Source organism: Psychrobacter nivimaris, assembly GCF_043419765.1.
Lineage (GTDB): Bacteria > Pseudomonadota > Gammaproteobacteria > Pseudomonadales > Moraxellaceae > Psychrobacter.
This window is the reverse complement of sequence record NZ_JBHOFX010000006.1, coordinates 1-57,671: the sequence shown is the minus strand read 5'-3', so window position 1 is coordinate 57,671 and position 57,671 is coordinate 1. Positions and strand designations below refer to the sequence as shown.

Annotated in this window: 42 protein-coding genes (1 of these 42 running past the window's edge); 20 read left to right on the top strand and 22 right to left on the bottom strand. The window is 43.0% G+C overall.

The window, feature by feature from the left end:
* Positions 1 to 687 carry the start of a type I restriction-modification system subunit M gene (locus ACHEVO_RS12385; protein WP_394125133.1) on the bottom strand. 1,680 nt of this gene lie to the left of the window's left edge, so 687 of the gene's 2,367 nt are visible here — the first part of the coding sequence; the start codon lies at positions 685 to 687; its stop codon lies beyond the left edge, outside the window.
* Between the two features lie 386 nt (positions 688 to 1,073).
* Between ACHEVO_RS12385 and ACHEVO_RS12380 the strand changes: the two genes are divergently transcribed.
* Complete coding sequence (locus ACHEVO_RS12380; protein WP_394125132.1) at positions 1,074 to 1,367, top strand: contact-dependent growth inhibition system immunity protein; 294 nt, start codon at positions 1,074 to 1,076, stop codon at positions 1,365 to 1,367.
* Between the two features lie 314 nt (positions 1,368 to 1,681).
* Here the strand turns inward: ACHEVO_RS12380 and ACHEVO_RS12375 are convergent, their stop codons facing one another.
* Positions 1,682 to 2,044, bottom strand: a complete 363-nt coding sequence (locus ACHEVO_RS12375) for a hypothetical protein (RefSeq protein WP_394125131.1) — start codon at positions 2,042 to 2,044, stop codon at positions 1,682 to 1,684.
* A 35-nt stretch (positions 2,045 to 2,079) separates the two neighbouring features.
* Between ACHEVO_RS12375 and ACHEVO_RS12370 the strand changes: the two genes are divergently transcribed.
* The gene (locus ACHEVO_RS12370; RefSeq protein ID WP_394125130.1) at positions 2,080 to 2,880 is read left to right on the top strand and encodes an SIR2 family NAD-dependent protein deacylase; all 801 of its coding nucleotides are present in this window, start codon (positions 2,080 to 2,082) and stop codon (positions 2,878 to 2,880) included.
* A gap of 103 nt (positions 2,881 to 2,983) precedes the next feature.
* Here ACHEVO_RS12370 and ACHEVO_RS12365 read toward each other — a convergent pair whose 3' ends face one another.
* From ACHEVO_RS12365 to ACHEVO_RS12350, 4 genes are all read right to left on the bottom strand, one after another.
* Positions 2,984 to 3,982, bottom strand: a complete 999-nt coding sequence (locus ACHEVO_RS12365; RefSeq protein ID WP_394125129.1) for an adenosine deaminase — start codon at positions 3,980 to 3,982, stop codon at positions 2,984 to 2,986.
* Positions 3,983 to 4,186: 204 nt separating this feature from the next.
* Positions 4,187 to 4,711, bottom strand: a complete 525-nt coding sequence (locus ACHEVO_RS12360; protein WP_101204947.1) for a TPM domain-containing protein — start codon at positions 4,709 to 4,711, stop codon at positions 4,187 to 4,189.
* A 71-nt stretch (positions 4,712 to 4,782) separates the two neighbouring features.
* The gene (locus ACHEVO_RS12355) at positions 4,783 to 5,955 is read right to left on the bottom strand and encodes a TPM domain-containing protein (protein ID WP_394125128.1); all 1,173 of its coding nucleotides are present in this window, start codon (positions 5,953 to 5,955) and stop codon (positions 4,783 to 4,785) included.
* Positions 5,956 to 6,078: 123 nt separating this feature from the next.
* On the bottom strand, positions 6,079 to 6,711 hold the full coding sequence (locus tag ACHEVO_RS12350; protein WP_394125127.1) for a LemA family protein: 633 nt from the start codon (positions 6,709 to 6,711) through the stop codon (positions 6,079 to 6,081).
* A 957-nt stretch (positions 6,712 to 7,668) separates the two neighbouring features.
* On the opposite strand from ACHEVO_RS12350, the gene ACHEVO_RS12345 reads away from it, so the two are divergent.
* Entirely contained in the window at positions 7,669 to 9,216 is a 1,548-nt protein-coding gene (locus ACHEVO_RS12345; RefSeq protein ID WP_201569401.1) for an alanine/glycine:cation symporter family protein, read from the top strand.
* A 406-nt stretch (positions 9,217 to 9,622) separates the two neighbouring features.
* Here ACHEVO_RS12345 and ACHEVO_RS12340 read toward each other — a convergent pair whose 3' ends face one another.
* A complete protein-coding gene (locus tag ACHEVO_RS12340) occupies positions 9,623 to 10,228 on the bottom strand; it encodes a fasciclin domain-containing protein (protein WP_057758535.1) in 606 nt (201 codons plus the stop codon).
* A 423-nt stretch (positions 10,229 to 10,651) separates the two neighbouring features.
* On the bottom strand, positions 10,652 to 11,206 hold the full coding sequence (locus ACHEVO_RS12335; protein WP_394125126.1) for a fasciclin domain-containing protein: 555 nt from the start codon (positions 11,204 to 11,206) through the stop codon (positions 10,652 to 10,654).
* Between the two features lie 572 nt (positions 11,207 to 11,778).
* On the opposite strand from ACHEVO_RS12335, the gene metH reads away from it, so the two are divergent.
* The 4 genes from metH to ACHEVO_RS12315 all read left to right on the top strand — a co-directional run bounded on the left by metH (position 11,779) and on the right by ACHEVO_RS12315 (position 19,683).
* Positions 11,779 to 15,582 carry a methionine synthase gene (gene metH / locus ACHEVO_RS12330; RefSeq protein WP_394125125.1) on the top strand — a complete coding sequence of 1,268 codons (3,804 nt, stop codon included), beginning with the start codon at positions 11,779 to 11,781 and terminating at the stop codon, positions 15,580 to 15,582.
* Between the two features lie 199 nt (positions 15,583 to 15,781).
* Positions 15,782 to 16,711: a bile acid:sodium symporter family protein gene (locus ACHEVO_RS12325; RefSeq protein WP_394125124.1), complete on the top strand. Its 930-nt coding sequence runs from the start codon at positions 15,782 to 15,784 to the stop codon at positions 16,709 to 16,711.
* A gap of 268 nt (positions 16,712 to 16,979) precedes the next feature.
* Positions 16,980 to 19,016, top strand: coding sequence for a DEAD/DEAH box helicase (locus tag ACHEVO_RS12320; protein WP_394125123.1), 2,037 nt, complete (start codon positions 16,980 to 16,982; stop codon positions 19,014 to 19,016).
* Positions 19,017 to 19,323: 307 nt separating this feature from the next.
* Positions 19,324 to 19,683, top strand: a complete 360-nt coding sequence (locus ACHEVO_RS12315) for a hypothetical protein (RefSeq protein ID WP_394125122.1) — start codon at positions 19,324 to 19,326, stop codon at positions 19,681 to 19,683.
* A 57-nt stretch (positions 19,684 to 19,740) separates the two neighbouring features.
* Here the strand turns inward: ACHEVO_RS12315 and ACHEVO_RS12310 are convergent, their stop codons facing one another.
* The 9 genes from ACHEVO_RS12310 to ACHEVO_RS12270 all read right to left on the bottom strand — a co-directional run bounded on the left by ACHEVO_RS12310 (position 19,741) and on the right by ACHEVO_RS12270 (position 34,527).
* Positions 19,741 to 19,893 carry a DUF2256 domain-containing protein gene (locus ACHEVO_RS12310; protein WP_394125121.1) on the bottom strand — a complete coding sequence of 51 codons (153 nt, stop codon included), beginning with the start codon at positions 19,891 to 19,893 and terminating at the stop codon, positions 19,741 to 19,743.
* A gap of 45 nt (positions 19,894 to 19,938) precedes the next feature.
* Positions 19,939 to 20,109, bottom strand: a complete 171-nt coding sequence (locus ACHEVO_RS12305) for a DUF2256 domain-containing protein (RefSeq protein ID WP_010196547.1) — start codon at positions 20,107 to 20,109, stop codon at positions 19,939 to 19,941.
* A gap of 266 nt (positions 20,110 to 20,375) precedes the next feature.
* Positions 20,376 to 26,570, bottom strand: a complete 6,195-nt coding sequence (locus ACHEVO_RS12300; protein ID WP_394125120.1) for a DNA repair ATPase — start codon at positions 26,568 to 26,570, stop codon at positions 20,376 to 20,378.
* Positions 26,571 to 26,962: 392 nt separating this feature from the next.
* On the bottom strand, positions 26,963 to 29,041 hold the full coding sequence (locus ACHEVO_RS12295; protein WP_394125119.1) for a flotillin family protein: 2,079 nt from the start codon (positions 29,039 to 29,041) through the stop codon (positions 26,963 to 26,965).
* Positions 29,042 to 29,320: 279 nt separating this feature from the next.
* Positions 29,321 to 29,977 (bottom strand): hypothetical protein, encoded by a 657-nt coding sequence (locus ACHEVO_RS12290; RefSeq protein ID WP_394125118.1) that lies wholly within the window; start codon positions 29,975 to 29,977, stop codon positions 29,321 to 29,323.
* A 142-nt stretch (positions 29,978 to 30,119) separates the two neighbouring features.
* Positions 30,120 to 31,082 carry a Xaa-Pro aminopeptidase gene (locus tag ACHEVO_RS12285; RefSeq protein ID WP_394125117.1) on the bottom strand — a complete coding sequence of 321 codons (963 nt, stop codon included), beginning with the start codon at positions 31,080 to 31,082 and terminating at the stop codon, positions 30,120 to 30,122.
* 377 nt (positions 31,083 to 31,459) lie between these two features.
* On the bottom strand, positions 31,460 to 31,945 hold the full coding sequence (locus ACHEVO_RS12280) for an META domain-containing protein (RefSeq protein WP_394125116.1): 486 nt from the start codon (positions 31,943 to 31,945) through the stop codon (positions 31,460 to 31,462).
* Positions 31,946 to 32,291: 346 nt separating this feature from the next.
* The gene (locus tag ACHEVO_RS12275; RefSeq protein ID WP_394125115.1) at positions 32,292 to 33,404 is read right to left on the bottom strand and encodes a lipase secretion chaperone; all 1,113 of its coding nucleotides are present in this window, start codon (positions 33,402 to 33,404) and stop codon (positions 32,292 to 32,294) included.
* Between the two features lie 46 nt (positions 33,405 to 33,450).
* Positions 33,451 to 34,527 (bottom strand): esterase/lipase family protein, encoded by a 1,077-nt coding sequence (locus tag ACHEVO_RS12270; RefSeq protein ID WP_394125114.1) that lies wholly within the window; start codon positions 34,525 to 34,527, stop codon positions 33,451 to 33,453.
* Positions 34,528 to 34,825: 298 nt separating this feature from the next.
* Here ACHEVO_RS12270 and map point away from each other — a divergent pair, with 298 nt between their 5' ends.
* Together map and glnD are read left to right on the top strand one after the other, a co-directional pair.
* Positions 34,826 to 35,617: a type I methionyl aminopeptidase gene (map, locus tag ACHEVO_RS12265; protein WP_371548431.1), complete on the top strand. Its 792-nt coding sequence runs from the start codon at positions 34,826 to 34,828 to the stop codon at positions 35,615 to 35,617.
* Between the two features lie 239 nt (positions 35,618 to 35,856).
* Positions 35,857 to 38,613 (top strand): [protein-PII] uridylyltransferase, encoded by a 2,757-nt coding sequence (gene glnD / locus ACHEVO_RS12260; RefSeq protein WP_394125113.1) that lies wholly within the window; start codon positions 35,857 to 35,859, stop codon positions 38,611 to 38,613.
* 81 nt (positions 38,614 to 38,694) lie between these two features.
* Here the strand turns inward: glnD and ACHEVO_RS12255 are convergent, their stop codons facing one another.
* Entirely contained in the window at positions 38,695 to 39,366 is a 672-nt protein-coding gene (locus ACHEVO_RS12255) for a hypothetical protein (protein WP_394125112.1), read from the bottom strand.
* Between the two features lie 261 nt (positions 39,367 to 39,627).
* Between ACHEVO_RS12255 and dapC the strand changes: the two genes are divergently transcribed.
* The 8 genes from dapC (at position 39,628) to ACHEVO_RS12215 (ending at position 48,857) form a co-directional block, all read left to right on the top strand.
* On the top strand, positions 39,628 to 40,857 hold the full coding sequence (gene dapC, locus ACHEVO_RS12250; protein WP_394125111.1) for a succinyldiaminopimelate transaminase: 1,230 nt from the start codon (positions 39,628 to 39,630) through the stop codon (positions 40,855 to 40,857).
* A gap of 153 nt (positions 40,858 to 41,010) precedes the next feature.
* Positions 41,011 to 42,960: a DUF294 nucleotidyltransferase-like domain-containing protein gene (locus ACHEVO_RS12245; RefSeq protein WP_394125110.1), complete on the top strand. Its 1,950-nt coding sequence runs from the start codon at positions 41,011 to 41,013 to the stop codon at positions 42,958 to 42,960.
* 82 nt (positions 42,961 to 43,042) lie between these two features.
* Positions 43,043 to 43,648, top strand: a complete 606-nt coding sequence (locus ACHEVO_RS12240) for a 3'-5' exonuclease (protein ID WP_394125109.1) — start codon at positions 43,043 to 43,045, stop codon at positions 43,646 to 43,648.
* Positions 43,649 to 43,960: 312 nt separating this feature from the next.
* A complete protein-coding gene (locus ACHEVO_RS12235) occupies positions 43,961 to 45,994 on the top strand; it encodes a D-alanyl-D-alanine carboxypeptidase/D-alanyl-D-alanine-endopeptidase (RefSeq protein ID WP_394125108.1) in 2,034 nt (677 codons plus the stop codon).
* Positions 45,995 to 46,063: 69 nt separating this feature from the next.
* Positions 46,064 to 46,549, top strand: a complete 486-nt coding sequence (locus ACHEVO_RS12230) for an ABZJ_00895 family protein (RefSeq protein ID WP_394125107.1) — start codon at positions 46,064 to 46,066, stop codon at positions 46,547 to 46,549.
* Positions 46,550 to 46,734: 185 nt separating this feature from the next.
* Entirely contained in the window at positions 46,735 to 47,271 is a 537-nt protein-coding gene (locus tag ACHEVO_RS12225; RefSeq protein WP_394125106.1) for a DUF421 domain-containing protein, read from the top strand.
* Between the two features lie 85 nt (positions 47,272 to 47,356).
* On the top strand, positions 47,357 to 47,845 hold the full coding sequence (gene rlmH, locus ACHEVO_RS12220; protein WP_394125105.1) for a 23S rRNA (pseudouridine(1915)-N(3))-methyltransferase RlmH: 489 nt from the start codon (positions 47,357 to 47,359) through the stop codon (positions 47,843 to 47,845).
* A 121-nt stretch (positions 47,846 to 47,966) separates the two neighbouring features.
* On the top strand, positions 47,967 to 48,857 hold the full coding sequence (locus ACHEVO_RS12215) for a DODA-type extradiol aromatic ring-opening family dioxygenase (protein ID WP_394125104.1): 891 nt from the start codon (positions 47,967 to 47,969) through the stop codon (positions 48,855 to 48,857).
* A gap of 29 nt (positions 48,858 to 48,886) precedes the next feature.
* Here the strand turns inward: ACHEVO_RS12215 and ACHEVO_RS12210 are convergent, their stop codons facing one another.
* Together ACHEVO_RS12210 and ACHEVO_RS12205 are read right to left on the bottom strand one after the other, a co-directional pair.
* The gene (locus ACHEVO_RS12210) at positions 48,887 to 50,380 is read right to left on the bottom strand and encodes an amidase (RefSeq protein WP_394125103.1); all 1,494 of its coding nucleotides are present in this window, start codon (positions 50,378 to 50,380) and stop codon (positions 48,887 to 48,889) included.
* A gap of 324 nt (positions 50,381 to 50,704) precedes the next feature.
* Positions 50,705 to 54,028, bottom strand: coding sequence for a DNA translocase FtsK (locus ACHEVO_RS12205; protein WP_394125102.1), 3,324 nt, complete (start codon positions 54,026 to 54,028; stop codon positions 50,705 to 50,707).
* A gap of 547 nt (positions 54,029 to 54,575) precedes the next feature.
* Between ACHEVO_RS12205 and trxB the strand changes: the two genes are divergently transcribed.
* From trxB to ACHEVO_RS12190, 3 genes are read left to right on the top strand one after another with little or no spacing between them, the layout of a single operon-like run.
* Complete coding sequence (gene trxB, locus ACHEVO_RS12200; RefSeq protein WP_394125101.1) at positions 54,576 to 55,598, top strand: thioredoxin-disulfide reductase; 1,023 nt, start codon at positions 54,576 to 54,578, stop codon at positions 55,596 to 55,598.
* Positions 55,599 to 56,405, top strand: a complete 807-nt coding sequence (gene aat / locus ACHEVO_RS12195) for a leucyl/phenylalanyl-tRNA--protein transferase (RefSeq protein WP_394125100.1) — start codon at positions 55,599 to 55,601, stop codon at positions 56,403 to 56,405.
* A 30-nt stretch (positions 56,406 to 56,435) separates the two neighbouring features.
* On the top strand, positions 56,436 to 56,870 hold the full coding sequence (locus tag ACHEVO_RS12190; protein WP_057758493.1) for a MerR family transcriptional regulator: 435 nt from the start codon (positions 56,436 to 56,438) through the stop codon (positions 56,868 to 56,870).
* Between the two features lie 72 nt (positions 56,871 to 56,942).
* Here ACHEVO_RS12190 and rimI read toward each other — a convergent pair whose 3' ends face one another.
* Together rimI and ACHEVO_RS12180 are read right to left on the bottom strand one after the other, a co-directional pair.
* A complete protein-coding gene (gene rimI / locus ACHEVO_RS12185) occupies positions 56,943 to 57,437 on the bottom strand; it encodes a ribosomal protein S18-alanine N-acetyltransferase (RefSeq protein ID WP_394125099.1) in 495 nt (164 codons plus the stop codon).
* 157 nt (positions 57,438 to 57,594) lie between these two features.
* Positions 57,595 to 57,671: EF-Tu C-terminal domain-related protein (locus ACHEVO_RS12180; RefSeq protein WP_449301519.1), on the bottom strand; the 77-nt coding region annotated here is incomplete at its 5' end.

Below are 57,671 nucleotides of genomic sequence, written 5' to 3'. Positions count from 1 at the left end.
CTCTAGCACGTATTCCATACCAGATGATAGGAAGCCGCCTGTACCCGCTGTAGGGTCATAAATGGTGCGAATGATACCGTCTTTGGTTAGCGCGTCATCATCTTCCATAAATACCAATGAGGTAGTTAGGCGCACGATATCGCGAGGGGTAAAATGCTCCCCTGCGGTTTCGTTAGAACTTTCAGCAAAGCGGCGGATCAGTTCTTCAAACACAAAGCCCATTTCGTGGTTAGATATCGCTTCAGGGCTAAGATCGGTATTGGCGAACTTCTGCACCACTTTATACAGTAAGTTGGCATCAGCCAGTTGCCCGATAAACTCTTCAAACTTGAAGTGTTCAAATATCTCACGCGCGTCCTTAGAGAAAGATTGCACGTAAGTGTTGAGGTTATCTTTGATATCGCTTTGACCCATCTTGCTTAAGTCCATCGGCGAGATATTGTAGAACGGTCGCTTGCTGGCACGAATGATGAACTTCTCTTGCGCTTCTTCAGGCAATCCCATCTCAGCAATGCGTTGACTCTCCGCAACCACAGCGGCTTTGGTCTCTGATAATACGCACTCTAGGCGGCGCAGTAGTGTGAATGGCAAGATGATGCGGCCGTATTGAGATTGCTTAAAGTCACCGCGCAATAGGTCAGCGACAGACCAGATGAAAGCCGCTGTTTGAGAAAAGTTTTTGGTCATGGGAGTATCTTTTGGTTGTTGAGCAAGGTTGAATGCTACTATAAAGAGCTAGAATAAATAAATGTTCAGTATGATACTGAGAACTATATCAGATTTAAAGGTGAGTTACAGACATGGCAGGTGTTGTTGATAAAAATCAAATCAATATAAAGATAGCATAGATACTATTCATAGTACCCTATCCTTATATAACGGTGTTTTCGTCATTTTTCGTCACCCCCAGAGGCCTGTTTTACGCATATAAAAAAGCTATTTATTTAAAATTTAATCATACAATACAAACACTTATGCATATACTACTGATTAGGTAAAATCATAAATTGACGATATAAACATGGAAGCGTGACGAAAGTGACGATTACAAAGATAATGGGCTATGGGAAGTTATGATTAATACATTTATATATCTAATGAATGCCTACTTCTATCAAGAGTGGTGGGCAGAGTACTCCGACCCTAGCGCTGATGATAAAGACGTACTATTACGTTTCGCGAGTCATGAGAATATGGAAGTATTAAACAGCTTAGTTCAAGACCTTGAATACATACTAGAGAATAACCTTGCAAAGACCACTTTTGAAACTAATAGATTTGATTTTGATCCTTTACTACGTGGTTACTCTAGTGAGCAAGCATGGATCGAGTCAGCTTATAAGACGCTAATTGCTGAAATCAGATAATTTACTTTCATTAGCACAATTATTTTGTAAACAGCTATGCATAAGTTGCCACGTCACAATCCGAGAGTAACAACTATAAAATGTTGTTAAATCCGTTGTTAAAATAATTATCATTAATCATAAAACCCTTATTTACAAAGGCTTAATACATTATGATTGACTCCCGCCGAGCGCACCAATCATATTGTTTATAGCCTCGCTCTACCCTTCCCTTAGTACTATCTTAAACTACCTATACTAATCAAACCTACACTTCAAAATGTTTGCGGTTTTTCTGTGCTTATATATTTCTAGTGCTCTCATCTATATATAACTTACTCTGCATCTTGTAAGTTAGCTGTTAGCTGAGCACGGCTAGGTATACGGTGATAATTAATCACTGGCACATCACCCAAACGGCGCTGACCCTCAGCAATCTTTTTATCAATCGTAATCATCGCAATTTTTTTGTCTTGTTTGCTAACGAGCAAATGATTTGCCTTACGTGTGACTCGATAATCAGAAAAATGCTGTTTTAATATCGCTGATGTTTTTTGCAGCGCATCATTCGGTGTTGCATTTTTTGATTTTGCGCCGCTATGCTTTTCGCCTACTTTTGCACCGCGCGATTTTGCCACGAACCATAAAACTGCGATGACAGCGAACAATATGACAAGCCACCAAATTCCGTCTATCATAAGTAAAAACATCCATTATTAGCAAGGGTTGGCTCATGTTAGCAGAATTATCACCAGCGTTAATAGCAGAAGTAAAACTTGCAGCACAACTACTGGCATCCAAACAGCGTATCTGCATTTTGACTGGGGCTGGCATTTCAGCAGAAAGCGGCATCCCAACGTTTAGGGATAAGCAAACAGGGCTGTGGGAGAACTACGGTGTCGAAGACTTGGCAACCCCTGAGGCGTTTACTCGTGATCCAAAGTTGGTGTGGTCATGGTATCAATGGCGTCGGCAAATGGTCGCAGACAAAGCGCCAAATCCAGCCCATCATGCGTTGGCTCAATGGCAGTATCATGTGCAAACCTTCGATCAGCAAGTGACACTCATTACCCAAAATGTCGATGATTTGCACGAGCAAGCTGGTAGCGCAGTGACTCACCTGCATGGTCATCTGTGGCGCAACCGCTGTGGTCAGTGTGAGATACCTTATCAAGTTCAATCGAGAGCATCGTACGATAATCAAGGCACCATGAGTTTTGATGAATCACTGCTTAGCTGTCCGCATTGCGACGGTTATATTAGACCAGATATTGTTTGGTTTGGCGAAGCTCTACCTGTACAGGCATGGCAGACTGCCGAAGATGCTGCGGCTAATTGCGAAGTATTTATCAGTATCGGTACATCAAGCTTGGTTTACCCTGCTGCTGGATTGGCACAGTTAGCAAAACAAAATGGCGCGCAAATTATTGAGATAAACCCTGACCCAACGCCAAATACCATCGTCGATATCACATTAGCAGAAAAGGCTGGAATCGTTTTGCCGCTGCTTGTAGGAGAGATTACTACTTTATAAACACTACTATTTATAGGTGTTACTGAATAATAGATGATAAAAAAGGCTTAACGATTTATATAAAACGTTAAGCCTTTACTACTAAAAACAAACTCGTTGTAGCTTATTTTAATGCAAGATCAACTCTCGCCAAGTAAGCTTCTTTTAACTCATCACTGATAAATGCCGATTTAAACGAGTTTTTTACTAATGTAATAACATCGTCTTCCGTAATTGGTAAATTTTCATAGAGGTTGATAAAGTTTTGATTCACATAGCCTTTGAAGTACGCAGGATCATCTGAGTTGACGCTGATATTTAGACCATAGTCTAAAAGCTCTTTGATATTGTGCTCTTTATAAGTCTCAAAGACTTTTAGCTCAATATTCGAGTTCGGGCAAACAGTCAGTGGCATCTGCTCATCTTTAAGTCTTTGCATCAATTCTGGGCTTTTTATAGATTGCACACCATGATCGATTCTATTGATATTCAGTAAGTCTAGCGCTTCGTAGATGTACGAGAAGTCTGCTTCTTCGCCTGCATGAGCGACCAACTTAAAGCCTTCTTCTTTGGCTTTTTGGAAGACTTCTTTGAATTTCGATGGTGGGTTACCCAACTCTGATGAATCAAGACCAACACCGATGATGTCGTCTTTATACTTTAGTGCTTGCTCTAATGTCTCAAACGCTTCTTCTTGCGATAAATGACGCAAGAAACACATGATGATGCATGATGTAATACCATATTTTGCTTTAGCATCTGCAAGTGCTTCTTTGATACCTGTGATGACTGCTTCAAAAGGTACGCCGCGTTCAGTATGCGTCTGCGGATCAAAGAATATCTCTGTGTGAATGACATTATCTTCAACACATTTAAGAATATATTCCCATGTCAAATCATAGAAATCATCTTTGGTCAGTAAAACATTTGCGCCGGCATAGTAAATATCTAAAAAACTTTGAAGATTGTTAAAGTTATAGGCGGCGCGCACGTCTTCTACGCTGTCATAAGGTATCTCTACATTGTTCTTTTTGGCCAATCTAAACATCAGCTCAGGCTCTAGCGAACCTTCAATATGTAGATGAAGTTCAGCTTTCGGCAGTTTCTTTATTAATTCAATCATAGTATTCCAATAATGGTGTTATCGAGACGAGCTATAGTAAATGTTGCACAGTAGGATAATCAAACCATGCATATATGAGGCGTTATCTGTCTCAGAAAAATCATTTTAACACTAAAAGCATATCGCCTAAAACAAAACCCTTTGACCGTATAGATAAGCTACTGATAAAAGCAACCTTCTTAATAAAACCGTATAAGGCGCGAACTACTTTAAAAATACCACTGTATCAGACAGCTCATTGCCTTCTGGATCGTGCTCTAAATGATAATATTGACGTAGCACCTGCCCCACTTCATCCAGCAGTTCAGCCAAACTCTCTTCTGTCTTTTGGGTAGCGATACCAGATACTGCCTTTTCACACATTGCATTCCATACCGTTGGACTAACGTGAGCGCTGATACCTCGGTCTGCGACAATCTCTAGTTTACGCTCGCATACATTGACATAGATCAAGACGCCCGTATTTTCTTCGGTATCCCAGACGCGATATTCGCTAAACAAATCAATCGCACGCTCACGGCAGTTCATGCGATAGGCTTCTTGGATAGGCAAATGGTTTTCTACAATTAAGAACACCTCACCACGATGCCCACGCTCAGCTCGTGTCACAGCATCTGTTAGGCGTGCTTTGGATTCTGTTGTTAGCCACTTACTATGTAATAAAGGGACGAACAAAACTTGACGCCACCAGCGGGCAAAACTGGGGTTTGAAGCGTTGTCTTCTACCATTATATTATTTCCTCAAGTACGTCGTTTTCGATGGTTATGTAGAGTTTATTTTGTTTGAGTGTGTGGAATAATTACCACGAGCCACCTGCACCGCCGCCGCCGAAACCACCGCCGCCGCCGCCAAAACCGCCTCCTCCGAAACCACCACCGCCAAAGCCGCCTCCACTACCACCGCCCATACCGGGTAAGAAAATCATGCCGCCTCTGCGCCCACCTTTACCGCCGCCGCCTTTTCCACCACCACCGCCGCGTGAGATCAAAAACATCCAGATAAAGATTGCCATAATCAGCGTCATGAAGAAACCGCCGCCTAAGGCTATCGAACCTGCAAAAAACCCGCCAGCGGTAATAATAGAACCAAATACTCGGCCCAATATATTAGTAATAAAGCTACCAAAAATCATCGCCATGATAAATAAGAAAATAGGTGATGGCAGCTCGTCTGAGCTTTGCTGGGCAGTACGTTCTGCGGCTTGTGCATCAGCACGGGCTAAGACTTCAGGATCAGCAGTTAAGCGCGTTTTGAGCGCTTCAACGCCAGCGATTATCCCTGCGCCATAGTTATTTTGCTTAAATAACGGTGTGATATCTTCGCGAATGACACGATTGACTGCCGCATCAGGTAAGACGCCTTCTAATCCGTAACCAGTTAAGATATACATATCACGATCATTGACAGCGACGACCATCAGCAGACCATCATCGATAGCTTCATCACCCAATTCCCACTTCTCAGCAACTTGCAAGGCATAATCAAATATTGGTACGCCATTGGTAGTCGGGACGATAACCACTGCTGCTTGTGCTAATCCCTGCTGATAAATACTTCTAAGCTGCGCTTCTAGACGTAGCTTCTCTTGAGGATTTAGGATATTGGCCTGATCAACGACTGGTTCATTGAGTATCAACTTATCAGCGTCAACACCCTCGGCACTGGAGCGTACAGGTGGCTGAGCGGTTGTTTGAACATTGGCGGTGCTTTGGTTATCTGCGTTTTGATTGATAGCGTCGTTGCCGAGCACTGCCCCATTAATAGCATCGTTGTTTAATACAGCATCATTGATTGCTTCGTTAGACTCGCCTGCTTTAGCGACAGCCACCAACTCTTCGACACTACGATTTTGCAGATCCGAGGTGCTATCTGTCGCCACCGCTGTATCATTGGGTGCAGCGTGCAATGCAGGCACGCTGACGACACCTAACGTAAACAGTAATGCTGATAAGATTGCTTTTGAATTATTCATCTAATCTATACCACCTCAGATAACATCTTTACCAATTGATAGACTCTAACTAATCATTGACAAACCATTAGCTAAATGAACAGAGCTGCCTATGCTGCTCTGTCGTCACGTTCATTTTAAATTTTATTCAGCAGACTTTTCTGCAGAATCGCCAAAATCAACACTTGGTGCGGTTGAAATCGCCTCTTCGTTTGCCACACTAAAGTTGGGCTTAGTGTCCATCCCAAATACTTTTGCGGTGATGTTGGTTGGGAACTGACGTACCGTTGTATTGTATCCCTGCACTTCTTGGATATAGCGGTTACGAGCCACAGCAATACGGTTCTCAGTACCTTCTAACTGCGCTTGCAGGTCCTGAAACAATGCATCTGACTTTAGATCTGGATAACGCTCAGATACTGCCATCAAACGTGACAATGCACCTGTCATCTGCTCTTGCGCTGCTGCATAACGCTCCATCGCTTCTGGATCATTAAGCACTTCTGGCGTCACCGTGATACCGCCCGCACGTGAGCGAGCTTCTGCCACTTGGGTGAAGACTTCTTGCTCTTGCTCGGCATACTGCTGTACGACTTTGACTAAGTTTGGCACCAAATCAGAACGGCGCTGATACTGGTTAACCACTTCTGACCATGAAGCAGTGACCTGCTCATCTTGTGCTTGCAGGTTGTTGTAGCCACAGCCGCTGAGACCAACCGTAGAAGTTGTCAATAAAGCGGCTAGCAACAGCGGCTTCATAATAGATTTACGCGTCATTGTTGATTCTCCTAATAATGATAAATAACAAATATCCAGTACCACGTTTTTAATATTTTTAAGTTTTCTTGGTATTCATACGGCAGTCATACGCTCTATATATTGTATATCTGCGCATCACTCTATCAGCATGATATCAAAAGAAGTTGTCCTAATGATGGCGTTATATACGGCTTTTTACAATTGACCGTTACCAAAACACAACCGCATAGTGCCAACGATAACGTGTTTTTACCATGATAGATATAGAGCAAAAATCTAGCAGTCTGGCGCAATCAGACTAAATGTTATGGAAGTACAAACAATTATTTATACATAAACCAAATCTTACTAATGTATCTGCTAAATAAAATATGGAATATATCTACCGTCTATAAAGAAATTTCTAGTAATTAGTACAAAAATATGGCAAATTGCAGTTACGTAGCCGTACGGTTTGAATACATTTGGTAGTGGACTTATAGTTTGATTAGTATTAGCGAGTTGTTAATTTCTTAATAAAAACATCAATTAACTGTCAAATTATCGCTAAATACTGTCAATTCGCCATACCAGTCATGTATTTATTCAAGACAGCTCATAGTAAGTTGAATGCCATCATGGTGATGGATATTTAATTATATAACCGCCTGTTTTATCCGCCGGTTAACTTATGACTCATCTGATGTATAACATGATGATAGAAGACCGCAGTAGTTGAGGTTGTAGAATAATAGTAAACGCAGCTGATATTTATATTGTCAGTGATAAGCGCTATGCAAATAGTCCGTATTACTGACGAGATACGCGGGTAAATACAGACAACTACAGTCCATTCTTGGTGGCCAAGCACATGAGACTTAGACAATAAATAAGTCGATGCAGAGACTTTAACTGCTTAACTTAAATAAGTAAGTTAACCAGTTAGTTTACTCCTAGCAAACAGTGCCACCTTGAGACAGTACTAGGAACATAAATATGGAAGGTTTAGTTAACTTAGTAAATGGAATTATCTGGAGCCCAGCGCTGATTTATCTCTGCTTGGGTGCCGGTCTGTTCTATTCCATTATGACGCGCTTTGTACAAGTACGTCTATTCGGTGAGATGATCAAACTCCTATTCACTGGTAAATCTAGTGCACAGGGTATCTCATCATTTCAGGCACTTGCCGTCTCACTCGCCGGTCGTGTGGGTATGGGTAACATCGCTGGGGTAGCTGCTGCTATCGGCTTCGGTGGCCCAGGTGCCGTATTCTGGATGTGGATCGTAGCCTTCCTAGGCGCATCTACAGCCTATGTCGAATCTACTCTTGCTCAAATTTACAAAGAAAAAGATGTGGTAACTGGCGAGTATCGCGGTGGCCCAGCTTATTACTTTGAACGTGCCCTTGGTCAAAAGTGGTACGGTATCCTCTTCGCAATCGCTTCTATTTTATCATGTGGTATGTTCTTACCTGGTGTACAGGCGAACGGTGTTATCAGTGCATTTGCACAGGTAATGGGCGAAGGTACGATCATGAACGTTGCAGGCCTAGAAGTTGGCTCTATGCGTTTGGTCGGCTTGGCTATCATCTTAGTGGTGCTAGGTATCATCATCTTTGGTGGTATTAAGCGTATTGCAACCTTTACTGAGTTTGCAGTACCTTTCATGGCATTAGGTTATATTGCCCTAGCGCTAATCATCATGTTCAGCAACTTCAGCTTGATTCCAGATGTATTTGGTATGATCGTTGGTGATGCATTCACTGCACAAGCAGGTTTTGGTGCTGCTATCGGTTGGGGTGTGAAACGTGGTATCTACTCTAACGAAGCTGGTCAGGGTACAGGTCCTCACGCTGCTGCTGCTGCTGAAGTTGAGCATCCATCACAGCAGGGTCTCGTTCAGGCATTCTCAGTATATGTTGATACATTACTAGTATGTTCTGCTACTGCCTTTATGATCTTATCTACTGGTATGTACAACATCCAAGGTACGCTACCAGATGGTCAGTTCATCGTACAGAACGTTGCTGCTACTACTGAAATCAATGCTCCTGCGTTCACGCAAATGGCAATGGAATCTGTATACGGTACGTTTGGTAATGCCTTTATCGCAATCGCTGTATTCTTCTTTGCCTTTACAACAATTCTGGCTTACTACTACATCGCTGAAGTAAACGTGGCTTACTTGACTCGCTTCCTCGGTCGTAGTGCGAACAGAACTGGTCTATTCCTAGTGAAAGTTCTTATCATGGCGATGGTTGCTTATGGTGGTCTAAACTCAGCTGGTTATATCTGGGCAATCGGTGATATCGGTGTTGGTCTTATGGCTTGGCTTAACATTGTTGGTATTCTTGTCATCTTCATCGTGGCTCGTCCAACACTTACTATGCTTAAAGACTATGAAGCTCAGCGCAAAGCTGGCGTCACTCGCTATAGCTTTGACCCTGCTAAATTCGGTATCAAAAACGCACCGTATTGGGAAGAGCGTCATCTAGCACAGCAAAAAAGCATGAACGCTGATCCATTACGTAAAGATAAAGTGTAAGTCGATTTAATAGGATTGCTCCTTAGTCTTATTGAATAAACAAAAAGCCCGAGACCATGTTCTCGGGCTTTTTTGTTTGGATGTTTTTCTACACCGCTACAGAATAGCTTACCGAAAAAACATCGAAGCCCATGTTCATACGAGCTGATTTAATACTTTAAAACTACCCTTTTATCTCTCAAAGCCAACCTGTATTCGAAACAACTATAACTGGTATTTTGTATTTTGACTGCCTTACAGAGCTTACTTGAGCGTTTTATAGTCCCATACTGATCGGATAGCCGTACCAATATAGGTAAGACACAGTTCTCTTATTTTTAATTCATAGACACAAAAAAGCCTAGCGCGATGGCTAGGCTTTCTTTAATTAACTTGTAGATTCAAAACCTACAAACTAAAAGATAACTTATTCAGGCATTAATACTGCATCGATAGTATGAACCACACCGTTGGTTGCCATGATATCTGTACCAGTGATATTTGCTGTATTACCAGTAGCATCGGTAATCACGTTATCTTCACTGATAGTAATAGTTTTACCGTTCGCCGTTTCAATCTCAGTACCGTATGGGATATCAGCTGCTTTAACTTCCATTGCTAACACATGATAAGGAAGGACAGTTTTTAGCAAGTCTGTATTGGCCAATAACTCTTCTTTAGTCACGCCTAGTTTCTCTAGTACTGGCGCAAACGCATCATCAGTTGGGGCAAATACAGTATGCTTGGTTTCTTCCATTAGCATGGTATCAAGACCAGCAGCCTGTAGCGCAGCGGTTAAGATAGTTAGGTTTTCGTTCTCTGCTGCGATCTCAGCGATAGTTTGAGTCGCTTCCATGTCCATTTCGGCCATTGGCTCTGCTTCAACAGCTTCTGTCTCAGCAACTGGCTCAACTGCCATTTCTTCAGTGGCTTCTGGTTCAGTTGGCTCTGCAACAGTTTCAGTGTCATTACACGCCGCTAATGACATGGCTGCGGTTACAACTGCGATAGATAATAAGTTCTTCTTTAACATAGGTAATTCCTTTTTGGATAAATAATTAATTAAGGGATTTATTTAAATTAATAACTTTCGATAAATATAATGGCGACCAATGATTGATAAATGTATCAATTACTTAGTCATACTATTTAGTCCGTTATATTGATAGTTCTCAGTCTAACTGTTTAATTTTCAAATGGTATTTACTTAGGTAGCAACACTGTATCAATCACGTATATAGCATTGTTTGCTTGTATATCGGTTATTGCGATATTTGAAACAAAATTATGTTGGTTAATTATTTTTGGATGTCTGTTTTAAAGTTTCAACTTAAAAATGAATCTATATAATTAAAGACTTTAAAGTCTAAAACAGCCGTTGTCTGATAATGAAATCATCACAAACAATGGCTGCTTAGTCTTACAACAAATACAGTGGGTATGCCTCAGTTAATACTTATTTAGGCAACAATACTCTATCAATTACATGGACGACACCATTGTTGGCAGCGATATCGGTCTTCACGATATTCGTTGTGCGACCATTCTCATCCATCAATTTGCCTTCTTTGGTTACCATCAACGTATCTTTGCTAGCGGTCATTACGTTGCCAGGCTTCACGTCTTTGGCATACATAGCCATATCACCAGCGACTACGTGATAACCCAATACTTTGGTCAATAGTGGCTTATTGGCAAATAACTGTGCTTTGGTCATACCAGTTTCTTGCAATGCTTGCATAAAGGCAGCATTGGTTGGTGCAAATACCGTATAGTGAGCGTTAGGATCAGACAACATATCGACTAGACCTGCTGCTTGTACCGCTTCTACCAATACTGAGAAATCAGGATTGCTTTGCGCAATTTGTACAACATTCATCTTAGCCATACTCTGACTGTGCATTGGTGCTTTCATATCACCCGTCTTTGCTAGCATCATATTATTACAAGCACTTAGACCTGCAATTGAGATAGCCAATGTACCGATGGTGGCAATTTTAGTAAGTTTCATAACATTTTCCTTAATGATTTGAATTTCTTTGACGTTAGTATTGTTTCAACTATGATATTACTGTCTTACAGATCATCCTGCCTGCTAATGCCATTTGCTCACCGTATTGCACTGCTAATACCGATACTGTTGATACAAGTTATTGCTAATAAATGAGCCTGTATTTATAAGTAGGACTTACTAAGACCTTGTATTTCTGAAATTAAATTAACATGTAAGCAATCTTTATCAACCTGACTTTGCGCAATTTTTTGTGGTATGGATGTAAATTCTGTCTGACTTCTGAGCATTCCCGTTGGCTTTCATTTGCAAAAGAAAAGCTTTATGTAAGCCCTTAGCGAAATGATATTCATTTGTGCGTATCTGCTTTATGAAATAGACTCTGATGTCTTACTCTGTTACTTAGCTCTCCTCTTATTTATCTATTGCCAAAGAGGAATATGCAGTATCCCTATGTAGCAAACTTTTCATGCTAAAATAATGCAAATTTGCGGTCCTCTTCGTGAGACTCTGCACGCTACTGGTTTGTTATTCCTCCTTTTTTTAATAATTACGATATAAGCAGCACACCTATGATTCCAACGACGACCTCACCAACCGATTCTCATACCGATACCGCCTCTAGTTCCTCATCCGCTAATGACTTTATATTAACGCCGCCTGCTGTATTTCCGTTTAAGGAGCAGCAGCTAACCGCCCGTGCACGTATCACTGAGCAGATGGCATCACGCATTTTGATGTTAGACGGTGCGATGGGTACGCAGATTCAGACCTATAAACTAGAAGAAGCAGATTATCGTGGTGAGCGTTTTGCTGATATCGACCAAGATGTACGCGGCAACAATGATCTGCTGGTCCTGACTCAGCCGCACATGATTAAAGACATTCATCACGATCATCTGCTAGCGGGCGCTGATATCATCGAGACCAATACCTTTAACGGTACGCGTCTGTCGATGGCTGACTATGACATGCAGTACCTAGTACCAGAACTGAATAGGACGGCGGCCAAGATTGCTCGAGCAGCGGCGGATGAATTTACCGCAAAAACGCCTGAAAAACCGCGCTTCGTTGCGGGCGTCGTGGGTCCGACGTCACGTACGTGCTCGCTATCGCCTGATGTCAATGATCCTGCATTTCGTAATATTACCTTTGATGAGTTGGTACTCAACTACCGTGAAGCGACCTTATGCCTGATAGAAGGCGGCGTCGATATAATCTTGATCGAGACAATCTTTGATACGCTAAATGCCAAAGCGGCGATATTTGCGATCACTGGTGTGTTCGATGACATCGGTTTTGAACTGCCTATTATGATTTCGGGTACGATTACCGATGCGTCAGGTCGCACGCTATCGGGTCAAACGGCTGAGGCGTTTTATAACTCTATCCGCCATGCCAAGCCTTTATCTGTTGGCTTTAACTGTGCGCTAGGTGCTGATGCGCTGCGTCCACATATTCAGACATTGTCAAACATCGCTGATACTTATGTCTCTGCGCATCCAAACGCTGGTCTACCCAATGAGTTTGGTGAGTATGACGAAACTGCTGAAGAAACGGCTGCTCTACTCGAAGGTTTTGCCAAAGCAGGTATCTTAAACATCGTCGGCGGCTGCTGTGGTACGACGCCTGAGCATATCCGTCAAATCGCTAAAGTCGTAGCAAACTATCCACCGCGAGTCATCCCTGAGATAGCGCCTGCCTGCCGACTATCAGGACTTGAACCATTTACCATCAATTCTGATAGCTTGTTTGTCAATGTCGGTGAGCGTACCAACGTTACAGGCTCTAAAAAATTCTTACGTTTGATCAAAACAGAAGCCTATACCGAAGCACTCGATGTCGCTCGCGATCAGGTCGAAGGTGGCGCGCAGATCGTCGATATCAATATGGACGAAGGCATGCTCGATTCCAAGCAGGCGATGATTCATTTCGTCAACTTGGTTTCAGGCGAACCAGATATCAGCCGTGTACCACTGATGATTGACTCGTCTAAATGGGACATTATCGAAGAAGGCCTTAAACGTACGCAGGGCAAATCTGTCGTCAACTCTATCTCGTTAAAAGAAGGTCATGCTGAGTTCGTTGAGCGTGCCAAATTATGCATGCGTTACGGTGCCGCGATTATCGTCATGGCATTTGATGAAGACGGACAGGCTGACACTTATGAGCGCAAGATTGAGATATCTAAACGCAGCTATGACGTACTGGTCAACGAAGTGGGCTTCCCATCAGAAGACATTATCTTTGACCCAAATATCTTTGCCGTTGCTACGGGTATCACCGAGCATAATAACTACGGCGCTGACTTTATCAATGCCACACGTTGGATTACGGAAAATCTACCAAATGCCATGGTCTCGGGCGGCGTATCCAACGTCTCGTTTAGTTTCCGTGGTAACCCAATCCGTGAAGCGATCAACTCTGTATTCTTATACCACGCGATCAAAAACGGTCTGACCATGGGTATCGTCAACCCAGCCATGCTTGAGCTGTACGATGATATTCCAAAGGAAGCTCGTGACGCTATCGAAGACGTCATGCTCAACCGCAATCAAGGTGAAACTGGTCAAGATGCCACTGAACGTCTAATGACCGTCGCTGAAAACTACCAAGATGGCGGCAAGAAAAAAGACAGTACTGTCGATATGAGCTGGCGCGAAGGCACGGTAGAAGAACGTATCGCCCACGCACTGGTCAAAGGCGTGACGACCTTTATCGAAGCGGATACCAAAGAAGCATGGGAGAAGTATCCTAAACCACTAGAAGTCATCGAAGGGCCACTGATGGACGGTATGAATATCGTCGGTGACCTATTCGGTGCAGGTAAGATGTTCCTACCGCAAGTCGTAAAATCTGCCCGTGTAATGAAGCAATCTGTCGCGTGGCTAAACCCGTATATCGAAGCGGAAAAAGTCGAAGGCGAGGTCAAAGGTAAAATCCTAATGGCAACCGTCAAAGGCGACGTCCATGATATCGGCAAAAACATCGTCGGCGTGGTGCTGGGCTGTAACGGCTATGATATCGTCGATTTGGGCGTCATGGTGCCATGTGAAAAAATCCTCGATACTGCCATCGCAGAAAAAGTTGATATCATCGGTCTGTCTGGTCTGATTACCCCAAGTCTCGATGAGATGGTCTATGTCGCCAAGCAAATGCAAGAGCGCGGCATGACGCTACCATTGATGATCGGCGGTGCAACGACGTCGAAAGCGCATACTGCCGTCAAGGTCGAGCCGCAATATCAAAATGATGGCGTCATCTATGTATCGGACGCTTCGCGCTCAGTCGGCGTGGTGACCAAATTGCTATCAAAAGAGCATCGTCAAGCACTCATCGATGAGACTCGTGAAGAATATGTCAAGGTACGTGATCGTCTGGCCAAGCGTCAACCAAAAGCTGCCAAAGTCACCTATGCTGAATCAGTCAAGATTGGGTTTCAGTATGATTGGGAAACCTATGTACCACCAGTGCCAAATAAGCTAGGACAAGTGATATTGGATGACTATCCAATCGCCAACCTACTGCCTTACATTGACTGGACACCGTTCTTTATCTCTTGGGGTCTGACCGGTAAATACCCGAGAATATTGCAAGATGATGTGGTTGGTGAAGCGGCTCGCGATCTGTTTGAAAATGCAGAAGAGCTACTGCAAAAGATGATTGATGAAAAATCAATCGTAGCGAAAGGGGTGTTTAAACTGATGCCCGCGCGCCGTACTGGAGCCGATACGGTCACAGTCTATGATAATGCGCCTGCTGATGGCGGCAAACCGACCTATCAGTTTGAACACTTACGTCAGCAAAGCGACAAGGCAAGTGGTAAGCCAAACTTTAGCTTGGCAGACTTTATCTCGCCATCAGAGACGCATACCGATCACTTGGGTGGTTTTACCGTCTCTATCGTCGGTACAGAAGCACTCGCTGAGCAATATAAAGCAGCAGGCGATGACTATAATGCCATCATGGTACAGGCACTGTCTGACCGCTTAGCCGAAGCGTTTGCCGAGCATCTACATGAGCTCATCCGTAAAGAATATTGGGGCTACCAACCGACCGAGTCACTTACCAATGATGAGATGATTAAAGAAAAATATGTGGGTATCCGCCCTGCACCTGGCTACCCTGCCTGCCCTGAGCATACCGAAAAAGGCAAATTGTTTGATTGGCTGGGTACGGTAGATGCGATTGGTACGACGCTAACTGAAAGCTATGCAATGTGGCCTGCCTCGTCGGTCAGCGGATTCTACTACTCGCATCCTGATAGTGAGTATTTCAACGTCGGAAAAATTAGCCGTGACCAGTTAGAGAGTTATGCTGAGCGTAAAGGCTGGGATATGAAAACGGCTGAAAAGTGGTTAAATCCGAACTTGTAGTGGACTGGCTAATCAAGTTATAGAAACCTAATAGTACTTTTTTGGCTTACTTATTTAATATAAGTAAGCCATTTTTTATGACATTCTATTCTGCCTACCCTCAGCAAACTTATCGCTACGTTCATAGCAAAATACTTTTATCATTTGCTAACAAGAACCATGATAGATTATTGTCTACTTTATTGTTTTGAGACAGGCTATGAATCAGATTGCATTACTTTCTAGTTGGATTGGCAAAACTTTTGCAATTTGGGCATTGGTCAGTGCTGTTTTGGGATTTATTTTTCCTGAATTTTTTGCCTCGTTGGCTTTTTTGATCGTTCCTATACTTGGCATCATTATGTTTGGGATGGGCATGACGCTCAAAACGGAAGATTTCCTAGAGATTGTCAAACGACCAAAGCCTGTACTGGTAGGGCTATTAGCGCAGTTTACGCTCATGCCACTCATTGCTTACCTATTGACGGTCATTTTCAACCTTGATCCTTTAATAGCAGTAGGTGTGATTTTGGTTGGTTGTTGCCCGGGCGGTACTTCTAGTAACGTGATTACGTTCTTAGCCAAAGGTGATGTCGCATTAAGTGTGGCGATTACCTCTATCTCTACCCTGCTTGCACCTTTTCTGACTCCTATTCTGCTCAGTGTTTTTGCAGGTCAGCTGATTGATATCGATTTGGCCAGTATGATGATAACTATTACAAAAATCGTAATCTTGCCCATATTACTGGGTGTTATCTTTCATAAATTTTTGGGTAAAAAAATCGAGTTCGTCACCGAGGTATTACCGATGGTATCGGTATTGGGGATTTCTATTATCATCGCGGCGGTGGTTGCCGTGTCTAAAGCGACTATCTTAGATAGCGGTGCTATCGTCTTTATCGTCGTTGCTCTACATAATATGACGGGTTATACCTTGGGCTATGTAATCGCTCGCTTGTCTGGCTTTACGGAGAGACAACGCCGCGCGATTATGGTGGAAGTGGGCATGCAAAACTCTGGTCTAGGTGCTGCCCTTGCGGCGACTTATTTTAATCCTGTCGCTGCCTTACCAAGTGCAATATTTAGCGTATGGCATAACTTCAGTGGTGCGTTGGTTGCGAATATCTTTGCTAAAAAAGATGCTAGGTAATCAAGGATTTTATTGCTCTAACCCTGACGGTGAGCTCTTTAATATTAGTAAGATCAGCCGTAATCAGTGAGAGAGCTATTCTGAGCGTAAAGGCTGGGATGTGAGAACTACTGAGAAGTGGTTAAATCCGAATTTGTAAATCGGATAATAGTCAATTTTAAAGAACCCTACAAATATATAACTATCTTTTGGTAGTGAAATAAGTATCTAATATAGACTATAATATTAATAATTAAACTAGTGTCAACGTCTTTCTGGAATGAAATTTATGGATAATATAAATACAGCTTACTTTTTCTCTAATCCACAAATAGAAAATCAGCCAGAATTTTCAAAATATATAAATCATCTTAGAGCATACTCAAAAGAAGTCGAAAAGCAAATATATTTTCTAAACCGAACTTTAATAGATGAGGTAGATTATGATCTGGATTCAGTAGGAGTAATACTAAAACCAGATCACAAAATTATCTTCTTCAAATTAGACGATGTAGATGATGAAGAGTTTGAAAACTATATAGATGATTTTATTGAAGATATAGGCTATTTAGCTACTAAATATGAACATACAAGTATTCTAGGAAGACCAAAAAAATGGCGTAATAGCCTAACGGTAACAGAAACATTTACAAGCCCTAAAGATGCTACTGATAATTTAGATAAGAACTTATTAGAAAATTACGATGATAAAAGGAATGCTAATTTACTCATTTCACTTTTAATAGGTAGTATTAATGATATAGACAATATCTCACAAACTGCTCCAGAAGATGCTCTAACAGCTGTAAAAAAGAAAATTATTCTTTTCGATGGTGATCAAACAAGATTTATTCATAAGAAACTAGATAAAGATATTATAAGAATTCAGGGACTTTCTGGAACTGGAAAGACCGAGCTACTCTTACATAAATTAAAAGAAATTTATACTAATAATAGTGAAAGTAAAATTCTAGTTACTTGTCATAATAAAATACTTGCTGATAGTTTGAGGAAGAGAATACCGAAATTCTTTGATTTCATGAAAATAGAGCAGCAAATTCTCTGGGAAGAAAGACTATGGTGTGTTCACGCATGGGGATCACGATCTAATATTAATTCCGGTACTTTAAGATATATCTGTGCATTCTACGATATTCCATTTGAAACATTCTCAAGGAACACAACATTTGAAAATATCTGCTCAAGAGCAATTGAAGCTATCGAAGAAAAATCTACCGAGGGAAAACCCTTTGATTATATCATTATAGATGAAAGCCAAGACTTTCCTGAAAGCTTTATACGGCTATGCGAGCTAGCTACAACAAGAAAAGTATTCATAGCTGGTGATATCTTCCAAAGTATTTTTGACGATCCTGAAAAAGCATTTGTTGAGTCAGACTTCCTATTGAACCGTTGCTATAGAACAGACCCCAAAACGCTTATGTTCAGCCATGCTTTAGGAATGAATCTTTTTGAACCAGACAATCAACTTAGATGGCTTGAGGATGAGCAATGGGAACAATGTGGTTATAAAATAGAAGATCATGAAAACGAGTATATATTAAGTCGAGACCCTGTTAGAAGGTTTGAGGATATTGACTTAAACAAGCTTAGTGTTCAACTAATTGATTCAAGTCATAATTTAAATCCTTCAAATGAAATTATTACAATCATAAAAGATTTGAATTCAAGGTTTCCTACTCTTAAACCTGATGATATTGCTATTGTCTTAATAACTGATAGATTTAGAAGTAATAATTTATATGACCTCGCTAAAACTGTAGAGAGAGAAATAATTACTAATTTTGACGACTGGGAATGTAATATAGCTTATGAATCGAAAGAAAAAGTTAAAGACAAAGTTTTTATTACAAATACAAACAATATCAAAGGCTTAGAGTTTCCATTTGTAATTTGTATTTGCAATAAATTATCCAATACTCATTTCATCAGAAATAGCTTATATATGGCTCTAACAAGATCTTTTTTAGAATCCTACTTAATAACATTTGATGGAAACAGCAAGAGGATTAACCATATAAAAGAGGGTTTAAGTTATATCAATAACAACCTCCAAATTAAGTGTCAAGTTCCATCCATTCAAAGACAAAAGGAAATTAACACTGAAATGAGTATTTTAAATGAACGGGGTTTAACTCCTGAAGAGTATATAATGTCCTTAATAGAAACAAGATCAGATTCAGATCCAAAAACACTATCTATAATTTACGAATTTTTGATTAATTATGTTAATAGAAACCCATCAATAACCAACGAGGATTTAGCTGATAAATTTAAAAACCTAATTAAAATCCACGAAAGTTGATAGGCTTTTTATGTTTCATTTCAAAATAAACCAAAGATTATATAATAATTTATTCGATTTCCCGATACGTAATAAATTTGACTCAATAAAAATGTTAATAAACACATTTGATTATCTCATTAACTACGCTAACATTTCATTCAGCTCAACAAGTTATTGTTTCGAAATATTTATTAAAAATCTTGATGGCTACAGAATTTTCTATGTATTGGATGATAAAATTTTTACGATATGCAGTCCTTTTAAAATTAGTATAATAAGCAATGAGATAGTCATCTCACACAACTTAATTGGCAATCTTAGAAATATGGAAATCTCTTTGCTTAAAAGAATATTCAATGAAGAAAACATCTTCATGATAAAAGATGCTATGAATTCATACTGCTTATTAGAAGATATTATAAATGAAGATTTTAGTGGAACTACTCTACTTCCTACTACTGTATGGGAGCTATTAATTAATTTACTTAACTATGAAAGTGGGTATGTTAGATATGACTATGACCCTAAAAATACAAAACCTGAGAAAATTCATCCCCTTCATCATTTAGATATTTCATATAACAACTACTCAACATATAAGTTTGGTCTAAGTAATAGAATCTTAATAGAGGATTTTATTGATATTTTTGATGCTAATACTGAACAGTATTATATAAAAAAATAATTTAAAAACAGCGGATTGAAGAATATTTTTTATGATACTTATGATTACGTCTTTCGATTACTCTGATTTTCTATTATCCTTACTCCTCCGACACCGCTCCGAACAATAAATCACCTGCTCCCAGTCTTTCTCCCATTTTTTACGCCACGTAAACGGGCGCTGGCAGACGGGGCAGGTTTTTTGCGGTAGGTTTACTTTTTTATGTGCCATCGTCTGCCCCCTTATGTCTATATAATCCTATTTCATTACTAACGACTACTTATCTTCTTTTTGATGATCTAGCCCTTCATATTTTTTCACCCGTCGGCATTGGTCTGAGCAATAGACCATGCTCTCCCAGTTTTTATCTAACTTTTTAGTCCAGCTAAACTCGCGCTCGCAGACAGGGCAAAGTTTTTTGCGGACGTTCTTCTTTTTGTGCGCCATAATTTTCTCATTGGTTTGATATAGTCGATTCACTACCATCGGATACGGTGTCAGTCTTGCTTAACCTACTGTTTGTAGCAATTTTACTCGCTGTCACTGTATCCAAAGTAGCTGTTGCCGACTATATTACCACTGTCTCTTAATCATAAGCCCTATTTATAGTGCTATTCATAAGTGCAAGTCATCAGCATTGCTCATAAGCGTTAATAATCAATCATTAGTTGTTAATCGTCAGTTATTAATTGGTAGTGACTAATCGTCAGCTACTAATCATAATCGTCAAAGATTTTATTAAGTCGATTTAGACTATTAACGATTAACTTGCCTGATTGATCGGTACTGCTATCAATCGCCAGCTTCTCATCCATCCGCATCGTCAATGGCTCTAATGCTTGCTTGAGGGCAGTTGCCATCAATGCGGTCTGCTGATGAATATTAGGGATATCGCTATCGGCTGTTTGATTATCATTATTGCTAACCAAGCTATCCGCCATTTTTTGCGCCAGTTGTTCAACAGCGTTGACTAGCTGCACCATGAGCTGTTTTTGTGCATATTGGTTTTGCTTGAGATACTCGCCTTCTGCCTTTCCAGCATTGTGATCATGCTTATATATTTGTAGCAATTGACTCACGCTTTTCTCAAAGCCGTTATCGATGCTATCGCTGACGACTTTGGCATTGTTAATGACGCTATCGGCGAGGATTTTCTGTGCTTCTAATTGGCCGTTTAACTGTGCATCGAGTTGCGCTTGTTGCCCTGCTTCTCGTAAGCGAGCGATTTGTTCAGGATCATTTTTCGTTAAGTATGTCTCAAACTGGCTACTGATGGCATTGAAACCACTGGCCAAGTCGACCAACTGGGCGACGATACGTGCGCCCGTATCGCCATCTTCACCGCCCATGGCTTTGTTACGTAGGAAGTCGGCTTTGATTTGCGCCCAACGCTCTGTTTCTGCGTCGGTCAACACACCACGCATCTCACCAAGCTTGAGCAAGTTGCTCTCTGCGCCTTGGGTCAATAGCTGCGACTCGCCCAGATAGTGATCATCTATCAGCTGGTTCAGCTCTTCTTCATTCATGACCGCCGATAGCTTTTCGGTCATCTTGTTCATATTACGATAACTGCCTTGCAGCTTAAATATCGGCTCAACACGATACTTATCATCTTGCGAGGCGGAGGCAATATAGGCTTGGTTGACATCCAAAATGACTTCTTGCACCCTAAACATATGGCGCAAGATGGCAATGATTTCGTTAACTTCTGAGGTGCTATACGGATACGTCAGATCACTGCTTTGTGCTTGGGCAAGATTCGCATTGTCCGTTTTTGCCATTTTAATCAAACGATGCACATCGCTTAAGTCACGGTTGGCCATTGGTGCGAGGACGGTATTAGAGGTCAGCGAGTTCTCGATATAACTGAGGGCAAACACCTCTTCCATGCCGCTCATGATATCGCCTAAGTTGTAAATATCGGCACGGTTGGCGAGCATGTCCGGCACTTTAAATGCCTCGCCGCTTTCGGTGTACGGGTTACCTGCCATGACCACGCAGAACTTTTTGCCACGCATGTCATAGGTCTTAGTCTTACCTTGCCACACGCCATCGATACGGCGTGTGCCATCGCCGAGTGAGATAAACTTCTGCAAAAATTCCGCATGGGTATGCTGAATATCATCGAGATAGAGCATGACGTTATTGCCCATCTCAAATGCTAAGTTGATTTTATTCAGCTCTTCTCGGGCAGTGGCATTTGGTGCTTTTTCTGGATCTAAAGAGGTGACGTCATGACCGAGTGACGGACAGTTAATCTTCATAAAGATAAGGCCAAGACGATTTGCCACGTATTCCATTAAGGTGGTTTTACCATACCCTGGTGGCGATATCATCATGAGGATACCCATCAAATCGGTACGCTTATCCTCGCCGACCGTACCCATCTGTTTGGCGAGGTTGTCACCGATGAGTGGCAGATAGCTCTCGTTAATCAGACGGTTACGCACAAATGAGGACAGTGGACGCGGCATAAACTCGTCCAGTCGCAACGTCTCTTTTGAGTCATGCAATATCTCTGAGCGCATGGCCAGATAACGTCTATAGGCAGGAATGACTTGGGTATCATGGTGATGCAGACGATTTAAGAAATCATCAACCGCAAAGGTTAAGGTCTGCTGATGAATACGTATATGCTCACCCAGCAAATTATTAACTTGTATCTCAAGCGATACCTTACCCGTGCTACGTTCAAAGCTTTGTACTTGATTGAGCGGATTATTAATACTGGTCAATGATGTAGTCGATGAAACTGGCGACGAGGTGATTGAAGAAAATGACAAGGCCGATGGCGTGGTACTTGCGCCTTGATTGCCCAATCCTTTAGCACTTAACCCTTTATTAAAAGCCCCTTTATTAAAAGTAGCACCTGAATCAATCAGTCGTTGTACCAAGGCTTCACGCTGAGCATCATTTAACTGCGTCAGTAAGACAGCAATGGCTTCAGGCACATAATGACGGCCGCTCTCTAGCTGTTGCTTGCGTAGCGCGTTTTGTGTTTCAATCTCGGCAAGCTGCTCTTCACTGAGTGTTTCGCCTGCCTCATCCGTGCCATCAGCTAATACGTTAGCCGACTCAGCACCACCATAAGTCTTATCAAGTAGTGCATGGAACCATGTGGCTAGTAGCTCATAGGCTGATTTGGGTTGGAAGCCAAGCTTACTGATAGAAGACTGTAGTTGGTCAAAACTGGCCGTCGCTTGCGTGCTGCCTGAGGCACTATTTAGCGTTTGGCTTAGTTGATCACATAACTGCTGCGCTTGTTGACTGGTTTGCCATTTTATTGTGTTATGTGCGCCAGCATTCGATTCAGCTGACTGACCCATGACGCTCACCAAGTATTCACAAGCAAGCTGAACGTAGCTTGGTTTGAAAATATTGGCGTTATGAACATCACTGGTATTTGAATCTGACTCTGGTTTTGATGTTGACTGCTTGCCGGCGCCATTATTAATGCCAGTACCGTTATCAGCGCTAAGACTGTCGTCATTATGAGCCATAACAAAATGACGCATCACTTGGCTCATGTCTTCAACCAATAGCGATTTGGCCGTATCACTGCCTAATGCACGGCGCAGTTGCTCAGCGGTAGCAGCTCTATCCGTCCAGTTATTTGCGCGTGTCAGCACTGATTCATTTAACCAAGCGTCATAACCAAATTGACGCAAGCTGTCTAGACCAAGTGCTTGTACAATGTTTAGTTGCCAATAGAATAATTGCGCCAACGCACGTACTTGCGGGGTATAAATCAGTAGCCCTGCCTCACGCAACGTTGGCAATATTTGCATCAATAATAGCGTGGCATCATGGTCATGAATGCCTTTGTCATAACCAAGCTGATAGCGAGGTGTGGCATAAGCTTTGACCAACTTGGACAATGGACTGTCGTTATCAATGTCGCCATTAATGTCTAGAGTAATAACAGTTGCATCGTAGGCTTGATATAGGCGCGCTTCAGTCAAACCCTCCTGGCTGTTCTTAGCACTTTCGATAATGCTATAGGCTAAGTACTCGGCGCGGTACACCTTGTCAGACTCGGAGGCGATATTCATGTCCCAATACGGGCGCAAGGCGTTTAGCTCAGCATTATTAAGCACTTCATAATAATCTGTACCCGTTAGATGCAAATTCAGCACACGCTTGCCGTCTGACTGTTGACGACTTAATAAGGTCAAATCAAGCGGCTGAGTATTGACCGAAAAACGGTGCTTACCCAGTTTGATGATTTGGCCACCATCTTCAAACAAGTCCGACTTGTCTTTTAGACTCTTATAGCTCTCGATTTGGATGGCTTTTAGACGCGCATCGATGTCATCAGCTTTGACGCTAAAGCCCATCGCTTGCAGCTCTTTTGCGATGTTGCGGACTTTTTGCACCAGACCATCAGCGGCAAAATACGTATTTAACGCTTCTTCCTTTGTAAAGCCTGTGACGCCTGTGCTTTGCGTGCGTTTTTTAATACTCTCAAGCATCCGCAGCGCGCCATCACCTAAATTTTGCGCTTTGCGATTACGAGCATCAAGCAGTTGCTGCTTATGGTTTTCAAAGGTTTCGTAAATCTCTTCACGCTTGCTGATGATATCTGCTAAAAACTGGTCGCCACTATTGGTTTCTGGATCAGCGAACTGACTCTCTAACTCTTCTAACTGTACCAATAACTTTGCCATTTGCTCGTCTGATTTCTCAGGCGTATTGGCAATGGATAATGCATTGGCAATAGATTGACCAAACAGCTTAAACTGAGCACCAAATTGCGCAACGGCCTCAGCAGAGCCTAGGTTTTTGCGTTTATGATTGAGCTTGGCTTTGCTCTGATTTAGGCTGGCATAAATGGTCGATATGTCATCGATGATTTGCGTGCGTACTGTGGCATCGGCCACATCTAGCGTCCCTAATAGCTCAGTTAATAAATCTAACCCTTTCGCCGTTTCATCAATTTTTTCTAGTACGGGTTTTAGTTCAGCATTGGTTTCTGCCGTATTTAAGCGCTCACTGACATCGACCAATATGCCTTCGTAGCTTGATAGCGCCTCTTCACCACTTAAAAACAGCACGGTTTTTTCAGCCAGCTCGCTTTCGGCCTCTTCTAATTGCTTTTGCAGCGCTTGTAACTTATCAGCATCTAGATAACGCAAATCCTCCAAGCTGACCAAACGGCCTTTTTGGCGTCTTAATGCTGACAACTGATCGACATAATCACTGGCAGACTCAAAGCTAGTAACGCGTATCTGCCGCAAAATCTCACTTTGCTGCGTATCAGCATCGCTCAAAGCCGTTTGGGTTTGCTTTTTGATGCTTTGTACTTTGGCGAACTCATCAATGACCAGCTCTGCTGTCACCGTCACTTCTTTAATACTACTGGCGACTTCGCTCAGCTCAGGCTCAGACAGCCAATAATAGCTGTCAAAGAGACGACTGGTATTGTCAGCCAACTCTTCATAGAGCTTTTGAGAGACACTTTGATTATCAATCAGGCGAGTAATGCTATACAGGTCTGAGATACCACGTACCAGCTCTTTATTGCCGATTTTGCCATAGAAGCTCGTGCTTTCTGGCAGCTCACTCACATACTCGTGTGAGGCATAAGGGGTATGCCATATCTGCATCGGGTGAATACGAGATGGCTCACTTTGGTCACTGAACAGTACCAAACGCCCATTCTCAGCCAAGGCCATACCGTTGCAATAGATAGGATTTGCCAATTGCTTTTTAATCAAATTATAAGGAAACAGCCCCGTGATACCCAAGTCTCTATCATAAAACAAGAATAAAACATCTTCCCCATTTGGCGATATGATTTTGCGTTTGAACTTTAAGTCTTTGGCGTCCACATTATTGGCATCAAACAGTTTATATTCGCCCGTTTGCAGATAGTAGCCACCCGGAAATATGATGCCGTGGTCTTCTGGTAGCTGCACACACGATTGTCCAATCACATCCAAACGTAATACCGCTTCGGTTAAAGTGTTATAAACAAAATAACGGTAGTCCTCTTCACGATAGGGCAATATTTTGAGCAGGATTAAACTGCCAACTTTGGCATAAGCAATCTCGGCATCGGTCAACGACTGAGTACGATCTTCGACAGGCTCACTATAGATACCCTGCCCTGACTGCGTATTATCCTCAATCTTGATGGTCAGATCTCCACCGACCGTCTCTACAAATATCGTATCCAAGATATTCATATGCGGATATTTGCCGTTGATCATCTGATCGCGTGTGGTTTCTATCCAGTCAAAATCATAGGCAGGCGGCAGTTCAATGTCACGCTCGCCACGATTGTCGACGTAAGCGACTTGAGCAGACTCTGGTGTGCCTTGGCTAAAATCTAGCGCGAAACGGAACACTCGAATATCAGTGATGCGCTCTCCAATCTGAAACGCTAATAGCAATTTGCTGTCTTTCACCGTTATTTGAATTAAGCGCGTTTGCTTATAATATCGGTACAGCTCATTGAAGTCTTGGACAAAGGCATCTTGACCCAAAAAAGTGCCTGTTAAATCGACCTCTTCAAGTTGGTACTCTTCTTCACTTTCGACTGGCTCAATCAAACGATATAGCGACAATACATCCTTAACATTGCTTGCACGTTTGAGTCCCATAAAAACGTTGTAGCCAAACAGTAGATATTCGCCTACTTGCACCATATCCTGCGCCACACAGTTATGTTCGGTACGGATACGCGTACGGGCGATGACTTGCATTTGAGTACTGCCGAACTCTTCAAGGCGTGCAGTATTTAGCGTGGCCGTCTGTTGCTCTAAACGAGCACCTTGTTCTGTCAAACGTTTTTTGATGAGCTCATAAGCATTGCCCGAGGCAACCGCCTGATCAGTTTGGCTTGCTTGATTAGCATTAGGGTTGTCATTGCTATCTGGAGTGGTTAGGTTTTGCGTGTCCGCCATCGTTGCTCGTCCGTTTCTATTTTTACATAATATAGTCAATCCTTTATAAAAGAGCTACAGCGTTAACCTCGCTTGAAGTATCACATATACATCTGCACTCGGTTGCCTTGACTCTCTTTTAAACTGAATCCACTATAAGAGAATTTTGGGCAATAAAGAATCATTGAAAGTAAAGAAGCACTTGGCTAATCTAAAAAAACGAGGGGTCACGGCTGATTTTTTAGATTAGCCAACTCATCATGATTCGTCATTCTGAATCACCCTGAGTTAGCCAAAAAAATCTGCCGCCTAAACGACAGATTTTGTATTTCAGAGAATATTACTTATTCATACTGTTAGATAAAAACTTACTCACTAATACTTGCCCATTAAGACTAGGCATTTAGACCCTATTAATAAGTCGTTTTATCATCATTTTGCTTGGTTGCTTTCATGGCTTGACTGGCCATCACACCATTGATGATACCGCTCAACGTATCTGACTTACCTGCTAGGCCATCGATGGCTTTACCGATAGATAGTGACTTGGCAAAGTTATCAAAGAAATGCGCTTCGCCGCCAACAATATCGATTTTGGCTTTTTGTAGTGCTACTGCCAATACTTCAGCATTTTCTTTGGCAATCTCTTTACCTGCGTCGATCGATGCCAGTGCTTCTTGCAAGGCTGTCTCAAGACTCATGCGGAACTCTTCGTGCTCACGCGCTTCTTTATTCATGCTACCCATTGCATTGAATTTCTCGACCAAACCATCTGCTTCGGCTTGGAAGTGTGCGCGAGTGATTTCGGCTTTTGCCAGTCCAACTTCGCGTTCTGCTTTGGCATTAGACTCACCGCGTGCTGCGATGATTTCAGCATCTGCCATACCTTTTTCACGTTCAGCCTTGGCAGTAGATTGACCACGAGCAGCAATAATCTCTGCATCGACCATACCAATGTCACGCTCAGCTTTCGCCTTAGATTCACCGCGAGCCGCGATAACCTCAGCATCTGCCATACCTTTTTCACGCTCTGACTGCGCTTCAGCTTGTCCAGTCGCTCTAATAATATTGGCTCTAGCAATGCCTTCTTTTTCCATAGAGACCGACTTGGCTTCTTGGATAGCAGCTTCAGCAAAGCCATGTGCAGACTCTTCGGCTTTAATACCTTCAGCCATTCTGATTTTGGCTTCTGACTCTTTGGCAGAGGCTTCAAGGTTAGCCGTAGCAAGCGTAGTGATTTCAACGGCCTTATGCTTGGCTGACAGCTCTTCGGCTTCGGCTTTTTTCACCTGACGTACTTTGATTTCTTCCGCATCGGCTTCTGCTGCTAGCACGCGTGTCTGCTTAGAACGCTGCGCTTCACTAACTTCGCGAACTTCTTTGATACGCTCTTCTTCTTGCGCCACTGTTTTGTCGACCGCAATACGCTCGCGGATGACATTGGCGATTTCTTTTTTCTCAAGTTCAATCGCACGTTCAGCCTCGATACGTTGCAAGTCAACTTCACGCTCACGAGAGACGATTTCTAAGTCACGGGCACGCGTAACCTTCTCTTCTTCGATGACAACTGCACGCAGACGATTTTGACCTGCTACTTCAATTTCACGTTGCTGATTCTCTCGCTGAATCGCTAAGTCCTGCTCAACCATGATGACGGCCGTTTCTGACTTCTTACGCTCTTCTTCTTCAATCTTACGAGTTTCAGCCGTTTCACGGGCAATCACTGACGATATTTCACGCTTTTGCTTGGCTTCAGCATCGGCTTGTTGACGCTCAAGCTCTAGCATCGCCTCTCTGGTTTCAACGTTCTTTTTCTTAACCGCTAGCTCTTCATCACGTTCAAGCTCATTGGTAATAACGTTTTGAAAAGCCGTTAGTTGAGTAATCTTTTTGATACCTTCAGCATCTAGGATATTACTTGAGTCCAATGACACTTTCGGTGTTTGCTCTAGATAATCGATCGCGACATCTTCTAAGACATAGCCGTTTAGATCGTTACCGATTTCTTGAACGATACTGTCACGAAACTCGCTGCGGTTTTCAAACAATTTAACGAAATCTATTTGCTTACCAACTGTTTTTAGCGCTTCTGAAAACTTGGCATTAAACAGCTCATTAACAGCGACTTTATCTGATGCTCTCTCAACTCCAACCGATTTGGCAACTTTTAATACATCTTCTTCGGTTTCATTGACACGTAGATAAAATGCGACTGTAATATCAGCACGCATATTATCGGCGCAAATTAGTCCTTCTTTACCGCGTCTATCCACTTCTAACGTGATGAGCGAGATTCTCATCAGCTCTTTTTTATTAATAACTGGCCAAACAAAGCCACCATCAAAACGTACGGCTATTTTGCTCACACCGTTGATAATTAGTGCTTTGCCCTGCTCAACCTTAAAATAAAAGGCTTTGAGCATCAACAGTGCTGCCATAATGAAAACAAACGCCAGCACCACAACCACGCCGACGATAATGAGTATGTCCATGTTTATTCCTTTAATTGAAACATTCTATAGTCAGTTCTATATCTATCAGATGCTCGGTCCGGCTTGCTCAACTACTCTATGTAGCAGTTTCACTTGCCTTTCTCATATCTAAACTAGTTGAACCAACAATAACTAAATTTAAAACCGTTCGTATGATGTGAAAAATAGAGATTTTTTAGCTCAATATCTGTTTATTGTTTATCAGCGCTTATCTAATTTTCGAGTTTACTCTATGCTAAAAGCGATGATAGAAAGTCGTATCGACTAAACGATTTATAATTATTTATCTTCAACACGAGCGACTTGATAGGTATGTGTTTCTTCTAAATACGCGATCAACATCACTCTATCGCCCTTTTTCAGTAAGCTAGTACTGTTGTCTGAACGAACCTTGAGTATCAAACCTGCACCGCCATCATTCAATTCTGCCTCACCGTGCTTGTCCGTCACACTAAGTGTGCGCACAATCGCGATTTTGCCTACATTATTAGCAGAATTACGTTTGGGGATTCTGGCAATGTTTTTGCGGATGGGTGAAATGATAATGCCTGTCAGCCACATAGAAACAACCAATACGAATATTAGTGCCCCTGTGCCAAACACGTAATACAGAACACCAGAGTCAAAATTTTGATGTAAGAAACTGGTATACAAATAGCTCAACAACCAACCGATTAAACTAATTAAGCTTAATATAATGACTAAAGGCACACCGTAGAGACCAAACTTCAACATGAGACCTGTAAAAAAACCGGTCGATGATAAATCAGAGACAGCAGCATCACTACCTGTCTCTACAGCATCCACGCTGTCCATATCTGCCATGCCGAGTAAAGATACCACCCAATATAGAGTAACGAACATCACAAGACCGGTGAAAACAATCGTTGGATATAAACTTATTTTGGTGATGAACACGAAAAAAGCCTCTTGCATTACGCGGGTTCTCCCTTTGTGAACCTAATCTTCTATTTGTAATAACCTACTACAAAAGCTAAGGCTCTTCACTTAATATTTATAAACTTATGTTGTTTTACAAATAAGTTTATATACATATCACGGCATAAAACATACTTCTCTAACGACCCCATATCGGTGAGCGTACGACTCCACCATTTTGACCGCTAATGGCATAGCTGATATTACCTGACAGCGAATGGATAACTAGACTACCACCATTTTGGCTTGCTACTTGCCCGCCCACACTCAAGCGGCGAGTTGGATAGACGGCATAATTGCCAGAGGGAGATAGACGTGCAGGCTCATCAAGCCCTGTTTCTGCCAGGTTGACCACTTGCCCAGTCGTCAAGGTCATGACAGCCGCCTTGCGACCATTTAGATAAGCCATACGCTGACCATCTAAGCTAAGCTGAGGACTGGCCACATACCCATTTGTTGATACAGCTGTCGCATTGCCCGTAGCGAAGTCATAACGATAAATTCGCGGTCGTCCAGCACGGACTTTATCACTGGTATAGACAAAGCTCTTGCCATCAGCAGCATAACTGGGCTGTACCTCTGTACTCGGCAGAGTCGTTAACTGCTGGGTATTGCCATCACTCAGACGCATCTTATAGATATCAGCATTACCACCGACAGTAGAGCTATAGAGCAAATCTTGACCATCGGGTGAAAATGACGCTGACATATTGCTGCCTTCAGCATTTACCACTAGGTTGCGCGTATTGCTACTACGATCATAAATATAAATTTTGGGATGCTCACGCGGGGCTTGTTTGCTATAGGCAAGCAGTTGTCCGTCTGCCGACCATGCTGGCGCATAGATATAGCCATTAAGCTGATCGATGAGCTGACGATCGCTACCGTCAGGACGAATGCTATAGAGTGTCGATACTTTCGCCGTACCTACGCCCTGCTCTTCTATATAGGCAATGTATCCTTGGCGATCAATCACTGGCATACGTGCAGTCAGCGGACTGGTCTCAACTGTACTGATTGGCTTTTTTACTGAGGTATTAGGTAATGTCTGGCAACCGGTAAGCACAGCAAATACGCCGATGGCAATAGGTGCTTTTATCATTAGTCTATCTATGTTTGATTTAGATAGACTCCCTTTACATATGGTTGTTTTATTTATGGCAGTTTTCAGCATAGCGTCATATCCAACAGAGCTTGATGATAAAAGTCTTATAAATATCTAAAAAAGCGATCGTTATCGACATAAATTCAGAGCCATCACCATCAATTTAAAAAATCAAAGATATTACAGAAACATTACTCTAGTGTAACCTAAACTGGACTAAATTTTGGATAAAAAAATGCCCCACTTGATAGCGAGGCATTTTGCGTTTCAAGAAGAGTAGCTTTAAATGAGCAATTTTAAACGAGTAGTTTTAGACAAATAATTTTAATTGTTTAAACTCACGAACCAGTCAAACTGTTTACTCAATCATTAAGCTACTTTGCAACGGCTTTAAAATAAGCGACTTGATCATCGTTTTTAATGGTCAAAATAGGCACATTGTTGGCATTCTTACTAAGGCTGTACTTACCTTTTACAGTGGCTAAGGCAGCAGTATCAAAGCTGGCTTGCGGTTCAGGACATGCCATCATAGTACTGATGCCGTTTTTAATCTCTACTTCACCATTTGCGACACTATATCCAGCACCCATGCTATTACAGGTGTTCATAAATGCCACGTAATCTCTACCGTTGTCATTCATAAAGTTTAACGTTAACGGCTTGGCTGGGTCAAAAAATAGCTGCGTTACCTTATCACCATTGCTACGTTTGGCATCAACGAGCTGCCAGTTGTGTGCTTGCAAGACATCTGCAGTGATTGGCTGACTGACTGGCGCAGGCAAATTCGTCGTCTGACAACCCGCAGCAAGTGTACCAACTGCCAATGTCGCGGCCATCATTACTTTAGTCATGTTCTTCATATCAACTCCTCGCTTTATTGCATCCGATACTTTTACTAGATACCCTATCTGCATGAGTCATCAGCGCTAATAGACAAGCGATAAGCTCTAATAAACATAGTAAAATCTCGGACTTATTATGATTCATTTATTGTTTTATTTAATGCTCTAAACAATGGCAATATTGTGCATGACTCACAGGGAGGTGTCATCATAAACTGAGTAGTTATTCGGAATGCATTTTGTACTACTTTGCAAATATCTGACTATTTGCCCTTGTTAGTATCGAAATGACCTGCTAAATACAATCTGCTAACTCTATCTATCCGTATCAACGATGGTTATTGACGGTAGCTAGTGACAGTAATTATGGATTATTGACAGCTTGCTGTCGTTGCAATGCCGCATAACCATCCAGACGCTTACGCTCAGTATCATCAAATAATTGCTGCTCAAGCTGATCTATCTGAATTTGCGCTTGGGCTGCATCGACACCTTGGCTTAATAAGCGACTTTTTTGAGTTTCATACTGGGTGAAGCGTTGGTCAAAATTAGCGTCTTCTTGATCTACTTGTGCAAGCCTTTCTGCTGCCGGCGCGCCTACTAACTCTCGGCGCATATTATATAATTCCTCAGGCGTTGCACCGCGAGCTTTCATCTGTTCAGTGCGAGTCATTAACTTGCTAATATTGGCCTGTTGCATGATATTGGCTTTAGTAGCATTCTCTGGCAATCGACTAATATAGTCCTGACGGGCAGCTTGTTTTTGTGCGTCAGACATCTGCTTATTTTGGTCAATTCTGACCATCTCTATACTATAATTATCGTAATCATCCTCTGCGCCAAAAAATGCTGTAATGGTTGGCTTGTCAAAGTACTGCTGTCGTAGATTAGCGATATCTTGTTTTTGTTGGGCAACTGCATTCAAGTCCAGCTCACCACTTTTGGTCGCCTGTAATTGCAGATTACCATAACGCTTTTCTATCTCAGGAAGTGCTTTAAGATAAGCAACATATCGATTAAAAATAGTGACCGCTTGGCTAGCGGCAGGCTCTGGTGTGTGATGACGAATATAACTCTCCACACGGGCAAATATAACCGCTTCTTCTTCCTCACCCAGGGCTGATAAAAAATAATCGAACAAACGCCGCAGACCTTCAGTGACGACTAACTGTTTATTTTCATCGATGATGATTTCACCATCAATTTGGGTGCCCTTTAATGAGCGTGGTAAATTTTCTAATCCTGTGACAAATTGAGACTGGCTGGGTGTCGTTGTCGCTTTCACTTTCACGACTTGTCCCGCAGCCAACTCAGTTATCACTGACTCGCTACTCTCATTATCAGAGACGGAGGATTTGATTGAAGTTGAATTTACATCGTTACTAGGCTTGAACCACAAAATAACCGCCGCTGTGGCAATGATAACCACGGCGATGATAGCAATTGTTGCATAGGTTGGACGGCGGTTATTTGACATAAACGATATTTCTCAATTAATGAGCATTCTTGTTTTGTAGTTCAGCTTATAGGTTGGCGTTTTTCAGACGGTTTACCTGAGTACGATAGATAGATTTTGGCTCAGACTCTCCCCATGCCGTCAGACCCAAGACTTGATCAGCGGAATCCAAATGGTTCATTCTATAATTATCACGAATCACATAGCCAAGACGACTTGAGCAAGCAGATACCAATCCATCATTAGACTCACCTGCAAACGGTACGCCCGTTGCGGCTAATAGGTAATCGCTAGGATCAAGTGCGCTCGTTATTTGCCCGACGCCGCTAAACGAATAGTACTTGATGCCATTGACCGCCGTACTAGTCGGTTGACCACAATAGTTTTTTGGCATTGCTGCAGGAAATTTGGCATTGAACTTAGCAGCACCATCGGTCGATAGAGCCACGAGCGCTTGCCAGCCATCTTGTTGTTGAATTTGATTGAAACTGATACCAGAACCAATATCTGTAAAGCCACCAATCAGATTAAACACGCCTGATACTAGCTGGGTGGTGACATTAGATGGCTGTCCAGAAGTATTATTTGGCTCAAGGACATTTTTAACAAAATCAGCGGTTTTTGATCCTTGCTCTGGACTTGATACTGCGGTTACTGAAGCCACGTACTTTGGCGCGACGCCAGCGACATAACGAATATCTATACCGCCCTGACTGTGTCCAAACAAATTGACTTTAGATTCACCTGAAATGGCAGCAATGGTCTTGACCTGTTGTAGCAGTTGCTCACCTCGAACTTCGCTGTTATTGACCGCTGACGTTTTGGTGGTATATACCTCTGAGCCACCTTTCATCAAGTCTTCTGGAATCCCGTTAAAATAATCAATGACTCCAAATAACGTCGTGAAGCCGCCAAGTCCATGTGCTAAGACGACTGGATATTGAGTTTTAGTGTAACTAGAAGTGAAATATTTACTGTCTACCAACTTGCAACCGTTAGCATTGGCACAATTATAGTATTGTCCTGCAGCTTGAGCAGAAGTGGTTTGTATGGTCATTAGAAGTACACTAGCACTGATTGAACCCAGTATCGGTAACAATGTCTTTGGTGTGAGAGCTGCACGAATGTACAAAGAAAGCGTCATAACAACATCCTTGTTATCATTGATTTGGTTATTTTTACTGCACAACTACAGTAAAAATTGCTGCTAATTCCGTTAGCAGGCAAAATTACATTACTTATATATCCTGCAACATTCAACTAATTTGTCAAAATATGAATATATTAGTCTGACTAATGAGTCATATAAGCCCTCACCATGTTGTAAAGCAATTATTCTCAATGATAATGATAGGTACACTATCACTTAACGTAAAAGTGTCACTAGTACGTTTATGGTATAATCTATCCACAATGAACCCATAATTATAAGATATACGATGATGACTAAAAAATCCCTTATCCAGTCTCCAGAAGCCATAGAAAAAATGCGTGTGGCCGGTAAACTCGCTAGTGATGTGCTTGTCATGCTCGACGAGCATGTCAAAGTGGGCGTCAGTACCGAAGCGCTCAATCAGATTGCCCATGACTATATTGTTAATGTGCAGCAGGCTATCCCTGCCCCACTTAATTATAATGGTTTTCCAAAATCTATCTGTACCTCAGTTAACCATGTTGTCTGTCACGGTATCCCAACCGAAAGCAAGCTACTAAAAGATGGTGATATTATCAACATCGACGTGACTGTTATCAAAGACGGTTACTATGGCGATACCTCAAAAATGTGGATTGTTGGCAACGGCTCTATCATGGCACAGCGTATTTGCAAAGTGGCACAAGATGCCCTTTATGCGGGTATGAGCGTGGTCAAGAACGGTGCACGTCTAGGTGATGTCGGTGCTGCTATTCAGGCCGTTGTCGAGCCTGAGCGCTTCAGTATCGTTCGCGAGTTCTGTGGTCATGGTATCAGTGATGAATTTCACCATGAGCCACAAGTCATGCACTATGGCAAAAAAGGCACTGGCTTTGAGCTAAAAACAGGTATGACGTTTACCATCGAGCCTATGATTAACCAAGGCACGTGGCAAACTAAGATTTTGCCTGATGAGTGGACGGCGATTACTAAAGACCGCAAATTGTCTGCTCAATGGGAGCACACCATGGTCGTAACAGACAATGGCTGTGAGGTATTTACTACTCGCCCCGAAGAAGATTTAAGTTTTTTGACGCAGTAGTACAATCAAAGATCGCTTAGGCGGTCTTTTTTTTGGTCTTTAATTAGGGCATATTGAGTATTGTGCTTATAGACACTTTGTCTTTATACTCAGATGACCTGATAACTTTTATTGATATATTTATCAGCACCTTTATTGGTACATGCTATTCGTAATTTTTATCAGCCATCAGCACATTAGTTGCCCAATAGCGCTCAGCTCAAACGTTCTATCTCTAAACTCTTAACTGGATAACACTCATGTTTAATTGTGATATCGCCTCTGTTGATTTGACGCCTTTACCGATACTACCAAGTGAGGTGGCGACAGACTCATCCCAATTGTCAGCCAAAAATATGACAGACAAGAATCTACTTGGCATTCCTGAATGGTTGGCCCAGATCAACGACGATATCAGCCGCTCACTAGAACGTGGCACCAATATTCGTCAGCTGGTTGCAGCACGTGCTTGCGCTATCGACAGCCTATTGATTGCATTGTTTAAATGGTTTGAGTTAGATAAAACTGATTTGGCGTTTTTTGCGACTGGTGGCTACGGGCGCGGTGAGCTATCGCTTTATTCAGACATCGATATTTTGCTCCTGTCTCCTGGTGAAATAGGTGCTGATGTCAGTAGTAAAATCGACAAACTGGTTGCTCTACTATGGGATATAGGACTAGAGCCCGCGCTCTCTGTACGTAGTGTTAATGACGCGCTAGAGGCCGCGCTTGATCATACGATTGCCAGTGCTCAGCTAGAGGCTCGACTCCTAATCGGTAACGAGGCATTGCAAGACATGCCTGCTCAAATCGTCAATAAACAATGGTCTCCGCGCGCATTCTTTGATGTAAAAATGGAAGAATCCAAAGCGCGTTACTTGCAGCACAATGCTACCGAGTACAACCTTGAGCCCAATATCAAAACAGCACCGGGCGGACTACGTGATATCCATATCATCGGCTGGGTCACTAAGCGTTATTTTCGCGTGAGCAAGCTATATGATTTAGTGCAACAGAACTTTTTGACCGAAAAAGAGTTTGATGAGTTGAGCTTTGCCGAAGGGTATTTATGGCAAATTCGTCATTACTTACATGTACTGACGGGCCGTAATGAAAACAAGCTGTTGTTTGATTATCAGCGTGAGATTGCTCAGCTGATGGGCTACGAGACCCAGCCCGACGACCAGCCTAATGCTGCGGTCGAACGGTTTATGCGCGACTACTATCGCTGTGCGATGCAGATATCAACACTGTCTGAGATGCTGACCAATCATTATTATGAAACGATTATAGAGCCGCAGCTGCCTGACGATGAACGTCCAAAAAAACAGCCTATAAATGCGCGATTCAACCGTATTGGCAACCAGATTGCCATTGCGCATCATCGAGTTTTTGCACAGCACCCAGATTCTATCTTAGAGATGTTCTTATTGATGGGTCAGCATGGCATCGATAAAGTTCGCACCCATACCCTGCGCGCACTCAAAATTGCCGCACGAGGCATCGATCAGATATATAGAGACAATCCTACTCACAAAGCGCTGTTTTTATCGAATCTAAAAGAACAGAATTACCTATTTCATCGTCTACGTACCATGAATCGCTATGGAGTATTGGGTAACTATATTCCTGCGTTTGCGCAAGTCACTGGCCTCATGCAATATGACTTGTTCCATCGATATACGGTAGATGCGCATACCTTGTTTTTGATTAGAATTTTGCACCGATTTACAGATCCGGCCTTTCAAGAAGAGTTTCCACTGGTTAGCTCTATCTTTCAGCGTATCGAGCGTAAAGAGATTTTGGTGCTGGCAGCCATGTTCCATGATATTGCTAAAGGCCGTGGCGGTGACCATAGTGAACTTGGTCAAACTGAATCGATTGAGTTTTGTTTATCGCATGGTATGAGCTTGGCGGATGCGAATTTAGTAGGCTGGCTCACGCGCTATCACCTTCTCATGTCAATTACTGCACAGAAAAAAGATATCTCAGACCCTGAAGTAGTGACTATTTTCTCTGATCTCATCGGTAACGTGACTCATCTAAACCATCTGTATGTACTGACGGTGGCTGATATGAATGCGACTAACCCACAGCTATGGAACAGCTGGCGGGCGACCCTCATGAAACAGCTATACTCACAAACTCGGCGCATCTTGCGCGCTGATATCGATGCGCCCACCAATCGTCAAGATATGATTAGTGCCACACGCAAGCAAGCGTTGACGATGCTAGATAATGTCAATAACCAACATATGAACCGCGATGAAGTATTGCGTCTGTGGGATGACTTGGGCGATGAGTATTTCTTGCGAGAGATTGCAGAAGATATCTTATGGCATACCGAAGCTATTTTGAACCACCCACCGATTGGATTGGCTTCTAATGCTGATAGTCCACCGTTGGTCGTTTTGCGTGAACATCGCGAATTGGCACTTGATGCGGTACAGGTCTTTGTCTACACCCAAGATCAGATGAATTTGTTTGCCGTTACCATGGCAGTATTTGATCAGATGAATCTAGATGTTTTAGATGCACGCATTATCACAGCGACCCGTGACTTTGCTTTGGATTCTTATGTATTGCTAGATCCTAGTGGCACATTGTTAGTCGATGAGGAGAGCCAACAAGAGCTAAAACAACGCTTAATTGACTCGTTCAAAGACCCTACCGTACTTAAACTGACGAACAAGCGTATGCCGCGTCAGTTAAAACACTTTGAAGTAAAAACGGTGATTAACTTCGAATTCAATGAAGCATCAGATCAGCACATCTTGAGCTTAGAAACGCTTGATCAGCCAGGGCTACTGGCACGAGTTGGGCAAGTGTTTTTGCAAGAGCAAATCGAAGTACATGCTGCGCGTATTACCACTCTAGGTGAGCGTGCTGAGGATATGTTTTATATCAGTGATCAAAACGATAAGCCACTATCACCTGATAGACTGGAAGCATTAAAGGCAGCTCTGTTAGCCAGTCTTACCGTTCAGAAAGAGCATAATAGCGTAATATATTTTTGATACGGCTAGATAGTTTTGGTTAGCCATTATTTTGAATATTAACTAGCAAAAGTAGTCTGATAGTCATCATAGAAGTACGTTTTATAACGTACTTCTATAGGTTATCTCGCTAGCATGTTCGTTCAGTTCATCATCAGCAAGCTCTGGCGGCAAAACACCTACTTCATGTGGCTGCTGCTCCATGATTAATCGTCCAGCATCGACTTCTTTTTGTAGCAAACACTGCAAGCTTGCTAGGTGAAACTGTCCATCTAGATAATCGTCTAATGCTTCTAAAGAAATAGGCGATTTGGCATGTACATCAGGATACAGACTATCCTCTGCCAAAATAATCATCTCATTGAGCGCCTCTTCGCGCATCAGCTCATCGTTGTCTATTTTGCGCTGTAGTTTGTTTGCCAACTGGCCTTTAGCAGCAAGGGCGCTGACAAAAAATATGGTCTGTATCACAAATAAAGAGACGTATTGCCATAGCGGTAATGAGATACCGAATATATTATTGAGCAGCATCAAGGCCATTGCCACTACCACGTAGCTGACTAATTGCCACAACAGCCACATAATTAGGCTGTTTTCACCATACCAAAACATTTTCTTTTCTTGACGCTCGATCAGTTGCTGGCGCGCTTGCCACCAGCTCTGTTCACGCTCTTTGAGCAGTTTATACAGGTTAGAGCGCTGTAAATTGTTATCAAGTTTTTCATTATTGATATCTTTAGCGATGAGATCATCATTATTTAGCACACTAGACATATCAAACTATCCTTAAAACGATCTACCACGTTTGTGATGTAGTCATTTTTTATATTGTTATAGGTTATACATTATGAAATGTTCAAAAGACTTTTTGGCGACTACCTATTTGGTAGTCATATGATGAATAGCTTACGCTTGGTAAATGCCTACTCACGATATAAGAAGAAAAGGACAAAAAATTAGAGAAGTGCTACACTGCTCTAATGTAAATTTTCTTTATAACTTTATTATTAATTGTCTATTATAGTTATCACACTTATGAATCACAACTTAAAGCATCTACATCCTTATCCATTCGCAAAGATGGCAACCTTGCTTGCCGATAGCAAGCCTGCCAACGGTTACAGTGAAATAAAGCTCGGTATTGGTGAGCCAAAACATGAGCCCTCTGCATTTGTGCTGGACGTCCTACGCGAAAACTTGGACAAAATAAGTCGTTATCCGACTACAAACGGTATGTTTGAGCTACGTCAAACTATCGCCCACTGGTTAGAGAAGCGTTTTTTTCTTAATCATGTCGATGCCAATACTCAAGTATTACCCGTGATGGGTACGCGTGAAGCGATTTTTAGCTTTGTACAAGCGGTCGTTGATCATAATGTAGCTGACAAAGAGAGCAATTCTCTAGCACCCAATACATCGCCTACGGTTGTCATGCCCAACCCGTTTTATCAGATATATGAAGGCGCGGCGATACTGGCACAGGCAACGCCTTACTTTGTCCCTTGTACATCAGATAATGACTACAAAGGTGACTATCGCGCGGTACCAAAAGACGTCTGGATGCGTACGCAGCTATTGTTTGTTTGTAGTCCAAACAATCCAACAGGCTCCGTCATGACGATGGATGATTGGGAGTATCTCATTCGTCTATCAGATCAGTACGGTTTTATTATTGCCAGTGACGAGTGTTATAGCGAGCTGTATTTTGATACAGCACCGATTGGATTGCTCCAAGCTTGTGCTGCCCTCGGTCGCCGTGATTTTAAAAACTGTATCGTGTTCCACTCTTTATCTAAACGTTCAAACTTACCGGGTTTGCGCTCTGGATTTGTGGCTGGTGATGCCAAAATTTTGCAGGCTTATTTGCAATATCGTACTTACCAAGGTTGTGCGATGCCGATACCTCATCAGCTGGCCTCTATCGCTGCGTGGCAAGACGAAAAACACGTCGCTCATAATCGAGCGCTATATCAAGAAAAGTTTGCCCTATGGATGTCTGAGCTTGGGGAGTTGCTAGAGTTACGCATGCCTGATGCTGGATTTTACTTCTGGGTCAAAGTACCTGAGCAGTTCGGCGGTGATGATGAAATTTTTGTCAAGGCGTTGTATGAGCAAGCCAATATTCATGCATTGGCAGGACGTTATTTGTCACGTGAAGTTGATGGTCATAATCCTGGACAAGGTTATGTGCGTATCGCTCTGGTCGCGAGTGCCGATGAGAGCCGAGAAGCAATCAGTCGTATCCGCAAATTATTAGGTGCTTAAAGCTAATTAGAAAAATCTAATGTAGCTGGAATAAATGTCGCAGTAGCAAAAAGCCTCCAATAACCACAATATAAATAGGGTTATTGGAGGCTTTTTGTTTTATTAATGCTATAGTAAAGTCTCTACCGAAAATATGCCATCAAGGATGATGCCATGCCCCATCTTGATTTTAGCCAACCGCCCTTCGATGTATTGAGCTTAGCTGAGCGTCAAAGCATTAGAAAAAACACCCAGATACGCTACCTTGCCAAAAACGAGAGCTTGCCTGCAGAAGAACTGCAATGTCTGTATGTGGTCATCAAAGGGCAAATCGAGCAATCATTAGATGGTGAGTTTGTCGCGTCCTATGTCGGTAGCAATCATGCTGACGGTCTGAATAATAATGATTGGTTTGATAGTCGCCGCCTGCCTGAGTCAATTACTAAGAATAATAGGCTAGAGCCTGAAAGTACGTCTATACAGACCTATCAATTCCGAGCTAATGAAGAGACGTTACTGCTCCAAGTCGCGGGCACCGCTATCGATAAAATCAGTGCGCAAAATCATTTGGTACGGCAAATGCTATCAGACAAACTGCCTGAGCGATTAAAAGCATTGCGCCAACGACGTCATAATAAAACGCTAGATCCTGCCAGCTATACCAACCAACAAGAAGTACAGCAAATCATGCTACAGCCAGTGATAGATGTTCATCTATTACCAGTGCATATCGTCGATGCCGATGATAGCTTGTACGAAGCAGCCCGCATTATGACCAAAGCTGGATTAAAACATGTACTGGTCCGACCGCTACATGGCTTAAGTGGCTCACAAACAGCGCAACATGAGACAAGATTACTTTTAGGGATTTTGACCGATACTGATATCTGCCGCGCGGTAAGCGATAAACAAGATCCTGCCACTACTCCTTGCCAGCGCTATGCAAACTTTAATCTACGTACCATCAAAGCCACTGATGAGATTGGCGATGCGCTACTAACCATGACTCGCTACCGGATTCACAGACTGCCAGTCATTGATAAGAGTGGCGATGTCGTCGGTGTGCTTGGGCAAAGCGATATGCTCGCTCACATTGGCCATCATTCGCAGCTGATTAGTATTCAAATCGAACAGGCACAAGACTTATCTAGCCTAGATACCGCTGTTGAGCTGATCGGTCGCTATATTCGTGCACAGCATCACAATGGTGTCAAAATCGGCAATATCAGTCGTATGGTACAGACGCTAAATGCGCAGGTATTTACCAAACTATGGCAGCTAATCGTACCTGATGAGGTGATGGCCAATACCTGCCTTATCGTTATGGGTTCGGAAGGGCGCGGTGAGCAAATCATGCGTACCGATCAAGACAATGCGCTCATCATTCGTGATGGCTATACGCATCCTGACCTAGCACAGTTTGCTGATACTTTTAATAATAACTTAGCGACGCTTGGCTACCCACTGTGTGATGGCAATATTATGATGACCAATCCTATGTGGCGACAACCGCTCAAGCAATTCACTGCGCAAATTAACCTATGGTTTAGAAATTCAGATCCGATGCATGGTATTTACTTGTCTGCAATACTAGATGGTGAATACGTCTGCGGCGATGAGTCACTGCTGACTCAAGTACGTCAGCATTTAAAGCTTGCTCATAACCAGGCAGATCCTATGTTTGTCAGGCAGTTTGCCCGGGCAGCGCTACAATTTGGCGATGTTAATCAATGGTGGCAGAAGTTTGTACCTTTACTGGGTAGTAAATCAGCATCATCTGATATTGACCTAAAAAAAGCTGGCATCTTTCCTTTAGTTCATGGTATCCGTACCTTAGCATTAGAAAACAATGTGCTCGACGTGCCTAGTACCAAGGCGCGTTTAAAGGGCTTGGTACAGGTTAATGCTATGACCCAAGAGCGCGCCGATACTTTGCTAGAAGCCTTAGAGTTTTTTATGGCGCAGCGCTTATCTGTGGCACTCTCAACTGACGATAAGCATGCACGGCAAGTAGACCCTACGACTTTGACCGCACTTGAACGTGACCTACTCAAAGAGTGTCTGGCCGTGGTCAAAAGCTTCAAAAACCAATTGCGTCAACACTATCAACTAGAAATCGCATAAATGTGGCAGTCTTAATATAGATGCTTCATAAATACAGAAATTTTATAAATACAAAAATAGCATAGATGGATGAGCAACCAATATGGGCTGGTTACAGCAGTTATCTTGTGCTTGGCAAAAGACGCAATTGCAGCGTCTAGAGCTGGCCTCAATGTTTACGACACCTTCGGCTGAGCAGTGGGTGGCGATTGATTGCGAAATGACAGGATTGAATCCCAAAAAACATCACCTGCTGTCTGTAGCAGCGATACATATTAATGGCAATATCATCAACACGGGTAATGGCATGCATTTGGTTTGCAGACCTCCTGTCATGCCAGACCGCAACACCATTGTTATTCATGGTCTGCGTACCGCCGATGTTGAACATGGCATGAGTTACGATGACATGTTAGCCCTACTACTACCATTCATAGGTAATCGACCAATTGTTGGATTCTGCACACAGCTAGACATGGCTTTTTTAAATCCTTTGGTCAAACGCTATATGGGAACCTCGCTACCAAACGAAGTCATAGACTTGCGGCATTTGTACAGTCGACGTATCAGCGGACATACACAAGGGCTCTCTAACCAAGCCCAACATCTAAATCGTATCCTAGCCCATTACAACATTCCTGAACTGGGCGCGCATGATGCTTATAACGATGCTGTTATGACTGCGATGGCTTTTTTGCATGTGCGTTAGCAGCAAGTCATGCTCTCAGTTCAATCGATAGTTAGAGTTAGTTATCTCAATAAGGGCGTCGTTATCGCAAGGCCGTGTCCTCATTTTGAAAATGGTGATAAAAATGAGATAAATGGCAGCCCAATAAGGAAGGTAGTACAGATAATATCGAGATATTAGCCAGCTACTTGACACAGTTTGGCAAAGATTTAGCCATTTAGAGTTTACTGTTCAGATTGATGACACGCCCTAAAATTGTGCTGCTGGCATCGTGCGCGAAAACAGCAACTCATGTTACCATAGGCTGTTTTTGCCACCTGATGAAAGATGCTCATGCGATACCCTTCTAAACGCCGTCATTACTCTACTGCTGCAACCAAAACCACCACGCTTTGTCGTCATTTGCGACCGCTGAACCAACCTAGTAAACGTCTATCTAGGTTAGCGTTATTGGCAGCATTTATAGTCGCACCGATACATGCACAAGCAGCATTGCCAGCAGCCATTCAAAAAGCCTTGGCGCGCGCCGATCTAACAGAAGCGGATATCAGTATCGTGATTACCCCTGTGGGTGACAAGACTGCCAGCCGTCTGCCTACCCCTATTCAAGTCATTGATAGTGATGAATCTGACAGCCAACCTACAACTACTATAGTATCTGAGCATTCAGTTACAAACGCCTCTACGGATACAAGTACGAGCCATCAGAGCGCGTTGGTTACCATAGAGCAGCGCACCATTGAGAAGCACGAGCAAAAAATACATGCTTATACCGATGACCCTTATACTTATCAGAGCGTAGAGAGCATTCCAACAGTTATACCTGACGAACCTCAGCATACGCTTGATCAGAATGCCAAAGCCAAAAATGCTGCGAGCAACAATAAAACCTCTATAAAGATTTCATTTTCGCCTTTGCTGGATCACCAGTCCGATATTCCTCGGACGCCTGCCAGCACCATGAAACTCGTGCCTAGCTTTATCGCTTTGGACACTTTAGGAGCGGATTTTGTGTGGCATACACGGGTTTATCACACAGGTATTGTCATCGGTAACCATCTACATGGTGACTTGATTATTCAAGGAAGTGGCGACCCGAAAATGACCCACGAGCGCTTAAAGCAGTTACTGTATAAAGTACAAGCATCCGGTATTCGTCACATCGATGGTGACATCATCATCGACAGCGCAGTTTTTAATAATGTTAGTAAAGATCCTGCCGCCTTTGATAACTCACCGCTACGCCCCTATAACGCTAGCCCTGATGGGTTTCTGGTTAACTTTAGCACCATTGGTATCAAAACTTACCCTCAAGATAATGGCCAAGCAAGCGTGACCTATAAGCCGCGGTTAGCCAACTATCAGCTGCCTGCTACAATCAATACCCGTGCAGCCAGTTGTGGGCAAGCAAGCTATAGCCTAGCGCCGCAGTGGCAAAACACGCAGCTTGTATTAAATGCCAGTCTGCCAGAGAGCTGCGGTGAGCATGTCTTTTACGTAGCATATCCCAATGCCAAAGAGTTTGCCGCACACGTCATCGCTGCCAAATGGCAAGCACTGGGGAATACTTTGAGTGGGCAGGTCATCTCGCAAGAAACCCCTTACGATGTGACCAAGACGACAAAACGAGCGCATGGGCTTACGGCTATCGCGATGTCTCCTCTACCTATGGTCAGCTATCCGTCGTTGAATTTAACCGAGCAGATTCATGACATTAACCACTTCTCAAACAATGTCATGGCTGAGCAAGTGGCGCTATCTATAGGCGCTTACGATAAAGAAAGGCTGACTCAAACAATACCTGCTAGCACAATTGCGACTAGTCCAAGCAGTCATGAAGTCAAAGCTAGTAATGAGATGGATAATAAAGTAGCGGCTGATAAATCTAGTGGCAAAAAGGCTGATAGCTTATATCAGTTTGGCAAACCTGCTACGACAGACTATCCAGCAGCCTTACAAACCATCAATCAATGGTGGCAAACCAATCTCAGGACGCCACCGCCTCATTTGACCAATGGCTCAGGACTTTGCCGTGAGTGTACAATAACTGCCGCCAACCTAAGCGAGCTACTGATTTATGCTTACAGTCGACCAAATTTTGATGCTTATGTCGACTCGTTAGGTGTCGCTGGGGTTAGTGGCACTATTGCCGCCCACAGCGATCGCTTGCCTGAATCGACAGCCACTGGCCGCGCATGGATAAAAACTGGTACGTTAAATAACGTCACTTCAATGGCAGGTTATGTCAAAGGACTGTCAGGACAAGATTACGTTGTCGTCGGTATAATCAATACTGAGCAAGCATTAAATCCTTATGCAGCAAGGCCTGTATTAGATGCCATGCTCGACTGGACAGCACAGCGTTGATATTTTAATTAACGCTTTAAGACGTTGTACTATCAATACTCTATTTTTTACCTTTATAAAGGTTAGCTTATGTCACGCCAGACAACCAGTCTCAACAAACCTCAGACGCTTGTACAAGTGCAGCCCAAACTGGCACGATATGTCGGTTTTTTTGCGATTGGATACACGCTCGCCAGTACCATATTTATGATGATACAGACCAAACTTGCGCTCAATCCACAACTGGTCATGGTGGTTTCTATTATCGTGGGTGCTTATATCGCTGTCAGTAAATTTATCAAACATCAGAAGCGAGCATTAGCGCGAGATGAGATTAATAAGTTGATGTTTGGTGGGATTATGATTGTCTGGATGCTGACGGTCATTTATTTTTCAGCCATCTGGTTTTGGCTGTTTGACACAATAAGCCGTGAGGTACTGTTTGAGATGGCGATGCAGCGTCCACTGCCCCTGCTTTCATCACTAATGTTGATGCTGGTCCTCACTCTAGTCAGTGCGCGAATCAGTCTATGGTCTATCAATAGATTATTAGACCCTATACGCAAATCAACGTAAGTACAAACCATCATCTACAAGGTGCTACAAAGTTTTCCCCTGCTAATGCGTAAAATCCGTTAGGCTAAGTTTAAGGCGTGTCATTATTTTAAGAATAGTACTAAAAATGAGACAAAGTAAGGCGCGCCCTAGTAAGTAGTATTTTAGCGATGACTTGTTTTACCTTTATAATAGGAGCGAACATTATGGACATGATCTTTTTTGACAACATAGACAAGCTTGGTCGTATTGTTTTGACAACTGTTATGGTTTACGTGTTGATCGTGACAGTTACCAAAGTCTCTGGCAAACGCTCAACGTCACAGCTTAACAACTTCGATTGGATCGTGACGGTCATGATCGGCTCGTTGGGTGCCAGTACAATTTTGCTCAAAGACATACCATTTGTCGAAGGGGTGTCGTCTATTTTAGTGCTGTACCTATTGCAATTTGTGGTGACCAAATATGCGTCTATTTCACCGCAATTTAGTAACTTTATTCTATCAGAGCCGCGTATCGTTTTTTATCAAGGGCAGTTTTTGCCAGACGCCATGCGTGATGAGCGCTTGACGCGACAAGAAATCGAATGTGCCATGCGTTCTGAAGGGATTAATAGTTTTGATGATGTCGAAGCTATTGTTTTTGAGTCTGATGCAAAATTGACTGTCATTCCAAAGCCAAGCCAAGCGGACGATCAAAGCGCAAGTAGCAACGTATCAGAGACGATTAATCCTCTGATGTAAATTGCAGACAATGAAGAACGAGCGATACAACTATTAAGAACACGGCCTAATAAGCTTGAATTCAATTATCGAGATGGTAAGTATTATGAAAGTAAGGATTTTGACGGTTGGCAATAAAATGCCTAGCTGGGTACAGACGGGTTTTGACGAATATTACAAACGCATTCAACCAATGCTAAGCACAGAAATTGTCGAGATTGCGGCAGCCAAGCGGGCAAAAAACCCTTCAGATACCAATTTGGCACAGTACCGTGAGCAAGAAGGTCAGTCCATACTAGCCGCTCATAATGCATCAAGCCGAGAGCAATTATGGGTACTAGATGTCAAAGGCAAGATGATTTCGACAGAAGGACTGGCTGATAAGCTCGCAGATGGCATGCTGCAAGGCGACGATATTGCCTTGGTCATCGGCGGTGCAGATGGCGTCTCACCAGAAGTATTAGCAAAGGCCGATGCAAAATTATCACTATCAGCACTGACATTGCCGCATCCGCTAGTACGCGTCGTACTCATGGAACAATTATATCGCGCGATGAGTATCAATAATAACCACCCTTATCACCGTGGAAATTAAACAAAATACTAGGGTATGTCCTCATTTTAAAAATGGGAACACGCCTTAAGCTATTTGTTTGATTTAAAACATTGACTCTAAAGTAGATTGAAAAACTGGCGCACGCCCTAATAAATGCAACATGAAATATCCAAAACGTGCGACACCCAACGCCTCTAAGCCCTCTCATCAACGTGATGATCATCATAATGTGCAGACGCCTATCACAGCGGCTGCCGCATGGGAGAATACGTCTGATGTAGCGACAAATACATCTAAGCCACCAGCGCTCTTTATCTCGCATGGTGCCCCTACGCTTGCAATTGAGCAGTCTGCGACGACCAGTGCACTGGCACGTATCGGTCAAAACTTACCTAAGCCACGAGCCATCGTCATTATGTCAGCGCATTGGCAGTCAGCAAAGCTAGAGATTAGCAGTAATCCACAGCCAAAGACGTGGCATGACTTTTCAGGATTTTCGCCTGAACTTTACGACATTCAGTATCCTGCTATAGGCCAACCAGCGCTGGCTGAGACACTTGCTCAGCAGCTGACCGCACGTGGTATTACTTGTAGTGTCAATCCAGTACGTGCCTGTGATCATGGCGTTTGGGCGCCGCTCAGACATCTGTATCCAGAAGCCGATGTGCCTATCATACAGATATCACTACCACAGCATTATGACAGTATTGCCTGCTATCAGTTAGGGGCACAGTTAGCACATCTACGTGATGAGCAAATTCTCGTCATTGGCTCAGGTAACATTACGCATAATTTGCAAGCATTGCGCTGGGAAGCTGACAGCATCGATCAAGCAGCCAAAGCATTTAAGCAGTGGTTGTTGCAGCAGCTCAAAATAGATATTCCCACGGCGCTCGACTGGCAGCAATACCCAGACTACAAGGACATTCATCCAAGTGATGAGCACTTGCTACCGCTGTTTTTTGCATTAGGTACTGGTCAGCGCGTTTCTGTCGTTCATCAAAGTATGGCCCATCATAGTTTGGGTATGGATATTTATCGCTTTGATTGAGTGCTATCAATCCAAACTATAGCTTAACCCTACTTCTCAAAAGCGTGTTTGGTAAATAAACCTGCGCGCTCCATCTCACCTGCCACGCTGAATAATGTCGCTTCATCATTCATACGTCCGATTAATTGCATGCCAATCGGTAGGCCTTTTTTGCTCATACCGACGGGTACTGACATCGCGGGTAACCCCGTAACATTACCCAATAACGTAAAACCCATCTTACCTAATACAGGTGCGCTGAGCTTTTCTATCATGCCTGAGCTAAAGGCATATCTACCCATATTAAAGCCCTTGTTAAGCACCTCGGCGCTACGCATCATCATCTCATCCATACGACTGGGCGGTAGTACACCATGCTTTACCGCAGGCGTGGGCACAGTCGGGCACAAAATCATATCGTAGCCTTCTAGCAATAGACCCGTCTGATACTGGCTATGATGCCAGCCATGTTTGGCATGTGCCAAATCAACCGCTGATAGCGAACGCCCAAGCAGTGCCATATTATAAGTTTGTGGCTCTAGGTTTTTGACGTGGTCAACACCAAACTCACGCTCGATATTATCAATCGTAAAAGCCGTATGCGCGCAGACCACCACGATAAAGTCATGCCAAAACTGCTCAATATTAATATTTGGCTCGGCTGGTACTACCTCGTGACCCATAGACTCTAATTGCTTAGCCGTTTGCTCAAGTACCGCCAGCACCTCTTTGTCCACTATCGTATTGGCTATCAAAGGCTGCTGATGCAAAGCGATTTTTAGCTTTCGCGGTGCACGCATTGCCGCTTGCAGAAACGTACCGTCTGGCGGAGCTATAACATAAGGGGCGCCAATCTCTGCTCCACTAGTGGCATCTAGCATCGCCGCACTATCGCGCACTGATCGCGTAATCACATGGTCAGCCACTGCCCCCTCCCAGCCTTCACCAAGATTAGGGCCCATTGGATTACGTCCACGGCTTGGCTTTAACCCAAACGTACCACACCAAGCAGATGGAAAACGTATCGAGCCGCCACCATCACCGCCGCCTGCCATCGGGACAATACCGCTCGCAACTGCTGCTGCACTACCTCCTGACGAGCCGCCAGAACTGTAGCCTTTTTTAAAAGGATTGTGAGTAGCACCATGCGCTTTTGGCTCAGTGGTGATAATCAAACCAAACTCAGGCGTGTTAGTCTTGCCAAAGGTATTAACGCCTGTCGCTTTCATCCGTTTGACGATTTCACTGTCTTTTTCTGAGATAATATTGACACTGCGGCTACCCATCGTAATAGGTTCGTCGGCGAAGCTAAATGACAAATCTTTTAGTAAATACGGCACGCCAGTAAATACACCTGAAGGCAAACCTGCCTGCGCGGCATTGTAAGCGCGCTCATCAAATCGATGTACAATGGCATTTAGCTTAGGGTTGATTTGATTGGCTTGATGGACAGCAGCGTCTAGCAATTCTTTCGCGCTGACCTCACCTGAATTGACCAATGCCGCTAAGGCTAACCCATCATACTGAGTATATTCTTTAAACATAACTAACCTTCCTTGGAGAGTAATTTTATTAAGACTATGTAGCACGCATACTTTCTAAAACTAATGACTATTTTTTCATAAACTCCTGTCAGTTTAGTATAAAAAACCGTGCCTGATATTTGATAAACGGACTCGTTAGTCATCTGGTCGATTTCGCTAGTTAATAAGCCAGTATACGAATCTACACTTCGCGCCCTAGAGCATATTGAACAATAAGAGCTTACTTCTAAACCCACAATTTATAAAAGCATTATTAAGTTTCTTCCATAAAAAAACGAGCCATTCACATGACTCGCTTTCTCGTTATCAACTTAAGGATTAATCCTACATCAATAGTTCACGTTTGCCACTTTTGCCCATCGAGCTGACCAATCCAGCTTCTTCCATAGAGTCGACAATACGCGCGGCACGGTTGTAGCCGATGCTGAATTTACGCTGAATGCTTGAAGCAGAAACTTTACGTGTTTCCATGATAAAGGCCACGGCATCATTATATAAATCATCATCTTCACCAGAGGCATTGGCTGTACTACCACCGCCTGGGCTAGACAATTCAAAGTTGCCTGCCATGTTATCAATATAATCAGGAGCGCCGCGCTCACGCCAAGCGTCACAGACACGGTTAACTTCTTCATCGCTGACATAGGCACCATGTACACGATCTGGCTCAATTTGCCCTGGTCCCAAGAACAACATATCGCCGTTACCCAGCATGTCCTCTGCACCGCCGCTATCTAGAATCGTACGTGAATCGACTTTTGAGTTGACTCGTAGTGCTGCACGCACTGGGATGTTGGCTTTAATCAGACCCGTAATGACATCGACTGACGGACGCTGAGTCGCTAGCATTAAGTGAATACCAGCAGCACGCGATTTTTGTGCCAAGCGTGTGATGAGCTCTTCAGCTTGTTTACCGACCTGCATAATCATATCGGCGAACTCATCCGCGACAATGACAATCATGGGTAAGGTTTTTAGCTTGGGTGCTTGGCTAATACTTACGCTGTCATTTGGTCGCCATAGAGGATCGAGCATTGGATTGCCTGACTTCTCCGCCGCGATGACCTTCTTGTTAAACTCATTGAGCTTACGAACCTTTAGCAAACTCATCAGCTGATAGCGACGTTCCATCTCGGCCACACACCATGACAAGCTACTGGCCGCTTCCGTCATATCGGTGACTACTGGCGTTAGTAAATGCGGAATATCATTATAGTTAGCAAGCTCTAACTGCTTTGGATCAATCAAAATAAGACGAAGCTCATTGGGTGTATATTTGAGTAGCATTGATAGTAGCATCGAGTTGACCAATACTGACTTACCAGAGCCTGTGGTACCAGCGACCAGCATATGCGGCGCACGCGCAAGGTCGGTAATGATTGGGTTTCCACCGATGTCTTTGCCCATCGCCATGCTAATCTGCGCTTTCGGGTCTTTGAACGTTTCTGTATTGAGCAGTTCAATCAAACGTACCATTTCACGTTTCTTGTTAGGCACTTCGATACCGATGTAGGGTTTGCCTGGAATTACTTCTACCACACGCAAAGAAGCCATTGATAGTGAACGCGCTAAATCACGCGAGATACCTGTGACTTTACTAGCCTTCACCCCAGCAGCCAATTCCACTTCGAAACGAGTGACGACAGGGCCAGGGATAGCATTAACCACAGAGGCTTTTACGTTAAATTCTTGTAGTTTAATTTCTAATAACTCAGACAGTTTTTCAAGCTCAGCCACAGTGTAGCTAGGCTTGCGGTCAGGATCAGGCTTATCCAATATAGACACTTCTGGAATAGGCGTCAGGCTGCTGCGATAAGCTGCCGTTTGCATCGAGCGCGACTTTTGACTGAAGGCTGCGTCATCACTAATATGCGGCATGACCGGTACATTGGTGTCGTCATCACTGTCGTCCTCTGGCATCATATCAGTGATATGGTTACTGCTATCACCCTCTGGGACAGCAAAACTAACAGATGGTTGCGCGGGCGTTTTAGGCTCAGGCTGTACATTTGAGACTGGACTGGTCACTTCCACCGTTGGCGCTGCTTTTGGATTGGCAGGAGGCGTATTGGTTGGTGTCATGTCTGAAACGTCTGGCACATCTGACAATGCAGGCTCCGTCTCTACTGTTATCGGAGCAACTTCAGGCTCAGAGACTACTGCTGTCTTTTCAGTATGTGGCAACTCTACAGGCGTAACAGACAGTTGATTGGCTGACTCCTGGGCAAAGCTAATAGGCTCTTCTACGATAGGTTCTGGAGTCTTCTCTGGTACTACTGGCTCAGCTGCTACAGTTTCCTGAACAGGCTTAGAGTCTTCATACGTTTCTACAACAGATTCCGCAGATTCTGATATATCAGCATGCTCTGCCAACCATGCTTCTGCTAGCTTATCTACTTCCGCAGTCTCATGTGTCGTAGGGATTTTAGGCTCAGTAGGTTCAATGACTGGCTGACTGGCTAAATTACTACTCACTGACTCATCAACCGATTCCGTCGTGGTAGTTACTACAGTAGCAGGTACTACTTTCTCTAACGATGCTGTGGTACTAGTACCTGTTTGGGAATAGTTGGGTACAGGCATAGCCGAGCTGCTCATGCCACTAGCACTGTAAGCCATCTGCTCACTTGCAAGTAAGTCATCGACCGTATTGGCGTCATTCCATGCAAAGCTTGGCTCGACTTTGCGCGCAATAGGTGCAGCCAAATTTGAAACTAATGGCTGGACTGCATTGTTGGCTGTATTATCAGTAGCAGCGTTAAGCGTTTCTGTATCGGTATTTGCCTGATCACTTTTTGAGCTATTGGGTATCGCCGCTGCTTTTGCTGCGATGACAGAGGCTTTGACACTATCTGCCAATCCTGAGGTTGCCAAAAAGTCTGACAATACACTACCGAAACGTCCACTACTGCTGACGTCTTGAGCACCGCTAGTATTTTCCGCAGACTGTAACTCAAGTGGCAGCTGCTCATGCTCTACTTTTTTATCTACCGATTTATCTAATTTCTGGCTATCATCTTGTGATGCAATGCTCGGTTCAGTAACGTCGATAGCATCCTGACTTTTTACACCTGAGCCAAGCCACGACAGCGCACGAACCTTTTGATATATCGTCATCCAATGGATATTAAAGGCAAACGTAGCGGTAATCACAACGAATACTGCTAAGAAAACCACACTCCCCCACTGCGATAGCAGCTGTGCCAAACGCGCCTGTAACTCTAGCCCGATGATACCACCAGCGACACCTTCGAGGCCGATTGCGTCAGGATTTGTGACTTGCTGAACTAGAGAGACCAATTGTGCAAATAATGCGCTAGCACTTAATAGTAAAAACACATAAGCGACCAATCGCATGAGCCAAAACGTAGGCTTGTTTTCCCACCAAATCAAGATAGATTCATAAACCACAAACGCCAAAAACCACCAAGCACCAAACCCAAAAAAGCTATAAAGCAAATCGGATAACCATGCGCCTGCCTCGCCACCCATGTTATTAATCGTGGTCATATCACTACTGATGTGCGACCAGCTAGGATCATTGCCTGTATAAGTCATCAAAATGACAAACAGATAAACGGCCAGTATTAACCCAAGGAGGGTAAACATTCCCTTTTTTAAATACTCAATAAGCGGTGCTGATATCACGTAAGATCTGCCTTGTTATTAATACTAAATGGTCGCCAATGCATGACTAAGCCTAATCATGCTGACATAAAGTGTTGACATAAATGTACCGAGCGAAGTGTTTGTTTGGCATGTGCCGATCATAGAGCCTTAAAACAACCGTTATCGCCTGGCCCCTACTACACTTGGCATAACTTCTTATAATAACAAATACATAGGTGCAGTGGCGACAGTCTTATCAAGAAAGCGGGTAAGAAAATAAATCAGTAGACACTTTGCGTAAGAAAACAGCTGGTTAGCGAAACAATAGTGGCAAAATATGGCTAACTGTATTGCCTAAATTCTATAAAATAGCATCTGTTTTCGCACTTATGTTCTAAAGTTATTTATTCTTTGATTCTAATGATACCTGTGTTTGTTTTAGCAAACTTGCACTTTGTGCGTTGTGCCCTTATGTTATTATCACACAGCAATTAGAAGAAGCATATTCGTAGTCATTTTTGATATTCGTCTTTTATTATATTTATAACTTACATTTTTAATTCGTATATTTAGCAAGGAACAACTCATGGCAACTGACACTACTGCTCCACGTCACGAAAAGCTCATTATTTTAGGCTCAGGCCCTGCTGGCTACTCTGCCGCAGTCTATGCAGCACGCGCCAACCTTAAGCCAGTTATGGTCACTGGTATGGAAGTCGGTGGACAATTAACCACCACTACTGAAGTCGACAACTGGCCAGGCGATGCGCATGATTTGACAGGTCCTGCATTGATGGAACGGATGAAAGCGCACGCTGAACGTTTCGGTACTGAGCTGGTCTATGATCATATCAACGAAGTAAACCTAAACGAGCGTCCTTTTCAGTTGACAGGCAACAACGGTAGCTATACTTGTGACGCGCTCATTATCTCAACTGGTGCCTCTGCACAGTACTTGGGACTAGAGTCAGAAACCAAATTTAGAGGGCTTGGTGTATCAGCCTGTGCTACTTGTGATGGTTTCTTTTATAAAAACCAAAAAGTTGCGGTAATTGGTGGTGGTAATACAGCGGTTGAAGAAGCTTTATACTTGTCTAATATTGCGTCTGAAGTGACCTTAGTGCATCGCCGTGACAGCTTACGCTCTGAAAAAATCTTGCAAGACAAGTTATTTGAAAAAGCTAAGAATGGTAATGTCAAAATCGAATGGAACCACCAAGTGAAAGAAGTGGTCGGTGATGATATGGGCGTCAATGGCGTCGTTATCGAATCGATGATTGATGGCAGCACTAAGCAACTAGATACAATGGGTATGTTTGTCGCTATTGGTCATAAGCCAAATACTGACTTGTTCAAAGGTCAATTAGACATGAAAGATGGCTATCTGATCGTTAATAGTGGCTTGAATGGTAATGCCACTCAGACCAGTATCGAAGGTGTGTTTGCCGCAGGTGACGTAGCTGATCACGTTTACCGTCAAGCCATCACTTCTGCTGGCACTGGCTGTATGGCTGCGCTAGATGCTGAAAAGTACTTGGATGCATTGGGCGAAACCGTCGCTCGTGATCACACTTATGATTCAACACTAACTGCAGATAAAGAAACCTAAATGGGCAACTTTACTCAACAGCACGATAAACAGATTACGCCTGAGACTTTAAAAAGTCTTGGGCGTTATGACTTTCCCGATCCTATTTCTATCGATCCTGATGGTATTGGTATCGTCGCTATGGGCGGTGACCTAGCACCTGAAACGCTGATATCAGCCTATGCTCAAGGGCTGTTTCCTTGGTTTAACGAAGATGAACCTATTGCTTGGTGGTGTCCCGAGCCACGTTGCGTGATTGTCCCCTCTGCCTATCAACCGAGTAAGTCTCTACGTAAGCAAGCAAATCGCGAACGTTGGCAAGTGACGCTTAATCAAGCTTTTGACGATGTCATACATGCCTGTAGCTTACCGCGCAGTGATGGCCTTAATGACAATCAGCCTGAAGGCGAGCATACTTGGATTCATGATGAGATGATTGAAGCTTATACCAAACTGCATGCACAAGGCTTTGCTCATAGCATTGAAGTTTGGGACGAAGCAAGTCAACTGATTGGCGGATTATACGGGTTAAAAATAAACGGCATCTATTTTGGTGAATCAATGTTTCATCGAGCATCTAATGCGTCAAAGCTAGCGTTTTGGGGTCTGATGCGCCTGTGTGAGCAAAGTGATGTCGCACTCGTCGACTGTCAATTACCGAACGATCATTTAATGAGTTTAGGTGCCACTACTTTACCACGTGCTGATTTCCTAGCTCAGTTAGACAACTTAATAGGCAGCCAGTCTGTGCCATGGCAAAGGCACTCTCATAAACCGTTAGCTGTATCATTACTGGATAGCGAATCGCCTTGGCAACCAGAGTTATGATTATCATAGCGAAAAAAATAAGAGGTTATTATGGCACTTGATACATCGTTTCTATTGATTGGTGAGCTAGCAGCAAAGGCCAATACGACCAAAGATACGGTTCGCCATTACGAGCAATTAGGCTTGCTAAAATCTCGCAAGCGTCAGGCAGGCTCACGTTTATATACCGAGTTTCATCCAGAATGTATCGAACGCATAGAGCTGATCAAAAGTGCGCAAGCTATTGGTTTTACGCTTACTGAAATCAAAAACAGCTTAAATGATTATTATGATGGTCACTTGGATATCGATTCACAGCTTTTACTCACACAGCAGAAGCTAGAACAAGTTAAAAAACAGCAAGCCAATATCAGCATAATGGTGGAGTTACTGAGCGAACGCTTGGATATTTTAGGTCGAATGAAAGCAGATAGTGATTATCAGCTTGATGTAGAAGTCTGTAAAAAGAAAATTCCTTTGCAATAAAGCTTAGTCAATTCTGCTCTTATATCGTAGCTGTTATAGCCACTTATTTTTTATTAAGCTTTATTTTCTTTATTAAATATAATTATGCTGCATGATTAATGCATCGACTGCTGGTTTATGTGGCACTTTATAATAGTTTCTACGTCTATGAATAATGCTAAACGCTTGTTGCTCGTATAACGCTATCGCCGCTGTATTATCGGCACGTACTTCTAACAAAAGACTTTCGACCTGATTGAGCTGTAACAGTTCATGCAGCCTATTCAGTACCTGCGAAGCAATGCCTTGTCGTTGGTGCTCTGGATCAGTTCCGATACGCAACACCTCTGCTTGCTCAAAAGTTATTTGATATAAGCAATAGCCAACTATCTCACGATGAGAGACATTCTCTTCTTCGATTTGATCGTAAGCAATCAGCAGACTAATACTGTCCTGCTCAAGTAACTCAGCTAACGTTTTCTGATTCCAAGCATCATCTGGTTGCACCGTCGCTTCTATATTGGCAACAGTTTGAATAACGTTTTCGGAATTTAATGCATTCGTTGGTAATACTTCTATCGCAAACATGACGTTCCTTTCATTTAATTAGTCTCATCATTTGGTTGTACTTAGATTATATAAGTAAGTGAATACATTATTTATTCTTTATCATAAAAAAAGGCCACCCTAGATAGGGTGGCCTTTTTTATGACTAATTCATAAGCTCATTACTGAGACTTAATGATTAGTTCAATACGTTAGCAACAACACCAGCGCCTACAGTACGGCCGCCTTCACGAATAGCGAAGCGAAGACCTTTGT

What these genes read in the sequence shown, in the direction of transcription:
- ACHEVO_RS12380 (WP_394125132.1), top strand. Translation starts at nt 1,074, where the DNA reads ATGATTAATACATTTATATATCTAATGAATGCCTACTTCTATCAAGAG.
- ACHEVO_RS12375 (WP_394125131.1), bottom strand. Translation starts at nt 2,044, where the DNA reads ATGATAGACGGAATTTGGTGGCTTGTCATATTGTTCGCTGTCATCGCA.
- ACHEVO_RS12370 (WP_394125130.1), top strand. Translation starts at nt 2,080, where the DNA reads ATGTTAGCAGAATTATCACCAGCGTTAATAGCAGAAGTAAAACTTGCA.
- ACHEVO_RS12365 (WP_394125129.1), bottom strand. Translation starts at nt 3,982, where the DNA reads ATGATTGAATTAATAAAGAAACTGCCGAAAGCTGAACTTCATCTACAT.
- ACHEVO_RS12360 (WP_101204947.1), bottom strand. Translation starts at nt 4,711, where the DNA reads ATGGTAGAAGACAACGCTTCAAACCCCAGTTTTGCCCGCTGGTGGCGT.
- ACHEVO_RS12355 (WP_394125128.1), bottom strand. Translation starts at nt 5,955, where the DNA reads ATGAATAATTCAAAAGCAATCTTATCAGCATTACTGTTTACGTTAGGT.
- ACHEVO_RS12350 (WP_394125127.1), bottom strand. Translation starts at nt 6,711, where the DNA reads ATGACGCGTAAATCTATTATGAAGCCGCTGTTGCTAGCCGCTTTATTG.
- ACHEVO_RS12345 (WP_201569401.1), top strand. Translation starts at nt 7,669, where the DNA reads ATGGAAGGTTTAGTTAACTTAGTAAATGGAATTATCTGGAGCCCAGCG.
- ACHEVO_RS12340 (WP_057758535.1), bottom strand. Translation starts at nt 10,228, where the DNA reads ATGTTAAAGAAGAACTTATTATCTATCGCAGTTGTAACCGCAGCCATG.
- ACHEVO_RS12335 (WP_394125126.1), bottom strand. Translation starts at nt 11,206, where the DNA reads ATGAAACTTACTAAAATTGCCACCATCGGTACATTGGCTATCTCAATT.
- metH (WP_394125125.1), top strand. Translation starts at nt 11,779, where the DNA reads ATGATTCCAACGACGACCTCACCAACCGATTCTCATACCGATACCGCC.
- ACHEVO_RS12325 (WP_394125124.1), top strand. Translation starts at nt 15,782, where the DNA reads ATGAATCAGATTGCATTACTTTCTAGTTGGATTGGCAAAACTTTTGCA.
- ACHEVO_RS12320 (WP_394125123.1), top strand. Translation starts at nt 16,980, where the DNA reads ATGGATAATATAAATACAGCTTACTTTTTCTCTAATCCACAAATAGAA.
- ACHEVO_RS12315 (WP_394125122.1), top strand. Translation starts at nt 19,324, where the DNA reads ATGGAAATCTCTTTGCTTAAAAGAATATTCAATGAAGAAAACATCTTC.
- ACHEVO_RS12310 (WP_394125121.1), bottom strand. Translation starts at nt 19,893, where the DNA reads ATGGCACATAAAAAAGTAAACCTACCGCAAAAAACCTGCCCCGTCTGC.
- ACHEVO_RS12305 (WP_010196547.1), bottom strand. Translation starts at nt 20,109, where the DNA reads ATGGCGCACAAAAAGAAGAACGTCCGCAAAAAACTTTGCCCTGTCTGC.
- ACHEVO_RS12300 (WP_394125120.1), bottom strand. Translation starts at nt 26,570, where the DNA reads ATGGCGGACACGCAAAACCTAACCACTCCAGATAGCAATGACAACCCT.
- ACHEVO_RS12295 (WP_394125119.1), bottom strand. Translation starts at nt 29,041, where the DNA reads ATGGACATACTCATTATCGTCGGCGTGGTTGTGGTGCTGGCGTTTGTT.
- ACHEVO_RS12290 (WP_394125118.1), bottom strand. Translation starts at nt 29,977, where the DNA reads ATGCAAGAGGCTTTTTTCGTGTTCATCACCAAAATAAGTTTATATCCA.
- ACHEVO_RS12285 (WP_394125117.1), bottom strand. Translation starts at nt 31,082, where the DNA reads ATGATAAAAGCACCTATTGCCATCGGCGTATTTGCTGTGCTTACCGGT.
- ACHEVO_RS12280 (WP_394125116.1), bottom strand. Translation starts at nt 31,945, where the DNA reads ATGAAGAACATGACTAAAGTAATGATGGCCGCGACATTGGCAGTTGGT.
- ACHEVO_RS12275 (WP_394125115.1), bottom strand. Translation starts at nt 33,404, where the DNA reads ATGTCAAATAACCGCCGTCCAACCTATGCAACAATTGCTATCATCGCC.
- ACHEVO_RS12270 (WP_394125114.1), bottom strand. Translation starts at nt 34,527, where the DNA reads ATGACGCTTTCTTTGTACATTCGTGCAGCTCTCACACCAAAGACATTG.
- map (WP_371548431.1), top strand. Translation starts at nt 34,826, where the DNA reads ATGACTAAAAAATCCCTTATCCAGTCTCCAGAAGCCATAGAAAAAATG.
- glnD (WP_394125113.1), top strand. Translation starts at nt 35,857, where the DNA reads ATGTTTAATTGTGATATCGCCTCTGTTGATTTGACGCCTTTACCGATA.
- ACHEVO_RS12255 (WP_394125112.1), bottom strand. Translation starts at nt 39,366, where the DNA reads ATGTCTAGTGTGCTAAATAATGATGATCTCATCGCTAAAGATATCAAT.
- dapC (WP_394125111.1), top strand. Translation starts at nt 39,628, where the DNA reads ATGAATCACAACTTAAAGCATCTACATCCTTATCCATTCGCAAAGATG.
- ACHEVO_RS12245 (WP_394125110.1), top strand. Translation starts at nt 41,011, where the DNA reads ATGCCCCATCTTGATTTTAGCCAACCGCCCTTCGATGTATTGAGCTTA.
- ACHEVO_RS12240 (WP_394125109.1), top strand. Translation starts at nt 43,043, where the DNA reads ATGGGCTGGTTACAGCAGTTATCTTGTGCTTGGCAAAAGACGCAATTG.
- ACHEVO_RS12235 (WP_394125108.1), top strand. Translation starts at nt 43,961, where the DNA reads ATGCGATACCCTTCTAAACGCCGTCATTACTCTACTGCTGCAACCAAA.
- ACHEVO_RS12230 (WP_394125107.1), top strand. Translation starts at nt 46,064, where the DNA reads ATGTCACGCCAGACAACCAGTCTCAACAAACCTCAGACGCTTGTACAA.
- ACHEVO_RS12225 (WP_394125106.1), top strand. Translation starts at nt 46,735, where the DNA reads ATGGACATGATCTTTTTTGACAACATAGACAAGCTTGGTCGTATTGTT.
- rlmH (WP_394125105.1), top strand. Translation starts at nt 47,357, where the DNA reads ATGAAAGTAAGGATTTTGACGGTTGGCAATAAAATGCCTAGCTGGGTA.
- ACHEVO_RS12215 (WP_394125104.1), top strand. Translation starts at nt 47,967, where the DNA reads ATGAAATATCCAAAACGTGCGACACCCAACGCCTCTAAGCCCTCTCAT.
- ACHEVO_RS12210 (WP_394125103.1), bottom strand. Translation starts at nt 50,380, where the DNA reads ATGTTTAAAGAATATACTCAGTATGATGGGTTAGCCTTAGCGGCATTG.
- trxB (WP_394125101.1), top strand. Translation starts at nt 54,576, where the DNA reads ATGGCAACTGACACTACTGCTCCACGTCACGAAAAGCTCATTATTTTA.
- aat (WP_394125100.1), top strand. Translation starts at nt 55,599, where the DNA reads ATGGGCAACTTTACTCAACAGCACGATAAACAGATTACGCCTGAGACT.
- ACHEVO_RS12190 (WP_057758493.1), top strand. Translation starts at nt 56,436, where the DNA reads ATGGCACTTGATACATCGTTTCTATTGATTGGTGAGCTAGCAGCAAAG.
- rimI (WP_394125099.1), bottom strand. Translation starts at nt 57,437, where the DNA reads ATGTTTGCGATAGAAGTATTACCAACGAATGCATTAAATTCCGAAAAC.